Annotated in this window: 60 protein-coding genes and 1 pseudogene (2 of these 61 only partly in view); 21 read left to right on the top strand and 40 right to left on the bottom strand. The window is 55.9% G+C overall.

Going from position 1 to position 56,511, the window contains the following annotated elements; genetic code table 11:
* The 12 genes in view from VPX56_RS01945 to flgB are tightly spaced (at most 24 nt apart) and all read right to left on the bottom strand, a layout consistent with a single transcriptional unit that may run on beyond the window.
* Positions 1-18 carry the 5' portion of a hypothetical protein gene (locus VPX56_RS01945; protein WP_165500730.1) on the bottom strand. Its footprint begins 987 nt before the window's first position, so only the first 18 of its 1,005 coding nucleotides appear in the window; its start codon is at positions 16-18; the stop codon falls past the left edge of the window.
* Positions 19-23: 5 nt separating this feature from the next.
* On the bottom strand, positions 24-944 hold the full coding sequence (gene flgL, locus VPX56_RS01940; RefSeq protein ID WP_131635429.1) for a flagellar hook-associated protein FlgL: 921 nt from the start codon (positions 942-944) through the stop codon (positions 24-26).
* A 21-nt stretch (positions 945-965) separates the two neighbouring features.
* Positions 966-2,336 carry a flagellar hook-associated protein FlgK gene (flgK, locus tag VPX56_RS01935; protein WP_131635428.1) on the bottom strand — a complete coding sequence of 457 codons (1,371 nt, stop codon included), beginning with the start codon at positions 2,334-2,336 and terminating at the stop codon, positions 966-968.
* A 3-nt stretch (positions 2,337-2,339) separates the two neighbouring features.
* Positions 2,340-2,732: a rod-binding protein gene (locus VPX56_RS01930; protein WP_263610710.1), complete on the bottom strand. Its 393-nt coding sequence runs from the start codon at positions 2,730-2,732 to the stop codon at positions 2,340-2,342.
* 9 nt (positions 2,733-2,741) lie between these two features.
* Complete coding sequence (locus VPX56_RS01925) at positions 2,742-3,833, bottom strand: flagellar basal body P-ring protein FlgI (RefSeq protein ID WP_165500729.1); 1,092 nt, start codon at positions 3,831-3,833, stop codon at positions 2,742-2,744.
* A gap of 11 nt (positions 3,834-3,844) precedes the next feature.
* Entirely contained in the window at positions 3,845-4,510 is a 666-nt protein-coding gene (flgH, locus tag VPX56_RS01920) for a flagellar basal body L-ring protein FlgH (protein ID WP_326469538.1), read from the bottom strand.
* 24 nt (positions 4,511-4,534) lie between these two features.
* Complete coding sequence (gene flgG / locus VPX56_RS01915; protein ID WP_131635425.1) at positions 4,535-5,320, bottom strand: flagellar basal-body rod protein FlgG; 786 nt, start codon at positions 5,318-5,320, stop codon at positions 4,535-4,537.
* 17 nt (positions 5,321-5,337) lie between these two features.
* The gene (locus tag VPX56_RS01910; protein WP_131635424.1) at positions 5,338-6,069 is read right to left on the bottom strand and encodes a flagellar basal body rod protein FlgF; all 732 of its coding nucleotides are present in this window, start codon (positions 6,067-6,069) and stop codon (positions 5,338-5,340) included.
* On the bottom strand, positions 6,069-7,256 hold the full coding sequence (gene flgE / locus VPX56_RS01905; protein ID WP_263610712.1) for a flagellar hook protein FlgE: 1,188 nt from the start codon (positions 7,254-7,256) through the stop codon (positions 6,069-6,071). Before flgE ends, VPX56_RS01910 begins: the two co-directional genes overlap by 1 nt.
* Positions 7,257-7,268: 12 nt before the next feature.
* On the bottom strand, positions 7,269-7,961 hold the full coding sequence (gene flgD / locus VPX56_RS01900; protein ID WP_131635422.1) for a flagellar hook assembly protein FlgD: 693 nt from the start codon (positions 7,959-7,961) through the stop codon (positions 7,269-7,271).
* A gap of 3 nt (positions 7,962-7,964) precedes the next feature.
* On the bottom strand, positions 7,965-8,390 hold the full coding sequence (gene flgC / locus VPX56_RS01895; RefSeq protein WP_119937888.1) for a flagellar basal body rod protein FlgC: 426 nt from the start codon (positions 8,388-8,390) through the stop codon (positions 7,965-7,967).
* Positions 8,391-8,409: 19 nt separating this feature from the next.
* Complete coding sequence (gene flgB, locus VPX56_RS01890; protein WP_006177433.1) at positions 8,410-8,760, bottom strand: hypothetical protein; 351 nt, start codon at positions 8,758-8,760, stop codon at positions 8,410-8,412.
* A gap of 87 nt (positions 8,761-8,847) precedes the next feature.
* Between flgB and flgA the strand changes: the two genes are divergently transcribed.
* From flgA to VPX56_RS01860, 6 genes are all read left to right on the top strand, one after another.
* The gene (gene flgA / locus VPX56_RS01885; RefSeq protein ID WP_326469531.1) at positions 8,848-9,633 is read left to right on the top strand and encodes a flagellar basal body P-ring formation chaperone FlgA; all 786 of its coding nucleotides are present in this window, start codon (positions 8,848-8,850) and stop codon (positions 9,631-9,633) included.
* A gap of 132 nt (positions 9,634-9,765) precedes the next feature.
* Entirely contained in the window at positions 9,766-10,038 is a 273-nt protein-coding gene (gene flgM / locus VPX56_RS01880; RefSeq protein WP_326469529.1) for a flagellar biosynthesis anti-sigma factor FlgM, read from the top strand.
* Between the two features lie 2 nt (positions 10,039-10,040).
* On the top strand, positions 10,041-10,478 hold the full coding sequence (locus VPX56_RS01875; protein ID WP_131635419.1) for a flagellar protein FlgN: 438 nt from the start codon (positions 10,041-10,043) through the stop codon (positions 10,476-10,478).
* A gap of 6 nt (positions 10,479-10,484) precedes the next feature.
* Entirely contained in the window at positions 10,485-11,573 is a 1,089-nt protein-coding gene (locus VPX56_RS01870) for a CDP-glycerol glycerophosphotransferase family protein (protein WP_326469528.1), read from the top strand.
* Positions 11,574-11,603: 30 nt separating this feature from the next.
* A complete protein-coding gene (locus VPX56_RS01865) occupies positions 11,604-11,996 on the top strand; it encodes an FAD synthase family protein (RefSeq protein WP_326471929.1) in 393 nt (130 codons plus the stop codon).
* A 118-nt stretch (positions 11,997-12,114) separates the two neighbouring features.
* Positions 12,115-14,082: a glycosyltransferase family 9 protein gene (locus tag VPX56_RS01860; RefSeq protein WP_326469526.1), complete on the top strand. Its 1,968-nt coding sequence runs from the start codon at positions 12,115-12,117 to the stop codon at positions 14,080-14,082.
* Positions 14,083-14,114: 32 nt separating this feature from the next.
* Here VPX56_RS01860 and VPX56_RS01855 read toward each other — a convergent pair whose 3' ends face one another.
* From VPX56_RS01855 to VPX56_RS01815, 9 genes are read right to left on the bottom strand one after another with little or no spacing between them, the layout of a single operon-like run.
* Entirely contained in the window at positions 14,115-15,053 is a 939-nt protein-coding gene (locus VPX56_RS01855) for a hypothetical protein (RefSeq protein ID WP_326469524.1), read from the bottom strand.
* A 35-nt stretch (positions 15,054-15,088) separates the two neighbouring features.
* The gene (locus VPX56_RS01850; RefSeq protein ID WP_242673421.1) at positions 15,089-16,519 is read right to left on the bottom strand and encodes a glycosyltransferase family 2 protein; all 1,431 of its coding nucleotides are present in this window, start codon (positions 16,517-16,519) and stop codon (positions 15,089-15,091) included.
* Positions 16,464-16,907, bottom strand: coding sequence for a flagellar export protein FliJ (gene fliJ / locus VPX56_RS01845; RefSeq protein ID WP_326469521.1), 444 nt, complete (start codon positions 16,905-16,907; stop codon positions 16,464-16,466). The genes VPX56_RS01850 and fliJ overlap by 56 nt, the downstream gene beginning before the upstream one ends.
* 6 nt (positions 16,908-16,913) lie before the next feature.
* Positions 16,914-18,233 (bottom strand): flagellar protein export ATPase FliI, encoded by a 1,320-nt coding sequence (gene fliI / locus VPX56_RS01840; protein ID WP_131635413.1) that lies wholly within the window; start codon positions 18,231-18,233, stop codon positions 16,914-16,916.
* Positions 18,226-18,972, bottom strand: a complete 747-nt coding sequence (gene fliH / locus VPX56_RS01835) for a flagellar assembly protein FliH (protein WP_326469518.1) — start codon at positions 18,970-18,972, stop codon at positions 18,226-18,228. The genes fliI and fliH overlap by 8 nt, the downstream gene beginning before the upstream one ends.
* Positions 18,973-18,975: 3 nt before the next feature.
* Positions 18,976-20,010, bottom strand: coding sequence for a flagellar motor switch protein FliG (locus VPX56_RS01830; protein ID WP_131635411.1), 1,035 nt, complete (start codon positions 20,008-20,010; stop codon positions 18,976-18,978).
* A complete protein-coding gene (fliF, locus tag VPX56_RS01825; RefSeq protein WP_326469516.1) occupies positions 19,985-21,658 on the bottom strand; it encodes a flagellar basal-body MS-ring/collar protein FliF in 1,674 nt (557 codons plus the stop codon). The genes VPX56_RS01830 and fliF overlap by 26 nt, the downstream gene beginning before the upstream one ends.
* 10 nt (positions 21,659-21,668) lie before the next feature.
* A complete protein-coding gene (fliE, locus tag VPX56_RS01820; RefSeq protein WP_326469515.1) occupies positions 21,669-22,043 on the bottom strand; it encodes a flagellar hook-basal body complex protein FliE in 375 nt (124 codons plus the stop codon).
* 21 nt (positions 22,044-22,064) lie between these two features.
* Entirely contained in the window at positions 22,065-23,096 is a 1,032-nt protein-coding gene (locus VPX56_RS01815; protein ID WP_131635408.1) for a sigma-54 interaction domain-containing protein, read from the bottom strand.
* 642 nt (positions 23,097-23,738) lie between these two features.
* Between VPX56_RS01815 and VPX56_RS01810 the strand changes: the two genes are divergently transcribed.
* From VPX56_RS01810 to VPX56_RS01780, 7 genes are read left to right on the top strand one after another with little or no spacing between them, the layout of a single operon-like run.
* Positions 23,739-24,461 carry a FliM/FliN family flagellar motor switch protein gene (locus VPX56_RS01810; RefSeq protein ID WP_326469512.1) on the top strand — a complete coding sequence of 241 codons (723 nt, stop codon included), beginning with the start codon at positions 23,739-23,741 and terminating at the stop codon, positions 24,459-24,461.
* A complete protein-coding gene (locus tag VPX56_RS01805) occupies positions 24,454-24,855 on the top strand; it encodes a FliM/FliN family flagellar motor switch protein (protein ID WP_131635406.1) in 402 nt (133 codons plus the stop codon). Before VPX56_RS01810 ends, VPX56_RS01805 begins: the two co-directional genes overlap by 8 nt.
* Positions 24,852-25,604 carry a flagellar type III secretion system pore protein FliP gene (gene fliP, locus VPX56_RS01800; protein ID WP_131635405.1) on the top strand — a complete coding sequence of 251 codons (753 nt, stop codon included), beginning with the start codon at positions 24,852-24,854 and terminating at the stop codon, positions 25,602-25,604. The genes VPX56_RS01805 and fliP overlap by 4 nt, the downstream gene beginning before the upstream one ends.
* A gap of 2 nt (positions 25,605-25,606) precedes the next feature.
* Complete coding sequence (fliQ, locus tag VPX56_RS01795) at positions 25,607-25,879, top strand: flagellar biosynthesis protein FliQ (RefSeq protein ID WP_131635404.1); 273 nt, start codon at positions 25,607-25,609, stop codon at positions 25,877-25,879.
* Between the two features lie 6 nt (positions 25,880-25,885).
* The gene (gene fliR, locus VPX56_RS01790; protein ID WP_131635403.1) at positions 25,886-26,659 is read left to right on the top strand and encodes a flagellar biosynthetic protein FliR; all 774 of its coding nucleotides are present in this window, start codon (positions 25,886-25,888) and stop codon (positions 26,657-26,659) included.
* Entirely contained in the window at positions 26,656-27,792 is a 1,137-nt protein-coding gene (gene flhB, locus VPX56_RS01785; protein ID WP_165500732.1) for a flagellar biosynthesis protein FlhB, read from the top strand. The genes fliR and flhB overlap by 4 nt, the downstream gene beginning before the upstream one ends.
* Positions 27,779-29,875, top strand: a complete 2,097-nt coding sequence (locus tag VPX56_RS01780; RefSeq protein ID WP_131635401.1) for a flagellar biosynthesis protein FlhA — start codon at positions 27,779-27,781, stop codon at positions 29,873-29,875. Before flhB ends, VPX56_RS01780 begins: the two co-directional genes overlap by 14 nt.
* A gap of 11 nt (positions 29,876-29,886) precedes the next feature.
* On the opposite strand, the gene VPX56_RS01775 is transcribed toward VPX56_RS01780, so the two are convergent.
* Positions 29,887-30,888, bottom strand: a complete 1,002-nt coding sequence (locus VPX56_RS01775; RefSeq protein ID WP_407655099.1) for a lysozyme inhibitor LprI family protein — start codon at positions 30,886-30,888, stop codon at positions 29,887-29,889.
* A gap of 159 nt (positions 30,889-31,047) precedes the next feature.
* Here VPX56_RS01775 and VPX56_RS01770 point away from each other — a divergent pair, with 159 nt between their 5' ends.
* From VPX56_RS01770 to VPX56_RS01755, 4 genes are all read left to right on the top strand, one after another.
* Entirely contained in the window at positions 31,048-31,296 is a 249-nt protein-coding gene (locus VPX56_RS01770) for a hypothetical protein (protein WP_263610721.1), read from the top strand.
* A gap of 383 nt (positions 31,297-31,679) precedes the next feature.
* Complete coding sequence (locus VPX56_RS01765) at positions 31,680-33,173, top strand: sensor domain-containing diguanylate cyclase (RefSeq protein ID WP_326469507.1); 1,494 nt, start codon at positions 31,680-31,682, stop codon at positions 33,171-33,173.
* 86 nt (positions 33,174-33,259) lie between these two features.
* On the top strand, positions 33,260-34,021 hold the full coding sequence (locus tag VPX56_RS01760) for an EAL domain-containing protein (RefSeq protein ID WP_326469505.1): 762 nt from the start codon (positions 33,260-33,262) through the stop codon (positions 34,019-34,021).
* Positions 34,022-34,033: 12 nt separating this feature from the next.
* Complete coding sequence (locus VPX56_RS01755; RefSeq protein WP_326469503.1) at positions 34,034-35,017, top strand: EAL domain-containing protein; 984 nt, start codon at positions 34,034-34,036, stop codon at positions 35,015-35,017.
* Positions 35,018-35,066: 49 nt separating this feature from the next.
* Here VPX56_RS01755 and ssb1 read toward each other — a convergent pair whose 3' ends face one another.
* Positions 35,067-35,597 carry a single-stranded DNA-binding protein SSB1 gene (gene ssb1 / locus VPX56_RS01750; RefSeq protein ID WP_023310055.1) on the bottom strand — a complete coding sequence of 177 codons (531 nt, stop codon included), beginning with the start codon at positions 35,595-35,597 and terminating at the stop codon, positions 35,067-35,069.
* Positions 35,598-35,848: 251 nt separating this feature from the next.
* On the opposite strand from ssb1, the gene uvrA reads away from it, so the two are divergent.
* Positions 35,849-38,671, top strand: coding sequence for an excinuclease ABC subunit UvrA (uvrA, locus tag VPX56_RS01745; protein WP_131635395.1), 2,823 nt, complete (start codon positions 35,849-35,851; stop codon positions 38,669-38,671).
* Between the two features lie 3 nt (positions 38,672-38,674).
* Here uvrA and VPX56_RS01740 read toward each other — a convergent pair whose 3' ends face one another.
* The 5 genes from VPX56_RS01740 to dnaB form a co-directional block, all read right to left on the bottom strand.
* Positions 38,675-39,028 carry an MmcQ/YjbR family DNA-binding protein gene (locus VPX56_RS01740; protein WP_131635394.1) on the bottom strand — a complete coding sequence of 118 codons (354 nt, stop codon included), beginning with the start codon at positions 39,026-39,028 and terminating at the stop codon, positions 38,675-38,677.
* A 117-nt stretch (positions 39,029-39,145) separates the two neighbouring features.
* Positions 39,146-39,859 carry an acid phosphatase AphA gene (gene aphA / locus VPX56_RS01735; RefSeq protein WP_131635393.1) on the bottom strand — a complete coding sequence of 238 codons (714 nt, stop codon included), beginning with the start codon at positions 39,857-39,859 and terminating at the stop codon, positions 39,146-39,148.
* A 217-nt stretch (positions 39,860-40,076) separates the two neighbouring features.
* On the bottom strand, positions 40,077-41,270 hold the full coding sequence (tyrB, locus tag VPX56_RS01730; protein ID WP_131635392.1) for an aromatic amino acid transaminase: 1,194 nt from the start codon (positions 41,268-41,270) through the stop codon (positions 40,077-40,079).
* 119 nt (positions 41,271-41,389) lie between these two features.
* Positions 41,390-42,469 (bottom strand): alanine racemase, encoded by a 1,080-nt coding sequence (gene alr, locus VPX56_RS01725; RefSeq protein WP_326469499.1) that lies wholly within the window; start codon positions 42,467-42,469, stop codon positions 41,390-41,392.
* Positions 42,470-42,485: 16 nt separating this feature from the next.
* The gene (gene dnaB, locus VPX56_RS01720) at positions 42,486-43,898 is read right to left on the bottom strand and encodes a replicative DNA helicase (protein ID WP_326469497.1); all 1,413 of its coding nucleotides are present in this window, start codon (positions 43,896-43,898) and stop codon (positions 42,486-42,488) included.
* 66 nt (positions 43,899-43,964) lie between these two features.
* Between dnaB and VPX56_RS01715 the strand changes: the two genes are divergently transcribed.
* The gene (locus tag VPX56_RS01715; protein ID WP_326469495.1) at positions 43,965-44,948 is read left to right on the top strand and encodes a quinone oxidoreductase; all 984 of its coding nucleotides are present in this window, start codon (positions 43,965-43,967) and stop codon (positions 44,946-44,948) included.
* Between the two features lie 184 nt (positions 44,949-45,132).
* Here VPX56_RS01715 and pspG read toward each other — a convergent pair whose 3' ends face one another.
* From pspG to VPX56_RS01695, 4 genes are all read right to left on the bottom strand, one after another.
* Positions 45,133-45,375, bottom strand: a complete 243-nt coding sequence (pspG, locus tag VPX56_RS01710; protein ID WP_131635389.1) for an envelope stress response protein PspG — start codon at positions 45,373-45,375, stop codon at positions 45,133-45,135.
* 136 nt (positions 45,376-45,511) lie between these two features.
* Positions 45,512-46,507 (bottom strand): tRNA dihydrouridine(20/20a) synthase DusA, encoded by a 996-nt coding sequence (dusA, locus tag VPX56_RS01705; protein WP_263610728.1) that lies wholly within the window; start codon positions 46,505-46,507, stop codon positions 45,512-45,514.
* 82 nt (positions 46,508-46,589) lie between these two features.
* Positions 46,590-47,849 carry a conjugal transfer protein TraF gene (locus VPX56_RS01700; protein WP_370967357.1) on the bottom strand — a complete coding sequence of 420 codons (1,260 nt, stop codon included), beginning with the start codon at positions 47,847-47,849 and terminating at the stop codon, positions 46,590-46,592.
* A 223-nt stretch (positions 47,850-48,072) separates the two neighbouring features.
* Complete coding sequence (locus VPX56_RS01695) at positions 48,073-48,561, bottom strand: cupin domain-containing protein (protein ID WP_131635386.1); 489 nt, start codon at positions 48,559-48,561, stop codon at positions 48,073-48,075.
* Positions 48,562-48,676: 115 nt separating this feature from the next.
* On the opposite strand from VPX56_RS01695, the gene zur reads away from it, so the two are divergent.
* Positions 48,677-49,189 carry a zinc uptake transcriptional repressor Zur gene (zur, locus tag VPX56_RS01690; protein WP_131635385.1) on the top strand — a complete coding sequence of 171 codons (513 nt, stop codon included), beginning with the start codon at positions 48,677-48,679 and terminating at the stop codon, positions 49,187-49,189.
* A gap of 57 nt (positions 49,190-49,246) precedes the next feature.
* On the opposite strand, the gene VPX56_RS01685 is transcribed toward zur, so the two are convergent.
* From VPX56_RS01685 to VPX56_RS01665, 5 genes and pseudogenes are all read right to left on the bottom strand, one after another.
* A complete protein-coding gene (locus VPX56_RS01685) occupies positions 49,247-49,456 on the bottom strand; it encodes a CsbD family protein (protein WP_112012120.1) in 210 nt (69 codons plus the stop codon).
* Between the two features lie 49 nt (positions 49,457-49,505).
* A pseudogene (locus VPX56_RS01680) lies at positions 49,506-49,580 on the bottom strand (hypothetical protein); the annotation flags it as partial.
* A complete protein-coding gene (gene dinF, locus VPX56_RS01675) occupies positions 49,577-50,914 on the bottom strand; it encodes an MATE family efflux transporter DinF (protein ID WP_131635384.1) in 1,338 nt (445 codons plus the stop codon). The gene dinF and the pseudogene VPX56_RS01680, both read right to left, overlap by 4 nt.
* Positions 50,915-50,977: 63 nt before the next feature.
* Positions 50,978-51,586, bottom strand: coding sequence for a transcriptional repressor LexA (gene lexA, locus VPX56_RS01670; protein ID WP_131635383.1), 609 nt, complete (start codon positions 51,584-51,586; stop codon positions 50,978-50,980).
* Between the two features lie 108 nt (positions 51,587-51,694).
* Positions 51,695-52,063 carry a diacylglycerol kinase gene (locus tag VPX56_RS01665; RefSeq protein WP_014830281.1) on the bottom strand — a complete coding sequence of 123 codons (369 nt, stop codon included), beginning with the start codon at positions 52,061-52,063 and terminating at the stop codon, positions 51,695-51,697.
* Positions 52,064-52,217: 154 nt separating this feature from the next.
* Here VPX56_RS01665 and plsB point away from each other — a divergent pair, with 154 nt between their 5' ends.
* The gene (gene plsB / locus VPX56_RS01660; protein ID WP_131635382.1) at positions 52,218-54,638 is read left to right on the top strand and encodes a glycerol-3-phosphate 1-O-acyltransferase PlsB; all 2,421 of its coding nucleotides are present in this window, start codon (positions 52,218-52,220) and stop codon (positions 54,636-54,638) included.
* An 88-nt stretch (positions 54,639-54,726) separates the two neighbouring features.
* Here plsB and ubiA read toward each other — a convergent pair whose 3' ends face one another.
* The 3 genes from ubiA to malM all read right to left on the bottom strand — a co-directional run.
* Positions 54,727-55,596: a 4-hydroxybenzoate octaprenyltransferase gene (ubiA, locus tag VPX56_RS01655; RefSeq protein ID WP_263610732.1), complete on the bottom strand. Its 870-nt coding sequence runs from the start codon at positions 55,594-55,596 to the stop codon at positions 54,727-54,729.
* Between the two features lie 12 nt (positions 55,597-55,608).
* Entirely contained in the window at positions 55,609-56,106 is a 498-nt protein-coding gene (ubiC, locus tag VPX56_RS01650; protein ID WP_131635380.1) for a chorismate lyase, read from the bottom strand.
* Between the two features lie 180 nt (positions 56,107-56,286).
* Positions 56,287-56,511, bottom strand: the 3' portion of a protein-coding gene (malM, locus tag VPX56_RS01645; protein WP_326469483.1) for a maltose operon protein MalM. Its footprint extends 723 nt past the window's final position; only the last 225 of its 948 coding nucleotides appear in the window; its start codon lies off the right edge, out of view — the gene reads right to left on this strand; it ends in the stop codon at positions 56,287-56,289.

Genomic DNA, 56,511 nt, shown 5'->3' with positions numbered 1-56,511 from the left:
TTTTAAGCCGACTTGCATAACGATTACAACATGCTGAAGAGCGAAAGCTGACTGATCATGCTGTACGCTTTGTTGGTGATCTGCACGGAGTTGGTATACAGCTGCAGATTAATACTGGTGGTCGCCCAGTCGGTATCGGACAGATCGCGAACCACCTGATCGTTCGCCATGCTGACGTCCGTATGGGCATCGTCAAGCATGGTCAGGCGGTTCTGACGACCGCCCAGATCGGTCAGTAACCCGGCAACCTTATCGCGAGACTGGCCCGACAGCGTCAGCATCTCGTTAAGATCGTCCTGATAATCCGTTACCGACAGCGCCGGGTCCTGCATTTTATCGCTCAGGGCCTTCAGCTTGTTGAGCATTTCCAGATCGTCACCGTTGCCGGAAAACGCCCCAACCGCGCTGGTGTTTTCCGTCACGTTTACGCCGTTCGCCACCGTGGTTTCACGCGTGCCGTTATTGCCCTGATAGACATATTTTCCCTGCGACTCATCCCAGACAACCGGTTTGGTATCGGTTTTGGTGCCGGAGAAGAGATAGCCGCCGCTTTCGTTCTGGGCATTCAGCGAGGCCACCAGCGAATCGAGCATGGAAGAAAGCTCATTGCCATAGCTGGCCATGTCTTCATCGCTCAGCGCGCCGCCGTTTGCCGCCGATACGAGCTTATCGTTCAGCGCCAGCAGTTGATCTTTCATCGCGGTGACGTTCGCTTCCTGGCTGGAAAGCGAACCGCTCAGGCCTTTAATATTGTTTTGATACTGCTGGATCGCGGATTGTTCGCGGTTCAACTGCACCAGACGCGTGGCCGCAACCGGATCGTCAGAAGGAACGTTAATTCGCTTCTGGGTGGCCATCTGCTCCATCAGCTTGCTGATGCGCGTTCCGTTGGTGCCAAGCTGCGCCATCATGGCGTCGGAGTTATAGAGACTGCTGATTCGCATAAGTGTGTTCCTTAACGCCGGTTAAAACAGGCCTAACAGGTCGTTGAAAATCTGGTTGCCGGTGGCTATCACCTTGACGTTAGACTGGTACGCCTGCATGTAAACCTGCAGGTTAATGGCCTCTTCGTCCTGGTTTACCGCACTGAGATTATTGCGCTGAAGCTGTGCCTGGTCGTAAACCCCCTGCGCGGCTTCCAGCTCGCTCTGGGATTTTTTACTGGCAATACCCACGTTTGAGATGATTGCCGCAGCGCCTTCGTTGAGGCTCATATTGCCCATTCCGCCGATATCGACCTTTTTGTTCTTCAGGTCGATCAGCAGCTGCAGGTTGTCGCCGTTCCCCTGCTCGTCAGGCTTGCCGGATAACGCCAGCTCGTCGGGCTTGAGATCGTTAACCTGCAAAATCCCGGTTGGATTGGTCAGGTCGAAGGTAAACAGCGGTTTGCCCTTATTACCATTCTTATCAAAGCCCTGCGCCAGCTGATCGTTAAACAGCGTGGCAACGGCTTCCGCCATGCCCTGCACGGAGGCCTGCATCTCGGCGAGGTCGCCGGTCTCATAGTCGTACAGTGCGCCGAGCTGTCCGCCCGTCGACGGGTTCAGAGAGAACGTGGTGTTGGAGAAGTTCAGGCTCAGCACCGGGTTACCGCTGCCGTCAAGGCTGCTGCTCAGCTCCCCGGCCACTTTACCGCTCACCAGCGGCTGGCCGTTTTTCATTGAAACGGAATAGCTGCCGTTGCTGTCCTCTACCACCTTCACGTCGGCATAGGTGCTCAGCTGCTTCACCAGCTCGTCGCGCTGGTCGCGCAGCACGTTGCTGTTGCCGCCCGTGGAGTCCATCTCCATGATTTTTTTATTGTAATCCGCGATCCCGGCGGTCAGGCTGTTGATCTGCCCCACCATGGTGTCGCGCTGGTTGGCGATCGACGTCTTCTGGCTATTGATAAAGTCGTTCATGTTATTGAAGCGCGTCGCCAGGGAGTCTGCCTGATTCAGCAGCTGCTGGCGGTTGGCTTCACTTTCCGGCTCTTTCGTGAGCGCGCTCAGCGCTGAAAAGAAATCATCCAGCCCCGTTCCCAGGCTGGTTGAATCCGTGCCGATCACCTTCTCCAGCGAACCGAGATACTGATTGTTGATGCCGTAGTAGTTGGCTTTGCTGTTGCTCTGCCACACCTGGTTGGTCAGGTACTGATCGGAAACGCGGCGGATGCTGTCGACCTGAACGCCGGCCCCGGCGGACATCCCGCCCTGGCCCATCGTCACCACCGAGCTTTGAATAATGCCCTGGCGGCTATAGCCCGGCGTCAGCACGTTGGAGATGTTCATGGAGGTCACGCTCATCCCAAACTGCGCCGCCTGCAGGCCGCTCCAGGCAATGTTGATCATGTTCATCGGTTACTCCTGCCCACGGCGTACTGCCGGTACGACGGGGGGCGTTAATTGCTGAGGATGTTCTTGTAAAGCGACCATACCCTGCGCGTTCTTAAGCGACGCGCGCTCCTGAGGGCCAAGCTGGGTGATAATCATCTGCGCAATGCCCGTGCTGCGCTGCGACGCCAGCTGCGAGGTCAGCTTGTCGTCGTAGAACTCCTGCATCATGCGCTGCTGCTTGCTGTCGAACGGGTTATCGTCCACCAGCGCCTGCGACGCCTTACGCATCTCCTTCATCAGCGAGCGCAGGAACATGGCTTCGAACTGCTCGGCGGCCTGTTCCAGATTTTGCGGTTTGACCTGCCCGGTCATATCCCCGGGCAGCATGGCGGTATTCGGGGTAATGGCGTTCAGCATAGCGGCTCCTTAAATCACCACCAGTTCGGCATCCAGCGCGCCCGCTTCATGCAGCGCCTGCAGAATGGCCATGGTGTCATCCGGCGATGCGCCGAGGCTGTTCAGCGTATTGACGATGCTGCGCAGGCTGGTACCCGCCGCCACCGTCACCATCTGCCCACGGCCCCTGTCGACGCTGACGTCGCTTTCCGGCGTAACCACGGTTTGTCCCTGGCTGAACGCGCCCGGCTGGCTGACGTTGGACGATTCGCGGATGGTCACGGTCAGGTTCCCGTGGGATACCGCCGCGGCACGGACCACCACGCCGTCGCCAATCACCACCGTGCCGGTGCGGGCGTTAAACACCACCCGAGGCGGCTGCTTGCCGGCGTTGATTTGCACATCTTCCAGCATCGACATAAAGGCCACGCGCTCGCCCGCAGACTGCGGGGCGTTAACCACCACGTTCGTCGCGCTCTGCGCCGTGGCGGTCCCCGAGCCAAAGGCGCCGTTAAGGGCGACGGCAACGCTGTTGGCGGTTTTAAAGCTCGGACGCTTGAGGTTTAAAATCACCTGATTGTTCTGTTGAAAATCGGACGGGATTTCACGCTCCACGGAACCGCCGTTCGGCACGCGCCCGACGGTCGGCGTGTTGATCGTCACGCTGGAACCGCTGTTGCCTTCGGCCTTCACGCCGCCCACCACCACGTTCCCCTGCGCCAGGGCATAGACTTCGCCATCGGCCCCGCGCAGCTGCGTCAGCAGTAACGTACCGCCGCGCAGGCTTTTGGCATCGCCAATCGACGAGACGGTCACGTCAATCGCCTGCCCGCGCGCGTACCCCGGCGGCAGCGTGGCGCTGATGGCCACGGCGGCGACGTTCTTCACTTTAGGATCGATTTTGGTCGGCAGCTGGACGCCAAACTGGCGCAGCATGTTGGTCACCGACTGGCTGGTGAATTTTACCTGGTTCTTATCGCCCGTGCCGTCAAGACCCACGACCAGGCTGTAGCCCACCAGCTGGTTACCGCGCACGCCCTGAATATCCACGACGTTACCCAGGCGCTCCGCCGCCGCACCGGTGGTCCACAGCAGCATCAGAAACAGCATGACTTTTTGCATGGTAGACTCCATTAAATTGGGAACAGCGGATGGTTAAAGAAGCGCGTCAGCCAGCCTGCGGAGTTGGCATCGCTTAGCGCGCCGCGTCCCGCATAGGAGATACGCGCGTTGGCGATACGCTGGGAAGAGACGGAGTTATCACGCTCAATATCCTCCGCACGCACCAGCCCCGTGACGCGCATATACTCGTCGCCCTGGTTGAGGGTCAGCCACTTCTCACCGCGCACCGCCAGCACGCCGTTGGGCAGCACCTTATAGACCGCAACGGTGATGGCACCGCGCAGGCTGTTTTGCTGCTGCGAGGTGGCATTACCGTTGAAGTTGCGATTGCCGTCGATCGAGCCGGAGAGCTTGTCGACGGAATGGCCGAAGGCCTCCGGAATGCCGATGGAGACATCGTTTTTCTTGCCGAAGTTGGTGCGCGCCTGCTTGCTGGCCTGGGTTGATTCATCCAGCTTCACGGTGAGGATATCGCCCACGCGATAGGAGCGACGGTCCTGGGTCAGCGACCAGTTGTAATTGGCGTTGTACAGACCGCCGCCCTTCGTTTCGGCAGGCGGCATGGCAAAATCTTCCGGCGGCGCGTAGGCCGCATCGTCTTTATGTACCAGCAGGGCCGGGCTTTCACACCCGGCCAGCAGAAGTACAAAAAAGCCGGTAACTAACTGCTTTTTCATTTTTTGTTCACTTCACTTCACGCGTTACATCTGCTGCGTGACAAACTTCAACATATCGTCTGCGGCAGAGACCATTTTGGCGTTCATCTCGTAGGCGCGCTGGACGGTAATCATATCGACCATCTCTTCCACTACCTGAACGTTGGAGCCTTCCAGCGACCCCTGCTCAAGCTGGCCGAACGCCTCTTCGCCCGCGACGCCTTCAACCGCTTCCCCGCTGGCTGCGGTTTCGCGGTACAGGTTGCCGCCGATGGCCTCAAGTCCGGCTGGATTCACAAAGTTCACCAGGGTGATCTGCCCAAGCTCAACCGGCTCCGTTTCGCCCGCGACCGTGGCGGTAACGGTGCCGTCTTTGCCTATCTGGATATCCTTCACGTTGTCCGGCAGCTCGATTTGCGGTACCAGCGGCAGCCCCTGCGCGTTGGTCAGCAGGCCGTCCGGGTTCTTCTGGAAATTCCCCGCGCGGGTATAGGCAATATCGCCATCGCTGGTTTCAACCTGGAAAAAGCCCTGACCGGTGATGGCGACATCCATCTTCTGCCCGGTGTTCTGGATATTGCCGGTCGAGAACTCTTTCTGCGTGCCGACGATTTTTACCCCGGTACCGAACTGAATGCCGGTCGGCGAGGTATTGTTCTGGTCCAGTTGGCCGCCCGGCGTGCGCTGATTCTGATAAAACAGATCGGCGAACATCACGCGATCGCGCTTGAACCCGGTGGTGTTGACGTTCGCCAGGTTGTTGGAGATGGCGCTCATCTTGGCATCTTGCGCGGCAAGGCCGGTTTTGCTGATCCATAAAGCGGGATTCATCGTTATTCCTTACTCAATCAGGTATTACGCAACAGGCGGTTGCCCGCCGTGGCCAGATCTTCCGCCGCCTTCATCATCTTGATCTGCGCTTCAAACTGTCTGTTGAGCGCAATGCTCGACACCATCTCGCTTATCGCCGAGACGTTGGAGCTTTCAAGGTGGCCCGCCACCAGCTCGACCTCTTCGGTACGCGGGTTGACGTTGGCGGTAGTGACCATAAACCCGGCGCTGTTTTTGCTCAGCTGGGCGGCGGGAATATCCACCAGCTTGATGCGATCGACCTCCATCGGCGCGGCCACGTTGCCGTCATCCGGCACGATGGAGATCACTCCGTCATCGGCAATGCTGATGGAGGAAAACGGCGGCAGCACGATCGGGCCGTTATCGCCGGACACCGGCAAACCGTCGATGGTCAGATCCCCTTCCGGCCCCACTTCAATCTGGCCGTTGCGGGTATAGACTTCGCGGTTGCCGCTCACCAGCGCAATCAGGCCGCTGCCTTTGATAGCCACGTCCAGATCGCGTCCGGTATCACGCGTTGCGCCCGGCGTCAGGTCCACGCCGCCCTGCTGCTGCTGTACCAGGAAACGCGAGGCGTAACCCTCGCCCTGGATCTGCTGCGACAGGGCGCTATCCAGATCGTGACGGAACCCCTGGGTGTTCACGTTCGCCAGGTTATTGGCGTGGATCTGCTGCTGCGACAGGCTTCGGCTGGCGCCGCTGACGGCGGTATAAATTAAGTGATCCATTACACCGCCTGGAACAGCGCCGTCATCATGCTGTCGTTGGTGCTGATCACTTTGGTGTTGGCCTGGTAGTTACGCTGGGCGGTCATCAGCCCCACCAGCTCGGCCGTCAGGTCAACGTTAGAGCCTTCGAGCGTGTTAGAGGTCAGCGCGCCCAGCAGGCCCGTGCCCGGCGTGCCGGTCAGCGGCGCGCCGGAGCTGGCGGTTTGCGTCCAGGTGGTGCCGTTTTGCGACGAGAGGCCATTTGGGTTCGCGAAGGTCGCCAGAATCACCTGGCCCTGCAGCAGACGTTCACCGTTAGAGAAGGTGGCGTACACGCTGCCGTCTTTGTCGATGGTCTGTCCGGTGCGTTCGCCGGAGGCATAGCCGTTGCCGTTGTTTTTGCTGACGGAAAAATCAGACCCAAACTGCGTGGTGCCGTTGTAGCTCAGCGCCAGTTCGATCCCTTCCGCGCCAGGAATATCGGCCTTAATGTTGACGGCCCCGTTAGGCGTTTCCAGCACGCCCTGCTCGGTGAAGGTCATCTTCTGCGTGGTGCCCATATCCTGGTCATCCATGTAGTAGTGCACTTCCCACTCGTTATCGCTGGTTTTAACAAAATACTGCTTCAGCGTGTGCTCACGGCCCAGCGAGTCGTACACCTGCGTCGCGTAGGTGTGGTTATACGACGTTTCGTCGGTAGGATCGAAGGTGGTGGTTTTGGGCAGCTTTTCGTTGGCGTTAAGGTTTGCCGTGAAGTCGAGCGAGCTGGTTGCTTTAGCCGGAAGCGAACCGCTGCTGATGGTCAGATTCCCGACCGTACCGGTCTGGATCACGCCGTTGGCATCCACCGGATAGCCCTGCAGGTACATGCCCTGGTTGTTGATCAGGTTGCCGAGGCTGTCGGTCTGCATGTAGCCCGCGCGGGTATACGCCGTGCTGCCCGCGCTGTCGCGCATCACGAAGAAGCCGTCGCCGTTGATCGCCAGGTCGAGGCTGCTGGCAGAGGAAAAGATGCTTCCGCTTTTGGAAATACTCTGCGCAATACCGGTCACGCCCACGCCCAAAGGCTGGCCTTCGGCATACAGAGAAGCAAATTCCGCGCGGCCTGACTTAAAGCCCACGGTGCCGGAGTTGGCGATGTTGTTGGAGATCGCGCCCAGCTGCTGGTTAATGGCATTCAAGCCCGAAATTGCAATGTCAAAGCTCATAATTGTTCCTGATTAACTCATTAATCCCTTTGGGTTTTTGTCACTCGACTGCCCAAACTGCGTAATATTGTTGTAAGCGACTTCGCCAATCCCGGTGATGTTCAGCACCGTAGGGCTGCCGTCGAGCGGAATGCGCACGTTGTTCACCACGCCGCCGACTTCAATCGGCACCTTGGTCTCTTCGGTATCCGTCACCACGGACAGGCTGTATTTACCCTCTTTTAAGCCCAGCGCTTCGGGATCGATGCTGAAATCCACCGTTCCTTTTTCCTGTTTGCCCAGCTCGATTTTGGTCTCGTTGCCGCTTTCATCCTTCACGATCACCGTGACGGTATTGGCGGCATGATCCAGCGTCAGGCGGCCATCAATGCTGGTGCTGCCGTCGGTTTCAACCGTGTCGGTCTGGACCATCACTTTTTGCCCAACCAGGTTGCCCGTGGTGAGGGTCTGAAGGTTGTCCATCAGCACGGCGTTGTTCGCCATCAGCTGTGACATGGTTTCCATGGACTGCACCTGGGTCAGCTGCGCGAGCTGGCCGACATACTCGGTACCGTCGGTGGGGTTTAGCGGGTCCTGATTTTGGATCTGCGCGACCAGCAGCTGCATAAACAGGTTGTTCATGCCTGCCGCCGTATTGTCATTCCCCGACACGCCGCTGTCGTAGGTCGTGGTACCGGATTGGTTGGATACGCCATTCACGCTCATGTATTACGCCTCTCCAAGACGCAGCAGGCTTTGCTGCATGCTTTTTACATTGTTAAGAACATCCACGTTGGTTTCGAAGTTACGCGACGCGGACATCATGTCGGCCATCTCCTCCACCACGTTGACGTCCGGGTACCAGACGTAACCGTCCGCATTTGCCATCGGGTGATGCGGCTCGTAGCGCTGCACGGCATTGCCCGTCGAGACCACGTCCAGCACCTGAACGCGCGCGCCGGTTAGCGCTTTGTCGCTCATCAGCTGGTCGTTCTGGTACACCGCGGCAAAGACCGGGCGGCGCGCTTTGTACACATTGCCTTCATCCACCGCCGGGGTTTCGGCGTTGGCGAGGTTACTGGCGATGGTGTTCAGGCGGACGGTTTGAGCCGTCATCGCCGAACCCGAAACGCGGTAAATATCGCTAAAAGCCATTTTTAGTTACCTGATTCAATCACTTACCTTCAATTGCCTTTTTCAGGCCGGTGAATTTCATGTTTAAAAACGCCAGGCTCATCTGATAGTCCTGCACGTTTTTTGAAAACTCCGCCTGCTCCACGTCCAGCGCAACGGTATTGCCGTCCGAGGAGGGTTGGTACGGCACGCGATACATCTCTTGCGGCGCAGACCCGGGAAAGAAATCCCGCTGTGAACGTTGCATCTCCGCGGCAAAATCAATATCTTTAGCCTGGAAATTGGGGGTATCGACGTTAGCCAGATTTGCTGAAAGCAGTTCCGCCCTGGAAAGTCGAAGTGCTACAGCCTGCGGATGAACGCCCAATGCCTTATCAAAAGTAATACTCACAGCTCACTCCTTTCTGATGATGGACACCTGCGATAGTCCGTGTTGCTACAGCATTTAAAGCAACTATCGTGCCAGGTTTTTAAAATCATGAATTCAATACGTTTTTCAGCAATATGCCGTCCAAAAGGGAAGGTATTTTTCCGCTGGTCTGTTTTCGCGGCGCTACTCGGCGTTATTGCGCTTCCGGCGGTGGCTCAGCCTGAGCCGTCCACCGCGCGCAAGCAGGTTTATGCCCGCGTTCAGCAGCAGGCCGCAGAGGCCATTCGCCAGGAAGCGGAACGCAACCGCTGGGAGGATTATCAGGCGAAGCTGAACCTGTTTATCCCCTCCGAGATTTCGCAATACGCGCCCTGCCCCGCGCCGCTCAGCGTGAGCATGCCGGGAGGTGAACACCTTGATTTACGTCGCCTGCGCTTTGACGTGCGCTGCGAGGCCGGAAGCGGCTGGGACGTGGCGGTGACGGTCAAACCCGATATCTATCTGCAGGTGTTGATGGCGAAAGAGACGCTTGAGCGCGGTCACGTGCTTGCCGCCTCCGATCTCACGCGCCGAAAATTCAACATCAGCAACCTGCGCAGCGGCTATATCACCCGTCCGGACGAGGTGGTGGGGTTAACCCTTAAGCGCCGCGTCCGCGAGCTGCAGCCGATTAGCCAAAGCCAGCTTGATTCACCGGTAATGGTGGAGCGCGGCCAGCGCGTGCTGATGATTGCCGTCCAGGATGGCGTCGAAGCGCGCACGATGGGCATTGCCAGCAAAAAGGGGCGCAAAGGCGAGATGATCAAGGTGAAAAACGAAAGCAGCGAGCGGGAAGTTTCTGCGACCGTCGTGGACATGGGCGTGGTCAGAACCGGCTTTACCGCCGGTCGATAAAAATATGACGCCCCGTTTAAGTTTTCGTATTGATGCGTCGCTTTACCCTGGTAAGGCGTCAGGAAAACCTTTTTCCGCTTTGCATCCCCTGGCGAAAACGACCAATAAAAATTCCGAAGATGGAGTACCGCGATGAAAGTGACATCCACCCAGTACGCAATGACGAGCGCAGTCAATCAGGCCAGTACCACGACCCCGACGCGCGCCGCAGGCACTGAAGAGATGAAAACCACCCGAACCGCTGCCATCGACCCCGTTCTTGGTGATGCGCAGACCCAGCTGGCCGCCTTGCCAGAAGTCGATATGGCGCGCGTCGCCAGCATGAAAGAAGCGATTGCGAATGGGAAAATCAGCGTCGATATCGACTCGCTGACCAGCGCTATCGAGAAATATTATCAGAGGTAACAATGAGTAACGCCGCTCAGTGCGTCAAAACGCTGGTACAGGGCATGGTGGAAGACCGTGAAACCTACGCAAGCCTGAAAACCCTTCTTGCCGATCAGCGCCAGTGGCTTATCGCACGTGATGCAGCACGGCTGGATATCCTCAACCCGCAGCTTATTGCGCATTACGAGACGCTGTCCCAGAACAGCAAGCAGCGCTATCAGCTGCTTACCCAGCTTGGTATCCCCGTCGGCTCGCCCGGCCTGCGCACGCTTTTTTCCCGTCTTCCCGCTCAGCATCAGCAACAGCTCAACGCGCTCTGGGATTCCCTTGAAAAGGTGGCTGCAGAGTGCAAGGCGCTTAACGACAGCAACATCGCCGTACTCTCAATGCAGCAGGAGATCCTGCAAAACCTGCTGAATATTAGCGAGCCGGAAAACTGGCTTTATGAGCAAATTTAAGCGGGCGTGCTGCTGAGGGAAATACATAATATGTCTTTGAAAACGAGCCATAAAACGCGCTGCATTGGCTTCCTGATGGAAACCTCTTTTCACTACGACGTCTACATCAATATTATTACTGCGCTTCTCAATAAAAATATTCCCTGCGATATCATTATTAATGACGTGATAGAAGCCGAATATGTGAATAACATGGTCAATTTCCTGGGAACGGTGAATGTTCCCGGGCTGCGCTTTATGCTTTTATCTTCCGTGTTAAAACATGAGCAGGTCTATAGCTGTCTTGTTACGCCCTATTACCTTTCCTATGCCGAGAAAATTGCGCCGATACACGTCCGTACGGTTTATGGCCTGGCTAAAAATGAATGGAATCATGCGGCGTGGAACGGCAAATATGATTATATTTTATGTTACAGCCACTACACGGCCAAAGCGCTCGACCTCGCCTCACGCGTTAAGGTGGTGGGAAACCCTCGCTTTGATGCCTGGCATAGCAAAAAATATCCGCAGGCACTGCCTTCCCACATTACGTTAGATCCTCAAAAACCGACCTTGCTCTATGCGCCGACATACGGAGAGCTTAGCTCTTTACCGCACTGGGCAGAAAAATTAGGCCGGCTGAGCGGCGAATACAACATTATCTGCAAGCTACACCACGGTACGTTATACAGAAAAGAAGAACAGCAAAGCCTGAAGGCCGCCAGACGTTTTTTAAAGAATATCGTCACGGATAATACGTCGACCTTTGCGCTTCTGGAACACGCTGACTATGTGATAAGCGACAACAGCGGTTTTATTTTCGATGCGGTTAATGCCGAAAAACGCGTGATTTTATTGCGCTGGGATGAGATGGACGACCTGCTGACAAAAAATAGATCGTACAGCACCATCGAAAGCCCCGAGCAGCAGATCCGAAAGCTCCTTCCCGACGCGCGGGATATGGCCGATCTTCGCACGTTCCTCTCCGAAGACTATCCGTGGCATAAAAATGCCGCCGAGCTGGATTTTATCAGAACGGAATATTGCGATGCGTTTAATGACGGGAACGCGGGTTTACGCGCTGCGGAAATTATTGACGAGGCGACGTCGGGATAAGCGGTTTCATCCTGATAACAGAAAGCAATGATGAAAACGATTATCACATTTGGCACTTTTGATGTTTTTCATATCGGCCATCTTAATATCTTACGGCGCGCAAGGGCCCTGGGGGATCGCCTGGTGGTCGGCATCTCTTCAGACGAGCTGAATCTGCAAAAAAAGGCGCGCCTCCCGGTCTATCTTCAGAATGAGCGAATGCACATTATTGAGTCGTTAAGGTGCGTAGATGAGGTGTTCCTGGAGGAGTCGCTCGAGCTAAAAGCGGATTATATCAGGCGCTTTAACGCGCAAACGCTGGTGATGGGCGATGACTGGAAAGGCAGGTTTGATCATCTCTCCCCGCTGTGTGAGATTGTTTATCTGGCCCGAACACCCACCATCTCCACCACGTCAATTATCGAAACGATCAGGCAAAATTAACGCCCTATATCCCGTGAAAACAAAAATATACATAGAAACAACTCGTGCTAACTTTTGCCATCAGGTGGCGAACCACATTCACTCTGTCGCAAAAGAGGCGTGCAAAACGATTTTTGTTTTGAAAAATACAAAGGTTAATCCGCAACCTTTTGCATCGCTTGATATTTCAGAAATACATTACGCTGACGGCGAGCTGAAAAATACGCTGACCTCGCTGGCGAACATTCTTCATCAGCACAATCTTAATGAAATTGAGGTGCACGTTGAAGCGAGCACGGCCAGCCTTGCGCTGCTGATTTTTTGCTCTGTTTTCAAAGACAACATGCACTGCATCAAGCCTCACATCTATGAAACGAGCGTGAGGGATTACGCGTTAAGATCTCAGTCCCAAAATAACGCTGAATTATATAAAAAATTATCTGCGGCCCTGAATGGTCATGCGGGCTTTGTCGGCAGCATCGAAGAGCTGATGGCGTGCGGCTATGCGTGGCATCATTTCACCGATGCGGCTTATTACATTACCGATGAAAACATTAACAGCGCCGATTTACCGGTACGGTTTATTGCCCCCTTAACGGAAGAGCAAAAAAAGGTTTTCTCGAATTTTCTGTGTATACCCGACTCGATGATCGCGGTTATCCGCGATTTTTTTGCCCAGGACGATGTTTATTATTGCTCACACATCGCACCGCGACACCCTTCGCTCGCCGATACGCACAAGAGAGTGTTTGCAGAGCAACTGCTGGATATTCGCCAACGACATACAGGACACAAATTCTTCCTGCTATCGCATAATGATAACGATGCTGGCGTTTTGCGGGCGGCCAGCGACCATTTTTATCAACTCCCGCCCTGCCTGCCATTTTCCGCCATGCAATGGCTCGGTATAACGCCAAAAAACGTTATCTCATCATTCCGGGACGAGCTGACCACCCTCAATAATTCTTCAAACCGCTATATCATATCTATGACGGCAAAAGAGGAATTATGCCTTCCCGAAAGCGAGTTGCTCGCGACGTTTAATCTGTCACCTGACGCTGTTCGCTACGCTGACGAACTGGCGACGTATCACCGTGAAGGGCACGTCAAACGCATCTTTTACTCTTCGGCATCAATGGGCGATATCGTGTATGGCCTGGGCGCCATTCATGCGTTAAAAACCCGTTACCCGGAGGATGCGTTCGTTTTTGTTACGAATAAGCTGTACGCCGAATTAATAGACAATAGTACCGCAGAGGTTGAGCACTGGGATATCCATGCGCTCACCGCCGATCAACGCTTTCAGATCGAGCTTGCAAATCGCTTTTCCCGGCTTCACTTCTTTGAACGATGGGAGCAGATTGTCGCACCTTCACACATGACGGACGCATTCATCAGCGAAGTGACGCCCGACACGTTCGATACGCACAAGCGCGCAAGGCTTGATTTTGAAAAGATTGATAAAGACCCCGTCGATCGCTTCATGCGCGTTCATAACATCACCCGCGGCAAGGTCGTTTTACTTCACCCCAACATTGGCTCACCCAACAGAACGTGGGCGGAACAGCACTGGAAGAAACTTGCTGAACGCTTTATTCGCGCAGGATGGCAGGTCATTCTTATCGGCAGCGACAATAATAAATTCCAGAATAAGAAAACCATGCACATTGACATGCCGGGCGTTATCAACTGCATGAACGCGTTTACCATCACGCAGACCGTCTACTTAATGAGCCTGTGCCAGCTGCTGGTGGCCTGCGATTCTGGTCCCGTCGCGCTGGCCGGCTATACGGAGATCGCCATCTCGGCGCTTTATTCGATTATTCCGTCTCAGTACCGTCTTCCCTATCGCCATAATATTTTGGGGTGGAATGCGCAGGGTATAAACGTTGGCTGCCAGTTTGGGCAGTGTGGGCATCTGATCATGAACGAGAATTTCTTTAAACATACCCTGCATAAAAAGTGGGCACATCCAACAAGCCAGCAATTTTCCGAGTGGTGTCCCAACGCCAAAAAATATGCGTGCCTGGCGCAGTTTTCCGACGCGGACTGGTGGGAGCATATAGAGCGCTTTATTAACTCTGAAGACTTTATTCTGAATACATGACGGAGTAAAAAGGCGGCACAGGCCGCCTTTCGTTAAATCAGTGATAACCCACACAGCAGGGTGTAATCAGCCGTGTTCACCCTCTCGTTCCCCGGCGTCGCCTGCTGTTGCCAGCCATACCAGGCGCTTACCAGGCTGATAAAATCGTCTTCCGTCAGCTCGGCGTTATCCTCCAGCCACATCGCGCACAGCTTTTTTACCTGGAAGAACTGACGCGTCAGCGACATAAGCGCTTCGCCGTAGTTATCAAATGCCGCGCACGGGAAGAACTCCCCGTACAGGCGATAAATCAGCATATTACGCAAAATATGCGGCTGCGCCTCCAGCAGGGGGATCGGCCTGGCATCCAGCTCGCGCAGGCGGTCCTGCAGCCTCGCAGGCTCCATCACCGCCAGCTCGCTGAGCTTCAGCATGAACATCATCTTCTGCATGGGCGGAAGATTCAGGTTCAGGCGCATCGCCCCCATGTCCCCCAGGGCTTCGACGCGGTTCACCTCAATCGTCGGCAGCATGGCGAACTGTTCATTGAGAATGCTGTTCTCCGCCAGCTGAGAAAGCTGCTCGCCCATCGTGACCAGATGCTGCGGTTCGCACTGTTTTTCATCCACGTAGCGCTGCGCCTTGCTGAGCAATACGCCAATGGCATACAGGCTGCTTTGCAGCGACAGCGACGGGTGAACGGCCATATTGATGCACTGCTGGTTAAGGACTTCATTCCACTGGTTATCTTCACGTTCGCCGTCGGATGCGGCTTCGCCCGCGTGCAGCACGAACGCGTCCGGATCCAGAAGTATGTCCCGCGCTGCGCTTTCACAGGCCGCGTTAAGGCTGTCACGCTGCTGGTTACCCAACGACGTGCTCGTATGGGGCCAGTTGCCCGTGGCGGCCTGACAGGCCAAACAGGTGCAGGCGGCTTCGCGCGCCCGGAAACGGAGAACGTATTCAGGCTGGTAATGTTCGATTAATTCCATACAGACTGCTCCAGCCGCTGCTGTGGCGGCGTTTATCATTGAAAGTTTTTACGGAAGAACCAGTGGGTACAGTCAATGCCTGCCCCCGTCGTCGGGTCTTTTATTTCGGGTAAAAAGGCGAAGCTCGGCTGCATCCCCAGCCAGCAGTGCGACTGCATTTGCGCTGGCCAGCAGGCATCGAGGCTTTTCGCCTGTCGGTAGTGCGCAAGCAGCGTTGGGATATAGGAGCCGTTGACCGCATAGGCACAGCCGCAGCCCGCATCGAGTACCCGCGCCACGCCGGGCAGCGTCCTGAGGGGTGAAATGCTGTTGTAGCGCCCCCCCAGCAATACCACCTGCCAGTCGATATGCGGCAGGCGCGTCAACAGCTGGTTAACCGTTTTGAGGGACATCTCCTTGCGCACAAACTTCACGGAGGCATCCAGCAGCAGCACGCTGCTCCACGCCTCGCGCTGGGCCAGCTCAAGCGCCTGACAATGTTGCTCCAGCTCGCTATCCGCCGGGTTGACCGCCAGCGGCACCAGCCGTTCGCGCTTCAGCCCCAGAGAAAGGAGCGACTCCACCTGCGAGGCAAGCGCATCCGCCTGCGGATCGTAAAGCACCACCACCTTCTCAAAAGCCTGCCACTCCACCGAGGCACTCAGCGGCGCCTGGCTCAGGCGACGGTAGTGGCTCAGCAGGCTGCGGTCGGTGACGAAATCCTCCAGCGTTAAATCCACCGGCTTCGAGGAGCCGAGGACAAAATCTTTGTCGTAGGTGTTGGCGCTGTGGGAAATACAGAGGATCGCCTGACGCGGATCGATCTGCTGAATCGGCGTCGTAAAGTTGTTCAGAAACGCCTGCTCCTCCGCGAGCGTTGCCGTGTCTTCATAGCGATGGTTTTTCAGGAAGTTGCGGTGATAGCCGAACGTGCCGTTGAGCGCGTGGCGTTCGCCGAACGAATGGGTCTGGTAGATTTTATCCAGATGGCTGTACCAGATGTAAATCGTGTCGCTGCCGGAAAACAGGGCGTTATTGTTCTGCATTTCCGCCACCTGCGCGCTGATCTTGTTCGGCGCATAGTAGTCATCATCGTCAAAGCAGATGATGTACTCCCCTTGCGCCATCTCGTTGAGCATGTTGCGCTTTTTGCCCAAATCGAGGCGCTCGGGGCTGTGGACATAGCGCACCGTGCAGACCGCCGGATCGACCATCATCGCGATTAAGTCTTCGTTACTCTGCTCTGAGTCATCCAGGATAATCAGCTCGCGCTTGTCCGCAGGATAGTCCTGATACTGGAAGATATAGAGCAGATAGGGCAGAAACGCCCGACGGTTCCAGGTGGGGCACACGACGCTGACGAACGGCGTGGCGTGCGATCGTTTTTGCTGCTGGCGCTTCAGCAGGTTTTGCATGAGATTCGTGGTCATCTTATCGCTGCCGCTGCGCCTGCTGCTGTCGAAGCCAGCACTGGGCTGATATCGCATCGGTTGTTTTCTGTTCCCGCCGCTCGTTCGCCAGGCGCTGCGCGCTGCGGCGTTCATCCAGCACCCGCTCCAGGCTTTTCTCCCTGCGGGATGCCGCCAGCAGGTTCCCCTGCAGCTTCTGGGCTTCTACGCTCGCCAGGGCCTGCTCCTGCTTTTGCCAGTCGATCACGCGCTGAATATGGCGCTTATAGACCGACTGATTGCAGAGCATGGTTGCGCCGCCCGCCATCTCCTGGATCGGGCTGGTCGCCAGATTCGAGAGGGAGTGAATGTTCTTCTCCAGCCGCTGGCACAGCTGCTGCTGTGAGGCCAGCCGGGCGCTAAGATCCTGCACCGCGCGGTTACGCATCAGGTGAAGCTGCTCAAGTGTCGTAATGATTTTTTTCATCGTTCATCATCCTGCCTGGGCCAGTACGTTCAGATCGGCAATGGTTTTATCGAGCGGAGCCGCGTCCTGCACTTCCTGCTGCAGATAGCGGGTAATCGCCGGAGAGAGGTTGACGGCTTTATCCGCCAGCGGATCGGCACCCGCCACGTAGCCGCCGAGCGGGATCAGCGGTTTAATGCTTTGATATTCGGCATAAAGCTGCTTGAGGGTGCGGGCTGCGCGCTGGTGATCGCGCCCGGTTACCTGGCTCATGCAGCGGCTGATGGACTGCCCGATGTCGATGGCCGGATAGTGCCCGGCCTCCGCCAGGTGCCGCGACAGCACGATGTGCCCGTCCAGCACCGCGCGCGCGCAGTCGACGATCGGGTCCTGCTGGTCGTCGCCTTCCGCCAGCACGGTGTAAATGGCGGTCATGGAGCCGGCGCTTTCGCTGTTGCCGGCGCTTTCAACCAGTTTTGGGATCAGCCCAAACGCCGAGGGCGGATACCCTTTCGTGGCGGGCGGTTCGCCCAGCGAGAGCGCGATTTCACGCTGCGCCATGGCATAGCGGGTGAGGGAATCCACCAGCAGGAGCACATCTTTGCCTTTGTCGCGATAGTAGCTGGCGATGGTGTGGCACAGCTCCGTCGCCTTTATGCGCATCAGCGGCGATTCATCCGCAGGCGCGGCGACGATGACCGATTTGCGCCGTCCGGCTTCGCCCAGGGAGTGGTCAATAAACTCTTTCACTTCGCGCCCGCGCTCGCCGATAAGCCCAACCACCACCACTTCTGCCTGGGTGTAGCGGGTGATCATCCCGAGCAGGACGCTTTTACCGACGCCGCTGCCCGCCATCAGCCCCACGCGCTGCCCTTTGCCGATGGTCAGCAGGCCGTTAATCGCCCTGACGCCCACATCAAGAGGCGCCTCAACCGGCTGGCGCTTCAGGGGATGCACCTGCGGCAGCTGCTGCGGCAGCACGGTGTCGCCGGTCAGTTTGCCTTTATCATCAATCGGCTCGCCGAGGCCGTTTACCACGCGCCCCAGCCACTGGTCGCCAATGAGCACGCCGCTTTGCTTATCCATCGGGTAGACGCGCGCGCCCGCCATCAGCCCGGCAGGCTGCTTAAAGGGCATCAAAAAGGTGACGTCGCGATCGAAGCCGACGACCTGCGCCTCAATCAACGCCCCTTCGCCATCCTCGACCTGGCAAAGCTGCCCAACGGCCAGGCGGCAGCCGACGCACTCAAGCAGAATACCCGTTACCCGCACCAGCCGGCCCGCCACGCGCGCCAGGTTGATGTTTTCCAGCGAGCGTAAGACCTGCTCGAAGTCGTGGTCACTCATCGTGCGCTTCCGGCAGCAGGCTGGCCTTCAGGGCGTCCATACACTGATCGAGACGATGCTGACAGCCGACGTCCATTTCGGTGGTATTGGTGATCACCCGGCATTCGCCCGGCGGGAGATCGGGATCGGCGGTCAGCCCCCAGTGCGCCACTTTTTCAGGCTCTGCTTCGCTGATGCGACGATGCTCGTCGCTGTTTAACAGCACTTTGACCTGTTCCGGCTGCTGCGGCAGCGCGCTCAGCGCCTCTTCCACCAGGGTGAGGATTTGCGTGGGATGCAGGGAAAGCTCGCAGCGGATCACCTGACGCGTAACTTTTTCCACCAGCTGCAGCAGCTCCTCGCGGCGACGCTGTTCATAGCTCGCCATAAACGATTCCATTGATGCAATGATGCTGTCGAGCGGATGGGCGGCTTCCAGAAACTGCTGGCGCGCCTGCACGGTGCCCTCGGAGCGGCCTTTACGCACGCCCTCGTCAAAGCCGAGGCGCAGCCCCTCCTGATAGCCCTCGCTTTTGCCCTCTTCCAGCCCCTGCGCAAAGCCGCTGTTCAGCCCATCCTGAAAACCCTGTTGAAGCTGGGCCTGAACCGCCGCGTCGTCCATCAGCGGATGGCCTTCCTGCGGCAGGCTCTGCGCCGTGCGACGCTTGCGCAGCGGCGGAAACTTATGCAGGCGGGGTTTAATCACCGCCTGGCGGCTGTTGGTCAGCGCGCTTAAGGGTAAGCTCTGTTTTTTGTACATGGGTTACTCCATGGTCTGCTCGGCGAAGAGCTGCACCTGAATTTCGCCCTCTTCCGCCAGCTGGCGCACCGTGGCCATGATCTCTTTACGCACGTGGTCGACGCGGCTGACCGGCACGGGGCCAAGGCGCGTGGTGGTGGATTGCAGCAAGGTGACCTGGCGCTTGGGCATGACGTTGAAGATCGCCTGACGCAGCACCGGCTCGGTGCCCTTAAGGGCAATCGCCCACTCTTCAATGGAAATTTCTTCCATCAGGCGCTGCAGGGTGGCTGGCGTCTGGCGGCTGAGGATGAAGAATTCGTACATCTCTTGTTCCAGCTCGTCCACCACGTCGGCATCGCGTTCGCGCAGTTGCTCCAGCAGCTGCTGCTGGTTGCCGGGGATACGGTTAACGATGTTCGCCGCGTGCTTGATGCCAACCACTTTCGAACCATGCTCGGACAGCACCGCCACGCCGCGCTCAATCAACCTGTCCAGTTCGTCGATGACGTCGCGGTTGACGTCATCCAGGCGCGCAATACGCCAGACGATTTCATCCTGGCGCTCCTGCGAGAGCGCGCTGAGGACGCCCGCCGCCACGTCCGGCGGCAGGAAGGCCAGGAACACGGCCTGAAGCTGGAGGTGCTCTTGCTCAATCAGCGCCGCCAGCTGCGGAACGTCGACCCACTGCAGGCGCGCCATGCGGTGGCGGATCTCATCCCCGTAAATACCGTTGATCACGCTGCTGGCGATTTCGCCTCCCAGCGCTTTTTCAAGAATGCCGCGCAGGTAGCTGCGGGATGCGCCGTTGATGCCGCTCTGCTCGCGATAATCATCGAAAAAATTATTCATCGCATGGCGCGCGTGATCGACCTTCACGCCGTGGAGGCGCGCCATGGTGTCGCTCAGCAGGATCACCTCGTCGCGGTTCATTTTCTGCATCACTTTGGCGGCAGCCTCTTCACCCACGCTGAGCAACAGAATGGCGGCCTGCTCCAGCCGGCTGCGCCCTGTTTTCACGCTACCTTTACTGCTATGACTTGCTGTCAGTTCGCTCATTGCTGTTGATCCATTGTTTCAGTACTTCGGCCATACGTTCAGTTTCTTTTTGCGCCAGCATTTGCAGGTATTCGACCTTCGTTTCCAGGCCGGAACTTTGCGGCGGCAGCTCCGTATCCTGGTTAAATGCCGGGCCAGGAAGGCCGGCCAGACCGGCTTCCGTCGTCACCAGGTCGCTCTCGATTGCATCCTTCTGGGCGCTGCCCTCAATCGCGACAAGCTCAGACGGTTCGCGTCGACCGTAGCGCTGCGCCAGCGGGCGCAGGCCAAACAGCAGCGTGAGCAGGATCAACATGCCGATCCCACCGTTTTGTCCCCAGTACTGGATGTTCGGGTCCTGCCACCACTTCAGCTCCGGCAGGCCATCAACGGTTCTTTCCACGAAGGCCAGCTTGTCCAGCGTCAGGGAGTCGCCGCGCGCTTTCTCGATCCCCGCGGCATCTTCCACCAGCCGGGTCAGGGCGGTGAGCTGCTCTGGCGTCATGCTGGCAAGCGGTGGCGCAGCCTGGTTTAACGCCACCGCAACGCGCAGTTTTTCGAGCTTGTAGCCCGGATGGCGGATATGGCGAATATCGCGGTCAAAGGCGTATTTTCGCTGCTCCTGGCTGCGGCTGGAAAGTGAAGACGGATTGCTGGTTTGCGTCTGCGCGGTCTGCTGGTTCGCTGCCAGCGGCGGCGTGACGGGCTGCGCGGGCTGATTGACCGGGCGATTGCTCAGCGAGCCCGGAATGCCGATAGCCAGTTCGTTGGTGGTATTTTCACGTGAGATATTCTCATCGCTGATTTGCGGCTCTTTGCCCAGGCGCTCCTGCGTCTCTTCCACGCTGCTCATGTCGACGGTTGGCGTCACGCTGATGCGAAAGTTATCGCTGCCGAACAGCGGAGTGAGCAGGCTGGTGATGTTGTTGATGGTTTCACTTTTGATCCGCTCAATAACGTCGCGGCCCTGGCGGATGCTCGCCATGTTGCTACCGTTCTGCTGGCCGTTTTCCGAGAGCAGATTCCCGGCCTGATCCACCACGCGCACGCTGGCGGCCTGCATGCCGGGCACGCTCCCCGCCACCAGCTGAACAATCGCCGCCACCTGCTGCTCATCAAGATGTTTGCCATAGTGCAGCTGCAGCATGACCGAGGCGCTGCTTTGCGGCTTGTTGGTCATCACGAAGGAGCTGGACTCGCTTAAGCCCAGGTGTACGCGTGCGTTCTCAACCGGATCGAGCGCCATGATGCTGCGGGCCAGCTCGCCTTCCAGGCTGCGCTTGTAGCGCACGTTCTGGACAAACTGGCTGCTGCCGAGCATCTCTTCCTTATCCATCAGCTCGTAGCCGTCCGGCATCACGGCGGTAATGCCTTTTGCCGCCAGCGCCATACGCGCCCGCGGCAGTTTATCTTCGGGAATGAGGATCTGCCCGTTGTCGGGGTTAATGCGGTAAGCGATGGATTCCGCGCCTAAGACCTCAACAACCTGGGCGACGGGCAATTTCTCCTGGCTGCCGTACAGCGCCACGTAGCCCTGATTGCTGCGCCAGAGCGAAAATACAATCGCCCCCGTCAGCAGCACGGCGCCAGCCGCAATGAGCCATTGCGGCTTGAGGCGCCCCTGCGGGAGGGAGAGTGAGGAAAATTTATCTTTTATCTTTGTCAGCACGAGGGAAACCTTACAGCGGAGTATTCATCACTTCGTCGAGCGCAGTGGTGAGCTTGTTACGCACCTGCATCATGGCGGAAAACGCCACGCTGGCTTTTTGCGATTCGATCATGGCCCCGGCCAGGTCGTCACTCTGACCCAGCTCTATGGCTTTCTGTTTTGCCCCGGCGGCGTGCTGTGCGGCATCGACGTTGTCGATGGCGTTATTCAGGACCTGCGAGAAGGAAGGCTGAGACGCCCCCGTGATGCCGGATAGAGACGCGCCCGGCGCAATGAGCGGGGTGGTGCTCAATGCCCCTGAAGACGCAACGGCAGCCGTATTGTGCATTCTGTCCAGCATCGCCTGCTGGCGGGCCTGCATACCGATGGCGGTAATGTTATCCATGTTGTTAATCTCTTGCGGGCGTCAGGAGTAGCATTCGATATCGATACCTTCCTCGCGCATTGAAGCGAGTCGGTAACGTAACGCACGCGGGGTAATGCCGAGGAAAGCGGCCGTTTTGGACTTGTTGCCGTTATGGCGTTTGAGTAACTCAATGATGTACTGATACTCCGCCATGCGCCCATGAAGCTTGACGTTGCCAATGGCCGCCGGTGCCGCCTGCTGTTCGCGGTACGCCGGCATCAGATCGACTGCGGATACGGGCGTTAACGACGCCGGTACGGGTAAGCCGAAGTCCTGGGCGGCAATCTCTTCCCCGTTGCTCAAAATCATTCCGCGCTGGATAACATTCTCCAGCTCGCGAACGTTGCCCGGCCAGTCATAGGCCAGCAGCGCGTGGCGGGCCTCATCGCTCAGGCGAATATTGCCTTTGTGAAAGGCTTTGTATTTGGCAATAAAACGCAGCGCCATCGGAATAATATCCAGGCGGCGTTCGCGCAGCGGCGTAATATGAATCGGCACGACGGAAATACGGTAAAACAGATCCTGGCGGAAACGCCCTTCCGCAATTTCCTGCTGGAGATCTTTATTGGTCGACGCCACCAGTCGAATATCTAAAGGTATTTTTTTATGACTTCCCAGACGTTCAACTTCCTGCTCCTGCAATACGCGCAATAATTTAGCCTGAAGCGCCAGGGGCATATCGCCAATTTCATCCAGCAGCAGGGTGCCGCCATTCGCCTGCTCAAATTTACCGGCCACGCCCGTTACCGCACCGGTAAAGGCGCCTTTTTCGTAGCCGAATAAAATGGCTTCCAGCATGCTTTCAGGAATGGCTGCACAGTTCACCCCAACGTAGGGCGCATCGGCACCCAATGCATTTTCATGGATGTAACGCGAAACGCACTCTTTGCCTGTACCCGTCTCACCTGTAATAAGTACCGATACATTATATTTAGCAACACGGCGTGCTAATGAAAATACATTTACGCTTTCTGGCGCACTGGCAACAAATCCATTTTCATTACGGACATCATGTTCAATAACAATACTCATAACAACTCACCAACATTTAAGCTAATTGTTAGCCTGAAGCGCATACGGGCCTAATGCACCATCGCTGGCACATGTAAAAAAGGCAAGTATTCGGTAGGGGCAATATGAATTAACCGAATGTCTATAAAACACGGAAATTCATGAATTTCGCGTATTATAACGGTACGTTAGGAATTGTCTTGTTTTTAATGGGTATTAAAATCTTAACCCTTATATTTCATAGAGTTAGAAGAGATATTAATGGTGATTAATCGTCCTGAAATAACGAATTAATAATCTTTAGCGTCTTGATTACGGACGCTAAACAGCGTCTAATTCTTGTCCCTAATAAAGCTCTTCGCGCAAGACCTTTATGGTGCCGTTAGCCGACTCACTTATCAAAGCGACACGGTTAAACAGAACTTAAATATTTTTTTCTGCCGATAAGCAAATGCCTTTCCGTTTACGGCATTTGCTTAAGGCGATCGTTATGCGGAAGACCCTATGTCAGCAACTCCTCAGAGAATAAAAATCTACCAGAGTCAGGAACTCCCCGATATGGTAAAGCTCGATGTGAGTAAGCTCGGGCGCCCATGGCATAAGCTGCCCAAATTAATGAACGACAGCTTTGATATATTCGATGCACGGTTAAGCATTTATTTTTTGAAAAAACTACGCGTTAACGTTGCGTTAAAGTCGATGCATTTTGCTATCGATCAGAACTATAAAAATACGCAGCTCTTTACGACCCCTTTTGGCTCTATCGCGTTCAGTATTGAGCGCACGCTGTTACTCCAGATCCTTCATGATTATTACGGTCTGGGAAAAGAGAGCCGAAATAAATCCCTGGATGTCAATCAGCCCGTCACCAAAACGGAGGACAGGCTGAAAAATAAAATAGGTCTGGATCTGACGCGACTGCTTATCGATGAAGAGATTTTTGGTAAGGACGTCGAGATTAAAAGCGATAACACCACGGTGATTAACCAGTGGTCGTGGTGCGTCACGTTCACGCTGGAAGGGTATGAGGAAGGCAGCTTTACGCTGCTGTTTGATAACGCGCATGTTGACCAGATGCTGGCCGCGCTGCGATCGCCCGAGCGCGAACAGCTTGCCAGCAAGCAAACATCGCCGACGCCGTCACAAATAGAACGCCTGTTTTACAGCATGCCGCTGAAGTTTAGCGGGCATGTTAGCAGCCTGAATTTGACCGTCGCCCAGCTGGCGAAGATCGTGCCGGGAGACATTATTCCGGTAACGATTAACGAAATCATCCCGGTTTATATCGGTAAAGAACAGATTTTTGACGCCAAAATCGCTGAAGATCGCGGCAAGTTACTACTCTGTGAATTTAATGACAGAACCATCGAGAAGCAATATGAGTGATCAGCAACAAGACCTGAGCCAGTCCCTGGATTTTGGCGACCTGAATCTCACGGAGATGCCGCGCGAAGAGACCGTCGAAGGCAACATTCGTCTGGATCTCCAGGCTGAACCCGAAACCTCTTCAGGCATCAACGACCTGCGCAAAATGGCGCTGTTTAGCCGCATTCCGGTGACGCTGACGCTGGAAGTGGCCTCGGTTGAAGTCTCGCTGGCCGATCTTCTGACCGTTGGACACGATTCGGTGATTGAGCTTGATAAAATGGCGGGTGAACCGCTGGACATCAAGGTCAACGGGATCCTCTTTGGCAAAGCCGAAGCCGTGGTGCTGAACGACAAATACGGCCTGCGCATTCTGGAGTTCAACAGCAAAGAGCTGGGCGAACTGACGCCATGATCGCCCGCTTTCGCACCGCGCTGCCCTGGCTTCTGCTGGGCGGTTTGCTCTTCTCCCCGCAGCTTTTAGCGGCCAACGGCGATATTACGCTGTTCAGCTCGGCAACCACCGATGGCGGCCAGGATTACAACGTCAAAATTGAAATCCTGATCCTGATGACCCTGCTCGGCCTGCTGCCCGTGATGCTGATGATGATGACCTGCTTCACGCGCTTCATTATCGTACTGGCGATTTTGCGTCAGGCACTGGGTCTGCAGCAGAGTCCGCCAAACAAAATCCTGACCGGGATCGCGCTGGCGCTCACGCTGCTGGTGATGCGCCCGGTGTGGACCACCATCTATCAGGACGCCGTCGTGCCGTTTCAGAACGATGAAATCACCATGAAGCAGGCGTTCGGCAAGGCCGAGGTGCCGCTCAAGCACTTTATGCTGGCGCAAACCAGCAATAAGGCGATGTCGCAGATGATGACGATTGCGGGGGTGACGGGCGAGCCAAAGGAGCAGGATTTAACGGTCGTGACGCCAGCCTATCTGCTGAGCGAGCTGAAAACGGCGTTCCAGATCGGCTTTATGATTTACATCCCCTTCCTGGTCATCGACCTGATCGTCGCCAGTATTTTAATGGCGATGGGGATGATGATGCTGTCGCCGCTGATCGTTTCGCTGCCCTTCAAGCTAATGCTGTTTGTGCTGTGTGACGGCTGGACGCTCATCGTCGGCACGCTCACCTCCAGCGTGCAGGGGCTTTAGCAATGGTCACCATGGACATCGCCGGGGATATTATGGCGACCGGTATTAAGCTGGTGCTCGTCATCTCTGCCGTCGCGATTATACCCAGCCTTATCGTTGGGCTGTGCGTCAGTATTTTCCAGGCCACTACGCAAATTAATGAACAAACGCTGAGCTTCCTGCCCCGCCTCCTGGTGACGCTGGCCGTGTTAATTATTGGCGGTAAATGGATGCTTACCCAGCTGGTGGATTTCACCGTCACTATTTTCCAGCAGGCGGCGGCGCTGGTGGGTTAGCAGGCTATGGGTATCGATATTCATGCGCTGATTAACCCGCTGCTGGCGTTAGTCTTCCCGTTCTTTCGCATTCTGGCGTTCCTGCACTTTTGCCCCGTGCTGGATAACCGCGCCTTTAGCCGACGGATTAAAACGGTGCTGGCCCTGGCGCTGGCGGTCATCATCACGCCGATGCTGCCGGAGAAAGTCCTGCTGACCGAACTGATGTCTATGCGAACTATCCTGCTCACCGGCGAACAGCTGCTGTGGGGGATGCTGTTTGGCATGGCCATGCAGCTGGTGTTTGTTGCGCTGCAAACCGCGGGACACATTCTGTCGATGAATATGGGCCTGGGCATGGCCATGATGAATGACCCGGTAAACGGCAGCTCGACAACCGTGATTTCGCAGATGATTTACACCTTTTGCGGCCTGCTCTTTTTCGTGATGGACGGGCACCTGCTGGTGGTCACCATCCTCTACAAGGGGTTCGTCTGGTGGCCCATCGGACAGGCGATTAACAAACCCACCCTGCTGCTGATTGTGCAAAGCCTGGGATGGATTATGTCCTCGGCGACGCTTATCGCCCTCCCTACAACGTTTGTCATGCTGATTGTGCAGGGCGGCTTTGGGCTACTGAACCGCGTCTCCCCGACGCTGAACCTGTTTTCACTCGGCTTCCCTATCAGCATGCTGTTTGGCCTGCTCTGTATTTCGATGATGATGACCAACATTCCCGACCACTATCTCAACCTGACCAATGACATTCTGGCCAGGCTCGAAGCCGTAAGGAGCCACTGATGGCTTCCGGTGGAGATAAAAGCGAAAAACCCACAGCGCAAAAGCTGCGTAAAGCGCGCGACAAGGGCGATCTTCCGCGTTCCAAAGACCTCACCATGGCCGTTGGCCTGCTGACCTCGTTTATCACCATGGGGACATTTTTCCCCTACTACCAACAGCTGGTGGGGGAATCGTTTACCGCGGTGGGCATGATGGCCGGGCGGGTGGACGACGAAGGGGTGTTAAGCCAGTTTTTGATGCTCAACGTCTGGGTCATTGTGCGCTTTATCGCCACGCTGGTACCAATCCCTGTGGCCTGCATCGTGGCAAGCCTGATCCCCGGCGGCTGGGTTTTTACCCTCTCAAAGCTCAAGCCGGACTTAAAAAAACTAAGCCCGATTAGCGGCGTAAAACGCCTGTTTGCCAGCAGCCACTTCGTTGATGTCGGCAAGATGATGCTCAAGTGCAGCATTATTCTTGCGGTGCTGTACACCATGGTACACAGCTCGCTAAACCCGCTGCTGCATCTGCAGCGGCTGAACTTGAATCAGGCGATCCATCAGGGCTTCGGCATTCTTCACCATGTGCTGGTCTACTTTATTTCCGTGATTGTCATTTTTGCCCTGCTTGACGTGCCGCTGGCCAGGTTTATGTTCACCAAAAAAATGCGCATGACCAAGCAGGAGGTGAAGGAAGAGTACAAGAATAACGACGGTAATCCGCAGATTAAGGGTCGCATTCGCCAGCTCCAGCGCCAGATGGCAATGGGTCAGATTAGCCGTACCGTGCCCGATGCCGATGTGATTATCACTAACCCGACGCACTACGCGGTGGCGCTGAAATACGATCCGAATAAAGCCGAAGCGCCGTACATCGTCGCCAAAGGGATGGACGACATTGCCCTGCACATTCGCGACGTGGCCCGCCAGCATCAGATTGAAATCGTGGAGTTTCCGCCGCTCGCCCGCGCGGTGTATCACACGACGCGCGTCAACCAGCAAATACCGGCCCAGCTGTTTCGCGCCATTGCGCACGTACTGACCTACGTCATGCAGATTAAATCCTGGCGCACCGGCCAGCTTGAACAAAAACCCCGCCTGAACAGGCAAATAACCATTCCAAAAGAGGTCTTAAAAGCCGATGGCGAACAGTAAGTTACATCAAACGCTTGCCATACTCCGTAAAGGACACATAGGCGTTCCGATATTGCTTCTCAGCGTGCTGGCAATGGTGATGCTGCCACTGTCGCCGCTGATGCTTGATATCCTGTTTACCTTCAACATCGTGTTGGCGGTCGTGGTGCTGCTGGTTGCGGTGAACATGCAGCGTCCGCTGGACTTTGCCGTCTTCCCGACGCTGCTTCTGATCACCACGCTAATGCGCCTGACCCTGAACGTCGCCTCCACCCGCGTGGTGTTGCTGCACGGGCATGAAGGCGAAGGGGCGGCGGGTAAGGTCATTGAGGCGTTCGGCCAGGTGGTGATCGGCGGCGATTTCGTCGTCGGCTTCGTGGTCTTTATCATCCTGATGATCATCAACTTTGTGGTGGTGACCAAGGGTGCAGAGCGTATCTCCGAGGTGTCCGCCCGCTTTACGCTGGATGCCCTGCCGGGCAAACAGATGGCGATCGACGCGGATCTCAACGCCGGGCTGATCAACCAGAATCAGGCGCGTGACCGCCGTAAAGAGGTGTCTAAAGAGGCAGATTTTTACGGCGCAATGGACGGGGCCTCCAAGTTTGTTCGCGGGGATGCCATCGCCGGGATCATGGTGCTGATCATCAACGTGATCGGCGGTATCTGTATCGGTATCTTTAAATACGATCTCGATGCCAGCCACGCCTTCCAGCAGTACGTGCTGCTCACTATCGGTGATGGCCTGGCCGCCCAGATCCCTTCCCTGCTGCTGGCAACCGCAGCGGCGATTATCGTCACCCGCGTCAGCGACGGTGATGACGTTAGCGACGAGATTAAAACGCAGCTGCTGGCCAAGCCGCAGGTGCTGTACACCGCCGCATTCGTCATGTTTATTCTGGCGATCGTGCCCGGTATGCCGCACATTGCCTTCCTGTGCTTCACCGCGCTGCTGCTGTTTGCGGCCTGGCGTCAGAGCAAGGCGGTTAAGCCTGCCGAAGAGGAGACGGATTACGACGCCATCAACGAGGCGCTGTCCACGGATGCTACTCCGACGATTAACTGGGACAGCATTCCCCTGGTGGAGCCAATTGGGCTGAATCTGGGGTACAAGCTGGTGACGCTGATTGATTCAGCCAAGGGCAGCCCGCTTTCACAACGCATCCGCGGGGTGCGCCAGGTGGTTTCGGAACAGTGCGGCGTGCTGCTGCCTGAAATCAGGATACGCGAAAACTTCCGCCTCAAACCCGCCCAGTACGCCATCTACATCAACGGCATACGCACCTCGCTCGGCGAAGTGTACGCCGAGAAGCTGATGGCGATCCCCGGGGCTGAACTCTACGGTGAAATTGACGGCGTGCTGGATACCGATCCCGCCTACGGCATGGCGATCGTCTGGATCGACCCGGAGCAAAAAGCCAAGGCGCTAAACCTGGGTTATCAGGTGGTGGACTGCGCCAGCGTGGTCGCCACGCACGTGAACAAGGTTGCCCGCGAAAATCTGCCCGACCTGTTTAACTACGACGACATCACGCACCTGCATGCGCGACTGGCATCGCAGGCGCCCAAGCTGGCGGAGGATCTGACCAACGCGCTTAGCTTCAGCCTGCTGCTGCGCATTTATCGCCAGCTGCTGCTGGAGCAGGTGTCGCTCAAGGATATTGTGACCATCGCCTCGACGCTCCTTGAAAGCTCCGCGGTCACCAAAGATCCGATTCTGCTCACCTCGGACGTACGTTACGCGCTGCGTCGGGCCATCATCCATTCGATTAACGGCGACCGGCAAAAGCTGGCCGCCTATACCATTGATAATGCGCTGGAGAATATTTTGCTCGGCGCGCTGAACCAGTCCCAGCAGGCGGGGAAAGTGGCGCTGGACAGTTTTGCCGTCGACCCGAACATTCTGACGCAGCTGCAAAATACGATGCCGGTCATTCAGGAACAAATGAAAGCGAAAGGCATGCCGCCGCTGCTGCTGGTCACGCCGCAGCTGAGGCCGCTCATTTCACGCTATGGCCGCCTGTTTGCCAGCAACCTTCACGTGTTGTCGTATAACGAAGTGCCGGATGACAGTGATTTAACCATCGTGGGAACGCTGGCGTAATGCCAGCGCCATCAGTTATCTAAAAAACGTAATTTCCAGGCGGCCAGCGTTCGCGGCATTTTGCGCTGGTCGCTGCCATCGGTGCTGTAGTAATGCAGCTCCAGCCCGCCTCCTTTCGCAGGGGAGATCCTTCCCGCCCAAATTTCGCCCTTTGGCGTGTACATGATAATCGCCGTCCTGCTGTTGGCCGCCCCTTGTACCCACATTGAGAGCACGCGGGCACCGATGTTATCGATATCATTTTGATAGATGTAGACGTTCGCGCTGTCGACGAAGTTCTGGTAATCGTCCTTCACCAGATCGCGGAATTTCTGATCCATCGCGCTATCGGCAAAAATCCCGAGCGACAGCAGCGTGGGTTTTGGTCGCGGGTCAACATCGGAGAGTTTATACGCGCCGTCCAGGAAGGCCCCCGTCGGCATGGATAACCGACAGCCCCAGTCGGAATTACTGTAAACCTGCAGCGAACCGTCTTTTTTCGGGATCAGCAGCAGCTTACAGTTACTGGTTTCTGCCACCTTTTCCACGACGAGCATACCGTACAGCCTGCGCGCTTCAGCGGTAAATTCGTCCTTATTCAGGCCCGCCCACGCGCGGATGTCCAGCGTGGCGCTCCACTGGGCGTTACGGCTGAACTGAATCACGCCGCCGCTCATGTTCGGTGCCAGCATGTTCCACCATTTGCCCTCCCACTTGAAATCGCGGTTGGTATCTGACAACGCGCTAATGCCCGCGTAGTAAGCGCGTTCAATACAGGCATCAGAGGTGCATTTCTCCAGCAGCTTTTCCCATTCGTCGTATTTTTTATTGCTGTCTTCCACGCCTTCATGCTGAAGCGCCTGGTGATAAACAACCGACAGGGTGCTGTCCAGCCAGTGCAGGTTGTCGTTATTGCAGATGGTATTTTCCAGGGGCGTGACCGCTCGCTGGCAATTCACCGCAAGCGTACTTCCACTGATAAATAAGAGGAGGAAAAACAGGCTGCTAAAAATGCGACGCGTCATTTTGTTCAACTTTCATCCAGGGGGCGGCTATTGTGGCCAATGGCATTCATTATTGCAATATAAACCCTAAACGCCTGCTCTATAAATGATCGGAATAAATAAAATGTTAAGTAATGTTCTTAATTTGTCGCGATCAATAAAGGAATGTATTGATAAGGATGCATGAAAATGAAAATTGATAGTAGCAACCTCACCGTTGCGACGGCTTCTGCTTACGCTTCGCTAACCGAACCCGCCCGTAGCCCATTAGGTATCAGGCGCTCCAGCGGGAATATTTGTCCACAAAGCGGCTATTGGCAAATTGCTAACCCAGCGGTAAAGAATGTCGTCAATGTTAAAAAAGGTGAACAATTGCCCTGGCAAAATGGCTATCCGGTTAACTGGACCCTCATAGAATACGATTTAAAAAATGAATAATTGACCACATTTTATATATGGGAAATGTTTCTTCCCTTTTAGCAAGGAAATTACATTTCCCACTCTTTTATTTATCCCGCCCCCCTGCACGCTTGCTCTCGCGCACGGATTTATAATCAACTGATAATTATGCAGTTAATGTCTCCCCCATGAATGGCAGATTGATTTCATCGATCGATAAGTATTATTCGATCGACTTTGACAATCAAAAAGGGTAGCGATAGACTATTATTTAACAGGCTACATCCTTTATTTGATAACGTAATTTTCATATTAAAAACTGCAAATCATTTTCATTTTTAACAGTTCATCAATATGCAGCGCATATAAACCAACATTTAATCCCTCGCAGTTGGTTTCACCAGAGAGTTCCGGAGTCGTCAGTGATCGAAAGTTTAAACTTCAGAAGGCCGCTTAACATTTGCTTCGCTGTTCTGGCCGTGACGTTTATTTTTGTCGGGCTTCTGATTGCCCATTCACAATGGACTGCAACACAGGACATTTATAAACGACAGAACCGCCTGTATATCAATAACGTAGCGTCATCTTTGGACAAATACCTGGACGGGTATGAAGGCAGCGTGAGGGAGATGGCGCGTATCGCTGCCGACCAGCATAAGTTTGACGTCACCCCCGACAACAGCCCTTCATTGAAAAACTGGCTGATCGAGCGCCTGCGCATCATGCCGGATGGGATCTCAATCGTTCATGCCGACAGCAAAGGGCACTTCATTCGCATACCGAATGCCGGTGGCACCACCAGCTGGGATCCCCGCAAAGAGCCCTGGTTCACGATCTCAATTGAGGATTCCGACGAAGCGCATTTCAGCATTAGCAGGGATCCCTTTGCCAACAAAGAGCGAGTCATCACTATCTCTCTGCCCATCATTAACGGCTCGGATGGTTCAAACAACGGCGTGCTGGCGTTGAATCTGGACGTCGATAAAAGCATCGATATTCTGAACAACGCGCTGCCGCCAATGAAAAGCAGAACCTTTGTCATGACGCGCGATGGCGAGCTGGTCCTTAACCCTGGCTACCCGATAGCGCCTGATAAGCTAAAGGCGATTGCTCGCCTTGCGCGCGAGTATCGCGGTGATTTTTCGCTGGATTCAAACTACTACGCCTATCGCGCGATCGCCTCCCAGTCCTGGCTGGTGGTACATGAGGTAGATGAAAATGAACTTAACAACCTGATCTGGGCGCAATGCATCAATATTTTGTGGGGAATGCTGTTTACGCTGGTCGTACTGTTTTTCTGCTGGTGGGCAACCCGCGCGGCAATGAACACGATTTTTATGCGCATCGCCACCAGCATTAGCGGAGGCGCAATCAAGCCTGCCGCCGTTGAAGAACTTATTTTCAATGAAATACACCGATCGCAGCAGCGACACGAAAAAATTGCCCATGAGGCATTAACGGATGGCTTAACCGGGCTGAAGAATCGTCGCGCGTTTGATGCCGATGCCTTACGCTACAACAGTGAACTCCAGACCCACATTGCCATGATTGATATCGATAATTTCAAAACGATTAACGATACCTGGGGCCATACCGTGGGGGACGTCGTGCTTAAAACTATCGCTGAAGTTGGTTTGCGCCTGCGGGGTCTGGAAAATATCACGCTCTATCGTTACGGCGGGGAAGAAATTGCCGTGCTGTTTAACGGCCTTTCACAAGAAAAAGCGCAAAGCTATCTCGAAAAGTGGCGAATGACGATTAACACCCGCAATTTCAGAGAAAATAATTTAAAAGTGTCTTTCAGCGCAGGACTTGTGCGAATGGGGGGCGCTTCTCTTCCAGAAGTCATTGCGCGTGCTGATAAGCTCCTTTATCAGGCGAAAAAAACAGGCAAGAATAAAATCATCGCCAGCTAATTTCGATGAAATGACATTCACCGCTGGCTTAAGTTCGGCGGTGTTTGTGTCGTTTTACGTAGTATTGTTGTGGCTCCGAGGCTGGCATGGAAAAAAGTACACATTTTGTGATGCAGTGTGTCGAAAAAAATAAACTCGATGCGGGCATCGATTTTGTCATTCAACCTATTTTCGATCTCTCGCGATTCGTCTGCATTGGCGGCGAAGTGCTGGTTCGTGGAACTCATCGTCGTCATGTCGTTCCGCCTCACTTATTTATCGGCGAGCTGGAAAAAAATGGCGGCATTGTTTCAATGGGCGATTACATCATGGCCCGGGCTTTTCACTATATTGCCAGCCAGACGCCAGAAGTACGCGATAAGCAGCTCTTTACGCTCAATATTTCCTGGGTTCAGCTGCAGGATGTTCACTTCTCGGCCCGCACGTTAGCGTTACTGTCTGAATATACTCTCTCGCCGCGCCATATTGTCTTTGAGATAACGGATAGCGGCCAGCCCAACGATACGGTGAGCCAAAACCTCGGCTTCTTGAGTGAGGCGGGAATTAATGTGGCCTGGGACAGCATCGACTGTCTGGAAAAACTGCAGTCGAGGCTGACGCTTTATATGCCTGATTACGTGAAGCTGGATCGAAGCTGTCTGTCCTCCGATAAGCTTGAACATACCTACGCAATGCTTGAACACCTGCAGCAGTGGGATGTCGACGTCATTATAGAAGGCATCGAAAACTACACCCACGTGTCGACGATGCTGCGCCATGGCGTTCAGTATGGCCAGGGATTCCTGTTTTCACGCCCCGTCAGTAAGGAAACGTTCCATCAGCAATACATGCAGCCAGAGCGCGCATAAGGCTTATCGGATATGTATCGTAAGCACCTTCTGCGCAAGAAGAAAAACCGGGTACGCGCGGCAGTTTTTGCCTTTATGCTCGCCCTGGTAATGACCAGCGGTCTGGCATGGAAGATCCAAAGCATGAGCGCCAGCGCGCTCTCTGCATTATCTTCCCTGTTGAGCGTAGGCTTTATTTTGCTGGTTCCGCTGGTCGCAGCGCTAGTCACATGGTTTATGGCTGCCCGGCGGCATTCGCTTTACTCACAGCTGGCGCGGGCTATACGTCAGCATCAGATCCACCCTCACTATCAGCCGCTCATCTGCGCACAAAGCAATGCCGTTTCGGGTGCTGAAGTGCTGGCGCGCTGGCATCACGATGAGCTGGGCTTTATTCCGCCCGACGTTTTTATTCCTGTCGCCGAGAGCACCGGGCTGATTATTAACCTGACCGAAAGCCTTCTTGAACAGGTTGTTGACGATCTCAAGCAGGGTATTGCGGCATTCCCGCCGGGATTTAAGCTCAATCTCAACATCAGCCATGCGCACGTGGTGGACAGCAGCTTTCATCTGTTCATAGATTACTGGGCACCGGTATTTGAAGCCCTGGGCATTACCCTGGTCTTTGAGATCACCGAGCGCGAGAACATCGATATTAACGACGATATCGTGGAAAAAATTGCGCACATTAAACGTAGCGGCATCAAGATTGCGCTGGATGATTTTGGGACCGGTTTTTCTAACCTGGCCTTTATTGCCAATTTGAACCCTGACAGCATTAAGATCGACCGCATGTTTATTCGCCAGATCTCAAGGGAGGCGGCAACGCCGCTGATTGACTGCGTTATTGATATGGCCAGACGGATGAACATACTCACCACGGCGGAAGGGGTTGAGTATGACTATCAGGTCGAGTATCTCAGAACGAACCACATTGACTGCTTGCAGGGATATTTTTTCTCAAAGCCGCTCTGCTTCAGCGAGTTCGCCGGATTCCTTCAGCGCTATAGCCGCTGAAAAACAAAAAGCCCCGAAAGGGGCTTTTTTATGCTTACCGGAACAGGTCTTAGAACGGGATATCGTCGTCGAAGTCCATTGGCGGTTCGTTGGACGGGGCCGGTGCAGACTGCTGCTGCGGGCGAGACTGCGCGCCGCCGCTGAACTGGTTGCCGCCCTGCGGCTGCTGAGGCTGACCCCAACCGCCCTGCTGCTGGCTCTGGCCGCCACCTGCCGGTGCGCCACCGCCCTGACGGCCACCCAGCATCTGCATGGTGCCGCCAACGTTCACCACCACTTCCGTGGTGTATTTCTCAGCGCCGGACTGATCGGTCCATTTGCGGGTACGCAGCTGGCCTTCAATATAAACCTGAGAACCTTTACGCAGATACTCACCGGCCACTTCTGCCAGTTTGCCAAACAGCACAACGCGGTGCCATTCGGTCTGCTCTTTCATCTCACCGGTCGCTTTATCACGCCAGGATTCGGAAGTAGCCAGCGTAATGTTGGCAACTGCGCCACCACTCGGCATGTAGCGTACTTCCGGGTCCTGGCCCAGATTACCGACGAGAATCACCTTGTTTACGCCTCTGCTGGCCATGTTCGTGTCTCCTGAATACGTTTCTTAATAGTGTAAACGCGCGAGTGTACCATTTCCACGCGGCAATTTGCATAGTTGCGTAGTCGGTTCAGAAATCTCTCGCGAACTCGACATTGTTACACAGCTAATCGGAAATTGCATTCCAATACTGTATATTCAAACAGGTCATTTTGTGTCATAATTAGCCGTTTCTGACAGCCGTTTGTCCTTCAAACAAATCAGGCAATCCGTGTTCCAACCGGGAAAGGTGAATGGATAAGATCGAAGTTCGGGGCGCCCGCACCCACAATCTCAAGAATATCAACCTCATAATCCCTCGCGACAAGCTCATCGTCGTGACCGGGCTTTCGGGGTCTGGCAAATCCTCACTGGCTTTCGACACTTTGTATGCCGAAGGACAGCGTCGTTACGTTGAATCACTCTCTGCGTACGCGCGTCAGTTCCTGTCGCTGATGGAAAAACCGGATGTCGACCACATTGAAGGGTTATCGCCTGCTATCTCTATTGAGCAGAAGTCCACCTCGCATAACCCGCGCTCCACGGTCGGGACGATTACCGAAATTCACGACTACCTGCGTCTGCTGTATGCGCGCGTAGGCGAGCCGCGCTGCCCGGACCACGACGTCCCGCTCGCGGCCCAGACCGTGAGCCAGATGGTGGACAACGTGCTGTCGCAGCCGGAAGGCAAACGCCTGATGCTGCTGGCGCCGATCATCAAAGAGCGAAAAGGCGAGCACACCAAAACGCTGGAGAACCTGGCAAGCCAGGGCTATATCCGCGCCCGTATTGACGGCGAAGTGTGCGACCTGTCGGACCCACCAAAGCTGGAGCTGCAGAAGAAGCACACCATCGAGGTGGTGATTGACCGCTTTAAGGTACGGGAAGACCTGGCGACGCGCCTGGCAGAATCTTTTGAAACGGCGCTAGAGCTCTCTGGCGGCACGGCCGTCGTCTCCGACATGGACGACCCGAAGGCGGAAGAGCTGCTCTTCTCCGCCAACTTCGCTTGCCCGATTTGTGGCTACAGCATGCGCGAGCTGGAGCCGCGTCTGTTCTCGTTCAACAACCCGGCGGGTGCCTGCCCGACGTGTGACGGCCTGGGCGTTCAGCAGTATTTCGACCCGGACCGCGTGATCCAGAATCCGGAGCTGTCCCTCGCGGGCGGTGCCATTCGCGGCTGGGACAAGCGTAACTTCTACTACTTCCAGATGCTGAAATCGCTGGCGGAGCACTACAAGTTCGACGTTGAAGCCCCGTGGGCCAGCCTGAGCGCGAACGTGCACAAAGTGATCCTGTTCGGTTCCGGCAAAGAGAACATCGAGTTCAAGTACATGAACGATCGCGGCGATACATCCGTGCGTCGCCACCCGTTCGAAGGGGTGCTGCACAACATGGAGCGCCGCTACAAAGAGACCGAATCCAGCGCGGTGCGCGAGGAGCTGGCGAAGTTCATCAGCAACCGCTCCTGCGCCACCTGTGAAGGCACGCGCCTGCGTCGCGAAGCGCGCCACGTGTTTGTCGAAAACACGGCCCTGCCGACCATCTCAGACATGAGCATCGGCCACGCGATGGACTTCTTCAACAACCTGAAGCTCTCCGGCCAGCGCGCGAAAATCGCCGAAAAAGTGCTGAAAGAGATCGGCGATCGCCTGAAGTTCCTGGTAAACGTTGGCCTGAACTACCTGACGCTTTCCCGCTCGGCAGAAACGCTCTCCGGCGGTGAAGCCCAGCGTATCCGTCTGGCGAGCCAGATTGGCGCGGGCTTAGTCGGCGTGATGTACGTGCTGGACGAGCCGTCCATCGGCCTGCACCAGCGCGACAACGAGCGTCTGCTCGGCACGCTTGTGCACCTGCGTAACCTCGGCAACACGGTGATCGTTGTCGAGCACGACGAAGATGCGATCCGCGCGGCTGACCACGTGATCGACATTGGTCCAGGCGCTGGCGTGCACGGCGGTCAGGTGGTGGCGGAAGGGACGCTGAAGGACATCATGGCGGTGCCCGAGTCGCTGACCGGTCAGTACATGAGCGGCAAGCGCAAGATTGAAGTGCCAAAACAGCGCGTGGCGGCCGATCCGGAAAAAGTGCTGAAGCTGACCGGCGCGCGCGGCAACAACCTGAAAGACGTCACCCTGACGCTGCCGGTTGGCCTGTTTACCTGCATCACCGGCGTGTCCGGCTCAGGTAAATCGACGCTGATCAACGATACGCTGTTCCCGATTGCGCAGACGGCGCTGAACGGCGCGACGCTGGCCGAGCCAGCGCCGTATCGCGACATTCAGGGGCTAGAGCATTTCGACAAGGTTATCGACATCGACCAGAGCCCGATTGGCCGTACGCCGCGTTCTAACCCTGCAACCTATACCGGCGTCTTTACGCCCGTACGTGAGCTTTTTGCGGGCGTACCGGAATCACGTTCGCGCGGCTATACGCCGGGACGTTTCAGCTTTAACGTGCGCGGCGGGCGCTGCGAAGCGTGCCAGGGCGATGGCGTGATCAAGGTTGAGATGCACTTCCTGCCGGATATCTACGTGCCGTGCGACCAGTGTAAAGGCAAGCGCTATAACCGCGAAACGCTGGAGATCAAGTACAAGGGCAAGACCATCCACGAAGTGCTGGATATGACCATCGAAGAAGCGCGCGAGTTCTTCGACGCCGTGCCTGCGCTGGCGCGTAAGCTGCAGACGCTAATGGACGTGGGTCTGACCTACATTCGTCTGGGGCAGTCCGCCACTACGCTGTCCGGCGGTGAAGCCCAGCGCGTGAAGCTGGCGCGCGAGCTGTCCAAACGCGGCACCGGTCAGACGCTCTACATTCTGGATGAGCCAACCACCGGCCTGCACTTTGCCGATATCCAGCAGCTGCTCGACGTGCTGCACCAGCTGCGCGATCAGGGCAACACGATTGTGGTGATTGAGCACAACCTGGACGTGATTAAAACCGCGGACTGGATTGTGGATCTCGGCCCGGAAGGCGGCAGCGGCGGCGGTGAAATCCTCGTCTCCGGCACGCCAGAGACCGTTGCAGAGTGCGAAGCCTCGCACACTGCGCGCTTCCTTAAGCCGCTGCTGTAATCGTTACACGGAGAGCTGTTGTCGGGTGGTTTCCGGCAGCAGCTCAACCGCCTGCTGATAGGACGCATCCACCAGATAGTAGATTTGCGAGCCAGGGATAGATCCGTCCAGATAGACGGTACTCCAGTGCGCCTTATTGAGATGCTTGCTCGGCCTGACGTCATCATGCTGCTGACGTAAGAGATCGGCCAGCTCAGGGCTGGTTTTCAGCGATGCCGCCGGGCGGCCTTCCACCTCTTTCACCATCGCAAACAATACGTCACCGACCTTAATCTGCGTGGCTTTCCAGTCGGTGTGGACGCTCTGCTCCGCGCCGGGCTTGCTCATGCAGTACTGAAGTATCTCCGAAATTGTCATCTTTGCTCCCCTGTAAATAGGTTGAACGCGATCTGCGTACCTGCCTCTTTTAAGTGTGCAGCAAGACGACAAAAGGTAAACCCGGCAGGATTGATTTGTTCAAAAAATCAGCATATCTCAGTATTCGGAATTCACAATCACCTCTTCACCAAACTTTCCGGCCATCGGCAGCGGTCGGTAGGTCGAGTTAGAGGCGCGTAGCACCCTGATCCCCCGGGCACCCACGTCGTGCGCGGCGGTGATGTCGTTATCAGAGTCGCCGTAGAACACTTTGATATTTTTCTGTTCCAGCCACTGAACTTTGGTGTTTTGCCCTTCTTTATCGCCCGCAAAAATGACCGGGTTCATGCTGACCGCCGGGATGAGGAAATCATCCTGCAGCGTTTTGGATACGGTTTCGGTTTTGGTCTGGCTGCGGCCGGTGACGAAATAGATGCTGTCGCCACGCTTAACGTGCATGGAGATCAGCGCGCGGGCCACCTCTTTCGGGATGCTGAACTCGTCCCAGCCGTTGTTCATCTTTTCCCAGAATTCCGGGTTCTTCAGATAGGCTTCGCTGTCCGGCGAGTACGTTTTTTTGCCGCGCCAGAATCCTGGGCTTGAGAACAGCACGGTATCATCAATGTCGAAGCCTACGGCCATCGGCGGGCGGCCCATCAGACTGTTTTCAATTTGTGCCACGGAAACCCAGTGAATAGGTGCCTGCTCGGCAAGAATGGCGGCGGTGGTTCCGGTGTAAAGCGGCGTAGGTGCGGAAGCTCGCGCCACGACGGCACTATTAAGCGAGAACAATAAGCAGGCGGCGCTGAGCGCCAGTGTGATCTTGCGCATATTTTCCCCTGAATATTCAGTTTGTTATCGTTTTATTTTGAGTGAATGGTCAAAAAACTATCCGACCTTAACCCCAGCGGGAGGTGAAGGGAAGGAGTTTTTGCTTATGAATCTGAATAAAAAGAAGAAGATCACAGAATGCCGGGCAACGTTTTTGTGCGGCCTGATGCCCTCACCCCGGCCCTCTCCCACGGGGAGAGGGAGGGTAAGTGAGTACTTACATTACAGCAGCAAACGCCTGTGCCACGCGCTGGACGTTGTTAGCGTTCAGACCGGCTACGCACATACGGCCGCTGGCAATAAGGTAGACGCCAAACTCGTCGCGCAGTCGATCGACCTGCGCCGCGCTCAGTCCGGTGTAGCTGAACATTCCGCGCTGCTTGAGCAGATAGTCGAAATTATGCTCCGGCACCGCCTCTTTCAGCACGTTAACCAGCGCCTGACGCATGGACAGAATACGCTTACGCATTGCTTCCACTTCCGCAAGCCAGGTTGCTTTCAGCTGGTCGTCGCCGAGCACGGTCGCTACCACCTGAGCCCCGAATGCAGGCGGGCTGGAGTAGATACGGCGAACCGTCGCTTTCAGCTGGCCCAGCACGCGGCCAGCCGCGTCGGCATCGTCACACACCACCGACAGACCGCCCACGCGCTCGCCGTAAAGGGAGAAAATTTTAGAGAAGGAGTTGCTGACCAGTGCAGGCAAGCCGGCGCTGGCAATCGCGCGGATCGCGTAGGCGTCCTCTTCCATCCCTGCGCCAAAGCCCTGGTAGGCAATGTCGAGGAACGGGATCAGGTCACGCGCCTTCAGCACCTCAATCAATGCATCCCACTCGGCATTGGTGAGATCGGCGCCGGTCGGGTTATGGCAGCACGGATGCAGCAGAACGATGCTGCGCGCCGGCAGGGTGTTCAGTTTTTCCAGCAGCGCATCGACGCGTACGCCGTTGGTTTCGCTGTCGAACCACGGATAGGTTGCGACCTTAAAGCCCGCACCTTCGAAGATCGCAACGTGGTTTTCCCACGTTGGGTCGCTGACCCACACGCCGGAATCCGGGAAGTATTTTTTCAGGAAGTCAGCGCCGACCTTCAGCGCACCCGAGCCGCCCAGCGTCTGGATGGTCGCCACGCGCTTTTGCGCAAGCACCGCGTGATCGGCACCAAACAGCAGCGGCGCAATGGTGTTGCGATAGGTATTTAACCCTTCCATCGGCAGATAGAGAGAAGCGCCGTGCGGGGTCGCGTTAAGGCGCGCTTCGGCTTCGGCCACGGCTTTTAATTGAGGAATGATGCCATCCTCGTTGTAATACAGGCCAATGCTGAGGTTCACTTTGTCGCTGCGAGGATCTTCTTTGAAACGCTCCATTAAGGAGAGAATAGGGTCGCCGGCGTAGGCGTCAACTTTCTGAAACACGCGATGATTCTCCGGAATTCGATGAGGCAGGGAATTCAACAATAAACCGGAAGTGGAAGAAGGTCGAGGGGATGTTAATAAAGTGGGAGTGAGGTGAAATACCTCACTCCATTGGCATCTTAGTCGATGTACTTCATTGCAACCCGCGACGTGAGCCGCGTAATAAGTTCGTAAGCACTTACTTTTGTGATTTCAGCAATGCGCTCAACGGGCAGGCCTTCGCCCCACATCACCACATCGTCGCCCGCTTTGTCCTGCGCCTCTGGCCCCAGGTCGACGCAAATCATGTCCATTGCCACGCGGCCAACAATCTTCGCTTCACGGCCGTTTACCAGCACCGGCGTACCCGATGGCGCGGCGCGGGGATAGCCGTCGCCATAACCCATCGCCACCACGCCCAGACGCGTATCGCGCTCGCTGGTCCAGGTGCCGCCGTAGCCTACCGGTTCACCCGCTTTGTGCTCACGCACCGCAATCAGGTTGGACACGAGAGACATCACCGGCTGAAAACCGAAATCCGGCCCCCAGGGCTTGCCCTCCAGCGGCGATACGCCGTAAAGGATTATGCCCGGGCGCGCCCAGTCGAAGTGAGACTGCGGCCACAGCAGAATGCCGCCGGATGCCGCGAGTGAGCGCATGCCCGGCTTGCCTTCGCAAAAGGTGTTGAAGATATCGAGCTGCTGCTCGGTCGCCCCACACTCCGGCTCATCGGCACGGGCGAAGTGGCTGACGATATTGACCGGCTGGCGCACGTTTTTGCACTGGCACAGGCGCTGGTAAAACACCTCGGCGCTTTCCGGACGCACGCCCAGACGGTGCATGCCCGTATCAAGCTTCATCCACACGGTCACCGGCTCGCTCAGCTCGGCGGCTTCGAGTGCCGCAAGCTGTTCTTCGTTGTGGACCGCCGTGTGCAGATGCTGGTCGGCAATGGTCGGCAGGTCCGACGCTTCAAAAAAGCCTTCAAGGAGCAGAATCGGTTGGGTAATCCCGCCCGCGCGCAGGCGGAGAGCTTCTTCAAGACGGGCGACGCCAAAAGCGTCGGCATCGGGGAGCGTTCGCGCGGTCTCAATAAGACCGTGTCCGTAAGCGTTCGCTTTCACGACTGCAACGAGCTTGCTGGCGGGCGCCAGTTCACGTAGACGTTGCAGGTTGTGTCGCAGAGCGCGGCGGTTAATAACAACAGTTGCCGCTTGCATTTGAATTCCTTAGAAATTACTCATCATCATATTGAGGACCGGCATAGTTGTCGAAACGCGACCACTGTCCGTTAAAGGTCAGACGCACCGTACCGATAGGGCCGTTACGCTGCTTACCGATAATGATTTCGGCGATCCCTTTCAGGTCGCTGTTCTCGTGATAAACCTCATCACGGTAGATAAACATGATTAAGTCGGCATCCTGCTCGATGGAGCCGGATTCACGCAGGTCGGAGTTGACCGGGCGCTTGTCGGCACGTTGTTCCAGGGAGCGGTTAAGCTGCGACAGCGCCACCACCGGCACGTGCAGCTCTTTGGCCAGCGCCTTGAGCGAGCGGGAAATCTCTGCAATTTCCAGCGTACGGTTGTCGGAGAGCGACGGCACGCGCATCAGCTGAAGGTAGTCGATCATGATAAGGCCGATGCCGCCGTGTTCGCGGGCGATACGGCGCGCGCGGGAGCGCACTTCCGTCGGCGTCAGGCCGGAGGAGTCATCGATGTAGATGTTCCGTTTTTCCAGCAGAATGCCCATGGTGCCGGAGATGCGCGCCCAGTCTTCATCATCAAGCTGGCCGGTACGAATGCGGGTCTGATCCACGCGCGACAGCGACGCCAGAGAACGCATCATGATCTGCTCGGAGGGCATCTCCAGACTGAAGATAAGCACCGGCTTATCCTGCAGCATCGCCGCATTTTCGACGAGGTTCATCGCAAATGTGGTTTTACCCATCGACGGACGCGCGGCGACGATAATCAAATCCGACGGCTGCAGGCCGGCGGTCTTCTTATTCAAATCGTCATAACCGGTGTTTACGCCGGTGACGCCGTCATGCGGCTGCTGGAACAGCTGTTCGATACGCGCGACGGTTGCGTCGAGCACATCGGCAATGTTTTTTGGGCCTTCGTCTTTATTTGCACGGCTTTCGGCAATTTTAAAGACGCGGGATTCGGCAAGGTCGAGCAGATCTTCGCTGGAGCGACCCTGAGGATCAAAGCCCGCTTCGGCGATCTCATTCGCCACCGAAATCATCTCGCGCACAACGGCACGTTCACGCACGATATCGGCGTAAGCGCTGATGTTCGCCGCGCTTGGCGTGTTTTTTGAAAGCTCTGCCAGATAGGCAAACCCGCCGCAGCTATCGAGTTGCCCCTGGCGCTCAAGCGATTCCGCGAGCGTAATCAGGTCGATCGGGCTGCCCGACTCCTGCAGGCGCGCCATTTCGGTAAAGATGTGGCGGTGCGGGCGGGTGTAGAAATCTTCCGCCACGACGCGTTCGGCGACGTCGTCCCAGCGTTCGTTATCCAGCATTAAACCGCCCAACACCGACTGTTCCGCTTCAATCGAGTGCGGCGGGACTTTTAACCCGGCGACCTGGAAATCACGTTCGCGGGGTTCAGTCTGTTTGTTGAAGGGTTTGTTTCCTGCCATAGTGAATGGAGTTACCGAGATAAAGAGTGGGTCGAAAGATTACCATATTTTTCTTACGGAGGGAGCATGGCAACGCGCATTGAATTCCAGAAACACGGTGGACCAGACGTTCTCAAAGCGGTGGAATTTACCCCCGCCGCGCCTGGTGAAAATGAAGTTCAGGTTGAAAACAAAGCGATTGGCATTAACTACATTGATACCTATATTCGCGGCGGCCTCTATCCGCCTCCGTCTATGCCGAGCGGCCTGGGAACCGAGGCTGCGGGGGTGGTCAGTAAAGTGGGCAGCGCCGTTAAGCACCTTAAAGAAGGCGATCGCGTGGTGTATGCGCAGTCTGCGCTGGGCGCCTACAGCTCCGTTCATAACGTTCCGGCGGATAAAGCCGCCCTGCTGCCTAACGCCATCTCCTTTGAGCAGGCTGCCGCCTCGTTCCTTAAAGGACTGACCGTCTATTATCTGCTGCGCAAAACCTATGAGATCAAACCCGATGAGCAGTTCCTGTTTCATGCCGCTGCGGGCGGCGTGGGGCTGATCGCCTGTCAGTGGGCGAAAGCGCTGGGCGCGAAGCTTATCGGTACCGTGGGCAGCGCGCAGAAAGCGCAGCGCGCATTGGATGCGGGGGCATGGCAGGCGATCAACTACCGTGAAGAGAGCATTGTTGAGCGGCTAAAAGAGATCACGCACGGTCAAAAAGTGCGCGTGGTGTATGACTCGGTGGGGAAAGATACCTGGGAAGCGTCGCTGGACTGTCTGCAGCGCCGTGGGCTGATGGTGAGCTTCGGTAACGCCTCGGGCGCGGTCACCGGTGTGAATCTGGGCATTCTGAACCAGAAGGGTTCGCTGTACGTAACGCGCCCTTCCCTGCAGGGTTACATCACCAACCGGGAAGAACTGGTAGAAGCCAGCAACGAACTGTTCTCGCTGATCGCCAGCGGCGTAATCAAAGTGGACGTTGCGGATGCGCAGAAGTATGCGCTGACCGATGCGCAGCGCGCGCATGAGGTGCTGGAGAGCCGGGCAACGCAGGGCTCAAGCCTGCTGATCCCCTAGGCCTTAAAAAGAAATTGGGCTTCCCTTGGGAAGCCCTTTCTTTTTTTAGTTCGGCTGTATGTAGGGTACAGCTCGATGAATTCTTTTGCGGCAGTCATAGTGACAGATTCGATAAGTAAATCCTATTCCGTTCTAAGCCATGCTGCCGGAAAAGTTGCAGGTATGTGACGAACACCTCAATACCTTAGTAACGGAAGCGGTTATTGCGCTGATAATTGGGCACTTTTGGCGATTTAATCGCCCGTATTACCCACACGACCGCAATGGCCAGCAGTAGCCACGGCAGGAGCTTGATCGTCAGGGCAAACAGCCCGCCGATAAACATCACCACCGTCGCCACGACAATCGCGGCAAGAATGCCGAGCAGCGACACGCCCGTCACCATCAGCATGACAAAAAAGCCAATCACAAAAAGAAGTTCCAGCATGGTGCTCTCCCACGAGTTCCCGAATGATGCAGCGATCATTACAAGAATCATGCCAAAACTAACCCATTGTTATAAAAGCAAAACGCCCCGCAATCACTTGCAGGGCGTGGCGAATTTGACGAACTTTTAGCGAAATTTATCGCTTATCCGCGACCAGGCGCAGGGCGTGCTCCAGCACGTCAATATCGGCTCCGGCTTTATGCGCATTCTCGCTCAGATAGCGACGCCACTGACGCGCGCCGGGAATACCCTGGAACAGGCCAAGCATATGGCGCGTAATGTGGCCAAGATAGGTGCCGTTGCTCAGCTCGCGCTCAATATACGGATACATGGCCCGCACCACCGAAACCGGGTCGGTATCGGCACCTTCAGTGCCATAAATTTCACGATCGACCGTCGCCAGAATGCCCGGGTTTTGATACGCCTCGCGTCCAACCATCACGCCATCCATATGTTCCAGGTGCGCTTTTGCCTCTTCCAGCGACTTGATGCCGCCGTTGATTGACATCGTCAGGTGGGGGAAATCACGCTTCAGCTGGTACACGCGCGGGTAGTCCAGCGGCGGGATTTCGCGGTTCTCTTTCGGGCTGAGGCCGGAAAGCCAGGCTTTACGCGCGTGGATGATAAACATCTCGCACTCGCCCCTTCCGGCAACGGTATTGATGAAATCACACAGGAATTCGTAGCTGTCCTGATCGTCAATGCCGATACGGGTTTTGACCGTGACCGGAATGGAAACCACGTCGCGCATCGCCTTGATACAGTCCGCCACCAGCGGTGCGTTGCCCATTAAACACGCGCCGAACATGCCGTTTTGCACGCGATCGGACGGGCAGCCCACGTTCAGGTTAATTTCGTCGTAGCCGCGTTCTTCCGCCAGCTTCGCGCACTGCGCCAGCGCGGCCGGATCGCTACCGCCCAGCTGCAGGGCAACCGGATGTTCTTCTTCACTGTACGCCAGATAGTCGCCCTTCCCGTGGATAATCGCCCCGGTGGTCACCATTTCGGTGTACAGCAGCGTATGGCGGGAGAGCTGGCGCAGGAAGTAGCGGCAGTGTCTGTCCGTCCAGTCGAGCATCGGCGCAATGGAGAAACGGTGTGCGGGGAAAGCGGTCTGTAATTCTGACGACATGGCGAAGTTTTAAGCATCTGGTGGAAAAGGGGCGCTACTATAGCACAAAGAAAAGCCGGAGGCGCAGCGCCTCCGGTCTACTTTAAAACGTCATGCTCAGCTGTGCGCCTGCGCCCCAGGTTTCGTCCTCACCGTACAGGCCCATCAGGTCAACATGGACGGTGTTAAACGGTGCAAAGCCGACACCGCCGGTAAAGACGTTGCTGTCATTCCCTTTCATATCCGCACGGAAACCGGCGCGAACGGCCAGCCAGCTCAGCGGCGTGACCTCGGCACCTACGCCAGCGTACTGAGAGGTATCTTCACTTTTGAAGCCCTTGGTTTCCGTCAGATCGCCATCAGCGGTCAGGGTCACCAGATCGTTGTGCCAGGCCGCGCCTGCGGTCACCAGCGGACGGATCTGGTAGGTATCTTTGTAGCTAACAACCTCACCCGTGCGACCGTTGCGAATGCGAACATCTTTCGTGTCGATATCGCGCGACATCAGGTTTTGTCCGCTCAGGCCGAGCGTCCAGTTTTCACCTAAATCGGCGGCGATACCGGCATCGACGTTGAAGCCGGTGTCGTCGGTACGGTAGCGGCTGTCGTTCCACTTGTTACTGTCGTAATCGTAAATTGAGGTGGTGTAGTTATAGACCCAGGTTTTTTGCAGCTTTGGCGTCACGCCCACGGAAACCGGAACGCCGCCCAGATCGAACTGGCGGGCCACCGCAATACCATAGTCTGAGACAATCGCCGCCCGTCCAGATGCCGTTGAGTTAAGGTTTTTGGTGATTTGATCGGTGCCGTTCAGCGCAGCGTCCAGCGCCACGCCAGCGGCTACCGCATCGCTCTTTTGAATACCGCGCAGGTAATCAATATCCTGCTGATCGATAGAGGAGCTAACGCGCCCGTGGGCGTAGCCTTTCGCCATAAAGGCCACGGAAAGGACGTCGTTAGGGATACTGACTGCAATCCCCGCGCCTGCCGTCGCGCGCGCGGTTTTACCTTTGAGGTAGTCCAGTTCATCCGCGAGATCTTTCGCCGCGCCCTGGAACTGGTTGATTGAGCCGAGCGGATTGGTGATGATTTCACCGGGAGTAAGGTTATCAATCACATCCTGATAGTGATTGATTTTGTCATTGATGTTATCAATCTCGTCCTGAAGGTTGTCTTTATCCGTAATTTGCGCGCCGACGGAGGGTAAAATCACCGTGACGTCATCATCAGGTTTAGCCTTTGCCAGCAGCGCGGGGTTGATTAACGCCCCGCTGCCATAGCTGCCGGATGCAACGCCGGTACCACCCATTGCGTCGCTACGTGATTCTGTCCAGGTATTGGCTGCTCCCGCCTGATTTGCCATAAAAAGGGAGACAGCGATGCTAACCACCGAAAATTTAAAATGTTTTTTCACAGTATGCCCGTTATAGTCTGTTATGAAATAACCCCTGTCTGTTATCACCCAAACAGGAACGAACTATTGCTGTGAATAAGTAGTAAAAGACCCGCTATTTCTGTCCCTAAGTAAAACTCCCTTACGGCCTGTTATATTTTGTGACGGCCCTCAATATTTATAGAAGAGGAAATTATTTTTTCCCAGGTTTTCCATCGTGCGGGCCAAAAAACTGCGGCGGATGGTCTACCCAGCGGTCTTCACGCGTGGCGGCATACACCGGATTCAGCGGGTAGTAGATGCGGTTTTGCTTTTTGTTGGCCTCGCCTACCACCAGCAGCCGCACCTCTTCTTCGGTGTTGTTAATGAAGGTGTGGCAGACGCCGGTGCCGGCGGGGAAGCCTACGCTGTCTCCGGGCTCCAGCTTCCACAGATAGCCGTTAATCCAGGCCTCCGGGTAACCTTCAAGGACGTAGATAAACTCCTCTTCATCGCTTTCCGCGTGAGGATAGGAGGTACGACGCCCTGGGGGTAAACGTTCATGATGAATACCAATACGCCCCAGACCCAGCCTGCGGGCCAGCGGTGCGCCGATGGAAAAAAGCTCATTGCTGTCGGGATAGGTCGAATCATCTGCGCCTTCCACGTCGCGCCAGTGACGGATACAGTCAGGTCTTTTCATTATCTTTTCCCCAAATACGATGCGCCAGGTATAGCACAGCCCGGTGGATCTCGGTGTTTTTACCAGAACATGATAAAGTGACGGTTTCCCACTCTAAAAACATCCGAGGTGCTAAATGGATAAGTCCACAAAAGAGCTGCTAGCGCAAGCTGAAAAGCTATGCGTGCAACGCAATGTGCGCCTGACTCCGCAGCGCCTTGAGGTATTGCGGCTGATGAGCCTGCAGCAGGGAGCGATAAGCGCGTACGATCTCCTCGATCTGCTGCGGGTAAGTGAACCCCAAGCTAAGCCCCCCACCGTCTATCGCGCGCTGGATTTTCTGCTGGAACAAGGCTTTGTACATAAGGTGGAGTCGACAAACAGCTACGTGCTGTGCCATCTGTTTGATCAGCCAACCCACACGTCGGCCATGTTTATCTGCGACCGCTGTGGCGTAGTAAAAGAAGAAGGCGCGGAAGGCGTAGAAGACATTATGCATACGCTGGCAGCGAAAATGGGCTTTGCCCTGCGTCACAACGTGATTGAAGCGCACGGCTTGTGCTCTGCCTGCGTGGAAGTGGAATCCTGCAGCCATCAGGGCGAATGCCAGCACGACCACTCTATCCTGGTGAAGAAAAAGCCGCGTTAACGGCAAAAGAAAAGGCGGCCCATGGCCGCCCTCAGAGGGATACTAGTTTACTGACGATTACCAGCGGTAATCATTACGGGTTTCCCAGTCTTTCACTTCCGTTTCGGCTTTATCTTTTTCATAGCCATAACGTTCCTGGATTTTACCCACCAGCTGATCGCGTTTACCTTCGATGACGGTCATATCGTCATCCGTCAGCTTACCCCACTGTTCTTTCGCTTTACCTTTGAATTGCTTCCAGTTGCCGCCGATTTCGTCTTTATTCATCATCGTGTCCTCATAGTTAAGCGTTGGGTCGTAACGTCCGTTACGTTCTTTTCTGCTGGACGTGATAATAATTGTAGTGAAGGATTCGGCAGTCATTTTCATATTCGGAATCTTTAACCGTCACGATATATCGGCGCGGGAAGGAAACCAGGTGTTGTTGCGCCAGTGGCGCCGCCAGATAAATGCCAGCGACAGGCCTCGCAGGGAGAGAAACACCGCCAGAGCCAGCCACAAACCGTGGTTACCCAGATACGGCAGCGTCAGCAGCGTCAAACCAAAACCCGCCGCCGCAACGGCCATGCTGTTGCGCATCTCCGCCCCGCGCGTCGCGCCAATAAACATGCCGTCCAGGAGGTAACACCAGACCCCCACCACCGGTAAGATCACCTGCCATATGAGGTAATGACTCGCCAGTTCGCGAAGCGCCGGGAGCGAGGTCAGCAGCGCAATAATATGCTCGCCAAAAAAGGCATAGATCAGCGCAAACGCCAGCGCCACCAGACCCGACTGGCGACAGGCCGCCCGCCATACTTCCTGAAGCTGTCCGCTTTGGCGCGCACCGTATGCCTGCCCGGAATGCGCTTCAACGGCGTAGGCAAAGCCATCCAGCGCGTAGGCGGTAAAGGTCAGCAGCGTCATCAGTACCGCATTAACCGCGACGATCTCAGGCCCGAGGCGGGCGCCAAAGACGGTTAGCGCCCCGAAACAGAGCTGGAGCAGCAGCGAGCGCAGCATAATGTCGCGGTTGAGCGCCAGCAGCTTGCGGACGTTGCCGCGCCAGGCCGTTTTCAGCATCGCGAGAGAGATCCCGCGCATCGCCAGAACGCGCCACACCATCCACAGGCCGATGACAAACGTGCCGTATTCCGCAATGGCCGTCGCCAGCGCCGCGCCCCGCACGTTCATGTGCAGCCCCATCACCAGCCAGAGATCGAGCACGATGTTCAGGAGGTTTCCCACCACCAGCAGGATAACCGGCGCGCGAGCGTACTGAACGCCAAGTAGCCAGCCCAAAAGAACCAGGTTTGCCAGCGAGGCCGGAGCGCTTAGCCAGCGAATTTCAAGGAAGCGCCGCGCCTGCTCAAGCACCGCCTCGCTACCGCCCACAATATGGAGCGCCAGATCGATCAGCGGCGTGCGCAGTAAAACAATTAGCGCACCCGCACCCAGCGCCAAAATTAATGGCTGCACAAGCGCTCGCGCCAGCCGCAGTGGGTCCCTGGCGCCATACGCCTGCGCCGTCAGGCCAGTTGTGCTCATGCGCAAGAAGAGCAGCAGCATAAAGAGGAAGCTGGTCGCCGTTGCGCCGATCGCAACGCCGCCCAGATAAACGGGAGAATCCAGATGACCAATAACAGCCGTGTCCACCAGTCCCAGCAAAGGAACGGTGATATTGGAGAAAATCATTGGCAGAGCAAGACGCCACAATGCCTTATCAGAAGCCGTCAGCAGTGACATGAGAAATACCGGGACCGGATAATGAAGCAGGCTACGGAGACCCCGTAGCCCGTCAGAAAGAGATTAGAGCCATTCACCGTTACGAATAACGCCGACAGCAAGCCCTTCAATAGAGAAGCTCTGCTCGCGGAGATCCACCAGAATCGGCGTAAACTCGCTGTTCTCCGGCAGAAGCTGAACGGTATTACCCTGTTTTTTCAGTCGCTTAACGGTGACTTCATCATCAATGCGCGCAACGACAACCTGACCGTTGCGCACGTCCTGAGTTTTGTGAACCGCCAGCAGATCGCCATCGAGAATACCAATGTCTTTCATCGACATACCGCTGACGCGCAGCAGAAAATCCGCACTCGGCTTGAACATACCAGGGTCTACCTGATAGTGGCCTTCGATATGCTGTTGCGCCAGCAGGGGTTCACCTGCTGCGACACGGCCAATCAATGGAATGCCGGTTTCTTCTTCCACCAGCAGACGGATGCCGCGTGAAGCGCCAGAAACAATCTCGATCACGCCTTTACGCGCCAGCGCTTTAAGGTGTTCCTCGGCAGCATTCGGCGAGCGGAAACCCAGACGCTGCGCGATTTCTGCACGCGTGGGTGGCATACCCGTCTGGCTGATGTGATCCCGGATGAGATCAAACACCTCTTGCTGCCTGGTCGTTAACGCTTTCATTCCGCCCCCTGGGTGTATATACAGTTATGCTGTGAGTATATACAGTCAAAGGTGATTTTGGAACCAAAAACTGCACAAAAAACCAGGGACTTAATTATTTCTCGAGGCTCATCGGAAATGTGACCAGAGCAACGTGACCCAGGTTATGGCGGCGGTGATAATCGCCAGCAGCACAGCGGCAGAACCCATGTCTTTGGCACGGCCAGAAAGCTCATGGAAGTCAGAACCAATGCGGTCTACAACAGCTTCAATAGCGCTATTGAGAATTTCCACTATCATCACCAAAAGGACGGAGCCAATGAGAAGAACGCGGGTAATAGCATCAACATCAAGGAAACAGGCGATGATAACCGCGACGATCGCGGCAACGCCCTCCTGGCGAAACGCGGCTTCATTGACCCATGCGGCACGGAAACCTTTCCATGAATAGCCGGCAGCTTTGATGATTCGAGTTAACCCAGTGGTATTATTGGCCATTAATAGAACCTTTTATTGGAAATAGCGTCAGTAACTCTAGCACCAGCGCGTTTCGCTGTAGCCTGAAGTATGACGGGTAACAACAGAAATTTTGCGCGCTTTCTGTTATCCTTGCGCCGCAATTGCATTATTAACCAGAGGCTTTACATCGTTTATGTCCGGCTGGCCACGAATTTACTACAAATTACTTAATTTACCATTAAGCGTCCTGGTAAAAAGCAAGTCTATCCCAGCAGAACCCGCGCTGGAATTAGGGCTCGATACGTCACGCCCTATTATGTACGTTTTGCCTTACAACTCGAAGGCAGACTTGCTGACGCTGCGCGCCCAGTGCCTGGCGCATGATTTACCTGACCCACTTGAACCCCTGGAAATCGACGGTACTCTGCTGCCGCGCTACGTGTTCATTCACGGCGGGCCGCGCGTGTTTACCTATTACACGCCGAAAGAAGAGTCCATCAAGCTGTTCCATGACTATCTCGACCTGCACCGCAGCAATCCCGATCTGGATGTGCAGATGGTGCCGGTTTCCGTCATGTTTGGTCGTCGACCGGGCCGCGAAAAAGGCGAAGAGAATCCGCCGCTGCGCATGCTCAACGGTATCCAGAAATTCTTTGCCGTGTCCTGGCTGGGGCGCGACAGCTTTGTGCGCTTCTCCCCTTCCGTTTCTCTGCGCCGCATGGCGGACGAACACGGTACCGATAAGATCATCGCGCAAAAACTGGCGCGCGTGGCGCGTATGCACTTCGCTCGTCAGCGTCTGGCCGCCGTTGGGCCACGTCTCCCGGCGCGTCAGGATCTGTTCAACAAGCTGTTGGCCTCCAAAGCCATCGCACGCGCCGTTGAAGACGAAGCGCGCAGCAAGAAGATTTCGCACGAAAAAGCCCAGCAGAATGCTATCGCGCTGATGGAAGAGATCGCAGCGAACTTCTCCTACGAGATGATTCGTCTATCTGACCGTATTCTGAGCTTTACGTGGAACCGCCTCTATCAGGGCATTAACGTCCACAACGCCGAGCGCGTGCGCCAGCTGGCGCATGACGGCCACGAAATTGTCTATGTGCCCTGCCACCGTAGCCACATGGACTATCTGCTGCTCTCCTACGTGTTGTATCACCAGGGGCTGGTGCCACCGCACATTGCGGCGGGTATCAACCTGAACTTCTGGCCAGCCGGCCCGATCTTCCGCCGTCTGGGCGCGTTCTTTATTCGCCGTACCTTTAAGGGCAACAAGCTCTATTCCACCGTGTTCCGTGAATATCTCGGCGAGCTGTTCAGCCGCGGGTATTCCGTGGAGTACTTCGTGGAGGGCGGTCGTTCCCGTACCGGTCGTCTGCTCGATCCGAAGACCGGCACGCTGTCGATGACCATCCAGGCCATGCTGCGCGGCGGTACGCGTCCGATCACGCTGGTGCCGATTTACATCGGCTATGAACACGTGATGGAAGTGGGCACCTACGCGAAAGAGCTGCGCGGTGCGACCAAAGAGAAAGAGAGCCTGCCGCAGATGCTGCGCGGCCTGAGCAAGCTGCGTAATCTCGGTCAGGGCTACGTGAACTTTGGCGAACCGATGCCGCTGATGACGTACCTGAACAACCATGTTCCGGAGTGGCGCGAGTCTATCGATCCTATCGAAGCGGTACGTCCGGCATGGCTGACGCCGACGGTGAACGGTATCGCCGCCGAGCTGATGGTGCGGATTAACAATGCAGGTGCGGCGAACGCCATGAACCTGTGCTGTACCGCGCTGCTGGCCTCCCGCCAGCGTTCCCTCACCCGCGAGCAGCTGACCGAACAGATCGACTGTTACCTGGACATTATGCGCAACGTGCCATACTCGGTTGATTCAACCGTGCCGTCTGCCACCGCCAGCGAGCTTATCGATCACGCGCTGCAGATGAACAAGTTCGAAGTCGAGAAAGACACTATCGGTGACATCATCATTCTGCCTCGCGAGCAGGCCGTGCTGATGACGTACTATCGTAACAACATCACGCACATGCTGATGCTGCCGTCGCTGATGGCGGCCATTATTACCCAGCATCGCCGTATTTCACGTCAGGAACTGCTGCGCCATCTCGAGGCCATCTACCCGATGCTGAAAGCGGAGCTGTTCCTGCGCTGGAGTAAGGATGAGCTGGCGGTAGAGCTGGATAAAATGACGGAAGAGATGCGTCGTCAGGGGCTGATTACCCTGAATAATGACGAGCTGCATATCAACCCAGCGCGTTCTCGCACCCTGCAGCTGCTGGCCGCCGGTGCGCGTGAAACGCTGCAGCGCTACGCCATCACCTTCTGGCTGCTGAGCGCCAATCCGTCTATCAACCGCGGTACGCTGGAAAAAGAGAGCCGGACGCTGGCACAGCGCCTGTCCGTTCTGCACGGCATTAACGCACCGGAGTTCTTCGACAAAGCGGTATTCAGCTCACTGGTGCTGACGCTGCGTGATGAAGGGTTTATCAGCGATACGGGCGATGCCGAGCCGGAAGAGACGCTCAAGATTTACCAGATGCTGGCCGAGCTGATTACCTCGGACGTGCGTTTAACGATTGAGAGCGCGACGCAGGACGAGTGATGTCGTCAGCGGCCTGATGCCCTCACCCCGGCCCTCTCCCACGGGGAGAGGGAGAAAACAAAACGGCAGCCATTCGGCTGCCGTACTTTTATGAAAAGTAGCTCATCGCCAGCCCCAAAAACAGCACCAGACCGACGTAGTTATTATTCAGAAACGCTTTAAAGCAGGCTTCACGCTCGCGTTTCGCAATCAGCTTTTGCTGGTACGCAAACAGCAGCCCCGCCACCAGCACGGACCAGTAAAACTCCCAGTTCAGCCCGTTCAGACGACCAATCGCCACCATTAGCGCCAGTACCGCGACCTGCAAAATACCGATGATCAGCTTGTCCTGACGGCCGAACAGGATAGCCGTCGACTTAATGCCAATCTTCAGGTCATCGTCGCGATCGACCATCGCGTACTGTGTGTCGTAGGCCACGGCCCAAAGAATGTTAGCCAGGAACATCAGCCAGCAGCTGAGCGGAACAGACTCGCTGACTGCCGCAAACGCCATCGGAATCGACCAGCCAAACGCCGCGCCCAGCACAACCTGCGGCAGATGCGTATACCGCTTCATAAACGGATAGACCCAGGCCAGCGCCAGCGCCGCGACGGAGAGCAGGATGGTCATGGTGTTCAGCGTCAACACCAGCAGGAAAGAGAGCAATACCAACACGATGAACAAGTTGCGCGCTTCTTTCTCGGTGACTTGCCCGCTTGGCAAAGGACGGTTGGCGGTACGTTTTACATGCCCGTCGAATTTCCGGTCGGCGTAATCATTGACCACGCAGCCCGCCGCGCGCATCAGCCAGACGCCGGCAACAAATACGCCCAGTATCCACAGCGGTGGCAACCCCGGGGTGGCGACCCACAGCGCCCATAACGTCGGCCACAGCAACAGCAACGCACCGATGGGTTTATCTGTACGCATTAAGCGGTGATAGGCCAGCAGCTTATTCTGCGTCAGGCTCCACTCCATTTTTTCTTCCTCTTAGTACAACGGCGATGCCGGCAAAAAAAGCTCCGTCAGTATTAACGGCTTGCCGCTCAGGCGCAGACGGGAACGACGCCCCCACAGATCGGCATCGCGGCCAATCTCAATAAAATCACGGGTAAGTTCAGACGACGTGAACAGGTAGCGCCCCAGCGGCGTTTTCCCGAGGCGCTGTAATGCGAGTTCGGGTCCGGACAGCGTAGACGCTGGCACAACCGTCCGCCCGGCGAGCCAGGGTTCACCGTCAGCACAGAGTAAAATCTCACGTAACCAGTAGCGTTCTTCTTGCGGCAGCAGCGGCAGCTCGCTGGCAATCTCATCAGAAGAGACAAAGCCCTCCCGAATCATCGTCACCGTGACCGTTTTGCCCTGTTGCTCAAAACGTTTAGTCATAGAATCTTCAAGAAGCAGCCAGTCCAGTTGCTCCGGGTCAAGCGCGGGTATTTGGTCAAAATAGCGCAGCGCACGCAGTTGCGTTAGCGCGGGGTGTGACATGCCAGACTCTCCGATACATAACGTAATGGCATTGTATCGCAGAAAAGCACATTGAGGGCGGCCAAACGTTATTTCTCGATCACTATCGCAACAACGGCGCAACAGCGCGGGGAATACCAAAAAAAGTGCGCCCACTCAGGCGCACCAAACTACTAACAAATCAGCACTGTGGGGAGACGGTCACCCCTTGCCTTTTACACTGCTGATAAAGGTGGAACGGGCAGTGGTTGAACCTAAACGTTCGGCTTCATCAAGCAGCTTCAGCGCTTTGTCGACGTCGCCGCTTTTCACTGCCTGCTTAATGGCGTTGTTAAAGTAAGTTTCGGTGTCGTTCAGCACCGGCTCGGATGGTTTCACCGGGGCTGCGGTGGCTGCAGGCGCAGCGGCCGTAGCTGCTGGAGCGGT

It is taken from the genome of Enterobacter wuhouensis (assembly GCF_035835995.1).
Taxonomy (GTDB): Bacteria; Pseudomonadota; Gammaproteobacteria; order Enterobacterales; family Enterobacteriaceae; genus Enterobacter; species Enterobacter wuhouensis.
Note: the sequence above shows the minus strand (reverse complement) of the source record. Positions and strands in the feature narration are given on the sequence as shown.

Coding starts and splice junctions, on each gene's coding strand:
- VPX56_RS01760 (WP_326469505.1), top strand. CDS start 33,260: ATGGAAAAAAGTACACATTTTGTGATGCAGTGTGTCGAAAAAAATAAA.
- flgE (WP_263610712.1), bottom strand. CDS start 7,256: ATGAGCTTTGACATTGCAATTTCGGGCTTGAATGCCATTAACCAGCAG.
- VPX56_RS01695 (WP_131635386.1), bottom strand. CDS start 48,561: ATGAAAAGACCTGACTGTATCCGTCACTGGCGCGACGTGGAAGGCGCA.
- VPX56_RS01855 (WP_326469524.1), bottom strand. CDS start 15,053: ATGGAATTAATCGAACATTACCAGCCTGAATACGTTCTCCGTTTCCGG.
- dinF (WP_131635384.1), bottom strand. CDS start 50,914: ATGTCACTGCTGACGGCTTCTGATAAGGCATTGTGGCGTCTTGCTCTG.
- lexA (WP_131635383.1), bottom strand. CDS start 51,586: ATGAAAGCGTTAACGACCAGGCAGCAAGAGGTGTTTGATCTCATCCGG.
- VPX56_RS01715 (WP_326469495.1), top strand. CDS start 43,965: ATGGCAACGCGCATTGAATTCCAGAAACACGGTGGACCAGACGTTCTC.
- VPX56_RS01770 (WP_263610721.1), top strand. CDS start 31,048: ATGAAAATTGATAGTAGCAACCTCACCGTTGCGACGGCTTCTGCTTAC.
- VPX56_RS01665 (WP_014830281.1), bottom strand. CDS start 52,063: ATGGCCAATAATACCACTGGGTTAACTCGAATCATCAAAGCTGCCGGC.
- plsB (WP_131635382.1), top strand. CDS start 52,218: ATGTCCGGCTGGCCACGAATTTACTACAAATTACTTAATTTACCATTA.
- VPX56_RS01865 (WP_326471929.1), top strand. CDS start 11,604: ATGAAAACGATTATCACATTTGGCACTTTTGATGTTTTTCATATCGGC.
- flgH (WP_326469538.1), bottom strand. CDS start 4,510: ATGAAAAAGCAGTTAGTTACCGGCTTTTTTGTACTTCTGCTGGCCGGG.
- flgG (WP_131635425.1), bottom strand. CDS start 5,320: ATGAATCCCGCTTTATGGATCAGCAAAACCGGCCTTGCCGCGCAAGAT.
- VPX56_RS01740 (WP_131635394.1), bottom strand. CDS start 39,028: ATGACAATTTCGGAGATACTTCAGTACTGCATGAGCAAGCCCGGCGCG.
- flgL (WP_131635429.1), bottom strand. CDS start 944: ATGCGAATCAGCAGTCTCTATAACTCCGACGCCATGATGGCGCAGCTT.
- ssb1 (WP_023310055.1), bottom strand. CDS start 35,597: ATGGCCAGCAGAGGCGTAAACAAGGTGATTCTCGTCGGTAATCTGGGC.
- fliP (WP_131635405.1), top strand. CDS start 24,852: ATGATCGCCCGCTTTCGCACCGCGCTGCCCTGGCTTCTGCTGGGCGGT.
- VPX56_RS01815 (WP_131635408.1), bottom strand. CDS start 23,096: ATGAGTATTGTTATTGAACATGATGTCCGTAATGAAAATGGATTTGTT.
- fliI (WP_131635413.1), bottom strand. CDS start 18,233: ATGAGTGACCACGACTTCGAGCAGGTCTTACGCTCGCTGGAAAACATC.
- VPX56_RS01755 (WP_326469503.1), top strand. CDS start 34,034: ATGTATCGTAAGCACCTTCTGCGCAAGAAGAAAAACCGGGTACGCGCG.
- VPX56_RS01805 (WP_131635406.1), top strand. CDS start 24,454: ATGAGTGATCAGCAACAAGACCTGAGCCAGTCCCTGGATTTTGGCGAC.
- aphA (WP_131635393.1), bottom strand. CDS start 39,859: ATGCGCAAGATCACACTGGCGCTCAGCGCCGCCTGCTTATTGTTCTCG.
- flgA (WP_326469531.1), top strand. CDS start 8,848: ATGAATTCAATACGTTTTTCAGCAATATGCCGTCCAAAAGGGAAGGTA.
- alr (WP_326469499.1), bottom strand. CDS start 42,469: ATGCAAGCGGCAACTGTTGTTATTAACCGCCGCGCTCTGCGACACAAC.
- VPX56_RS01875 (WP_131635419.1), top strand. CDS start 10,041: ATGAGTAACGCCGCTCAGTGCGTCAAAACGCTGGTACAGGGCATGGTG.
- VPX56_RS01910 (WP_131635424.1), bottom strand. CDS start 6,069: ATGGATCACTTAATTTATACCGCCGTCAGCGGCGCCAGCCGAAGCCTG.
- flgM (WP_326469529.1), top strand. CDS start 9,766: ATGAAAGTGACATCCACCCAGTACGCAATGACGAGCGCAGTCAATCAG.
- fliE (WP_326469515.1), bottom strand. CDS start 22,043: ATGGATAACATTACCGCCATCGGTATGCAGGCCCGCCAGCAGGCGATG.
- zur (WP_131635385.1), top strand. CDS start 48,677: ATGGATAAGTCCACAAAAGAGCTGCTAGCGCAAGCTGAAAAGCTATGC.
- VPX56_RS01685 (WP_112012120.1), bottom strand. CDS start 49,456: ATGAATAAAGACGAAATCGGCGGCAACTGGAAGCAATTCAAAGGTAAA.
- dusA (WP_263610728.1), bottom strand. CDS start 46,507: ATGTCGTCAGAATTACAGACCGCTTTCCCCGCACACCGTTTCTCCATT.
- fliJ (WP_326469521.1), bottom strand. CDS start 16,907: ATGAAAAAAATCATTACGACACTTGAGCAGCTTCACCTGATGCGTAAC.
- fliR (WP_131635403.1), top strand. CDS start 25,886: ATGGGTATCGATATTCATGCGCTGATTAACCCGCTGCTGGCGTTAGTC.
- ubiC (WP_131635380.1), bottom strand. CDS start 56,106: ATGTCACACCCCGCGCTAACGCAACTGCGTGCGCTGCGCTATTTTGAC.
- flgC (WP_119937888.1), bottom strand. CDS start 8,390: ATGGCTTTTAGCGATATTTACCGCGTTTCGGGTTCGGCGATGACGGCT.
- VPX56_RS01850 (WP_242673421.1), bottom strand. CDS start 16,519: ATGCGATATCAGCCCAGTGCTGGCTTCGACAGCAGCAGGCGCAGCGGC.
- VPX56_RS01830 (WP_131635411.1), bottom strand. CDS start 20,010: ATGAGCGAACTGACAGCAAGTCATAGCAGTAAAGGTAGCGTGAAAACA.
- uvrA (WP_131635395.1), top strand. CDS start 35,849: ATGGATAAGATCGAAGTTCGGGGCGCCCGCACCCACAATCTCAAGAAT.
- VPX56_RS01930 (WP_263610710.1), bottom strand. CDS start 2,732: ATGCTGAACGCCATTACCCCGAATACCGCCATGCTGCCCGGGGATATG.
- dnaB (WP_326469497.1), bottom strand. CDS start 43,898: ATGGCAGGAAACAAACCCTTCAACAAACAGACTGAACCCCGCGAACGT.
- ubiA (WP_263610732.1), bottom strand. CDS start 55,596: ATGGAGTGGAGCCTGACGCAGAATAAGCTGCTGGCCTATCACCGCTTA.
- VPX56_RS01925 (WP_165500729.1), bottom strand. CDS start 3,833: ATGCAAAAAGTCATGCTGTTTCTGATGCTGCTGTGGACCACCGGTGCG.
- flgD (WP_131635422.1), bottom strand. CDS start 7,961: ATGAGCGTGAATGGCGTATCCAACCAATCCGGTACCACGACCTACGAC.
- fliH (WP_326469518.1), bottom strand. CDS start 18,972: ATGTACAAAAAACAGAGCTTACCCTTAAGCGCGCTGACCAACAGCCGC.
- fliQ (WP_131635404.1), top strand. CDS start 25,607: ATGGTCACCATGGACATCGCCGGGGATATTATGGCGACCGGTATTAAG.
- flgK (WP_131635428.1), bottom strand. CDS start 2,336: ATGAACATGATCAACATTGCCTGGAGCGGCCTGCAGGCGGCGCAGTTT.
- VPX56_RS01700 (WP_370967357.1), bottom strand. CDS start 47,849: ATGGCAAATCAGGCGGGAGCAGCCAATACCTGGACAGAATCACGTAGC.
- pspG (WP_131635389.1), bottom strand. CDS start 45,375: ATGCTGGAACTTCTTTTTGTGATTGGCTTTTTTGTCATGCTGATGGTG.
- VPX56_RS01780 (WP_131635401.1), top strand. CDS start 27,779: ATGGCGAACAGTAAGTTACATCAAACGCTTGCCATACTCCGTAAAGGA.